This window comes from Mycobacterium sp. 852014-52450_SCH5900713, assembly GCF_001667075.1.
In the GTDB taxonomy this organism is placed as follows: domain Bacteria; phylum Actinomycetota; class Actinomycetes; order Mycobacteriales; family Mycobacteriaceae; genus Mycobacterium.
This window is the reverse complement of record NZ_LZIL01000062.1, coordinates 1-56,035: the sequence shown is the minus strand read 5'-3', so window position 1 is coordinate 56,035 and position 56,035 is coordinate 1. Positions and strand designations below refer to the sequence as shown.

The following is a 56,035-nucleotide window of genomic DNA, read 5'->3' as shown; positions in this document are numbered from 1 at the left end:
AGGCGTCGTGGTCGAGGCCATGGTGGCGTTGGTGCTGGCCCGGGCGGCGCTGGAGAAGTTCGGCGGCGATTCGCTCACCGAAACCCGCCGCAACATCGAGGCGTATCAGCGCGCGGTCGCCGACCGGGAAGCGCCGGCCGCCCGGGGTACCGCGTGATGGCACCCAGGGCCGTACTCGTCGGGCTGCCCGGCTCGGGCAAGTCCACCATCGGGCGGCGCCTGGCCAAGGCGCTCGGTGTCGGGTTCCTCGACACCGACGCGGCGATCGAGCAGCAGACCGGGCGCAGCATCGCCGACATCTTCGCCGCGGAGGGGGAGCAGGAGTTCCGCCGCATCGAGGAGGGCGCGGTGCGCGCCGCGCTGGCCGACCATGACGGCGTGGTGTCGCTCGGCGGTGGGGCCGTTACCAGCCCGGGGGTCTGCGCGGCGCTCGCCGGCCACACCGTCATCTACCTGGAGATCAGCGCCAACGAGGGCGTGCGGCGCACCGGCGGCAGCGCCGTGCGCCCGCTGCTCGCCGGCCCGGACCGGGCCGAGAGATACAAAGCGCTGATGGCCGAGCGGGTCCCGCTGTACCGGCGCGTGTCGACGATCCGCGTCGACACCAACCGCCGCAATCCCGGGGCGGTCGTGCGCTACATCGTGTCCCGGCTGCAGACCCCCGAGAACGCCCACGCGAAGGCGGCGACATGACCCACACCGTGCAGGTGGCCGTCGATCCGCCCTACCCGGTGATCATCGGCACCGACCTGGGCGACGAGCTGGCCGAACTGCTCTGCGACCGGCATCGGGTGGCCATCGTGCACCAACCGCCGCTCGCGCAAACCGCCGAAGCGATCCGAAGCCGCTTGGCGGACAAGGGCGTTGACGCGCACCGCATCGAAATCCCGGACGCCGAGGCCGGAAAGGATCTTCCCGTTGTGGGCTTCCTCTGGGAAGTCTTGGGCCGCATCGGGATTGACCGCAAAGACGCGTTGGTCAGCCTCGGCGGCGGCGCCGCCACCGACGTCGCCGGGTTCGCGGCGGCCACCTGGCTGCGCGGCGTCGACATCGTCCACATTCCCACCACGTTGCTCGGCATGGTCGACGCGGCCGTCGGCGGCAAGACGGGCATCAACACCGACGCGGGCAAGAACCTGGTGGGTGCGTTCCATCAGCCGCTGGCGGTGCTGGTCGACCTGGCGACCCTGGAAACGTTGCCGCACAACGAACTCGTCGCCGGAATGGCCGAGGTGGTCAAGGCCGGCTTCATCGCCGACCCGGTGATCCTCGATCTCATCGAGGCCGACCCGCAGGCCGCCGTGGACCCCGCGGGTGACGTGCTTCCGGAGCTGATCCGGCGCTCGATCGCCGTCAAGGCGGAGGTGGTCGCCGCCGACGAGAAGGAGTCGGAGCTGCGCGAAATTTTGAACTATGGCCACACGTTGGCGCATGCGATCGAGCGCAGGGAGCGCTACGAGTGGCGGCACGGCGCCGCGGTGTCGGTGGGCCTGGTGTTCGCCGCGGAACTGGCCCGGCTGGCCGGCCGGCTCGACGACGCGACCGCGCAGCGTCATCGCACCGTCCTGTCGGCGCTCGGCCTGCCGGTCGGCTACGACGCCGACGCGTTGCCGCAACTGCTGGAATACATGGCCCAGGACAAGAAGTCGCGCGCCGGGGTGCTGAGGTTCGTGGTGCTCGACGGCCTGGCCAAGCCGGGGCGGCTGGCCGGCCCCGACCCGTCGTTGCTGGCGGCGGCATACGCGGGGCTGTCCGACGAAGAGGACGCCTGATGACCCCCACCGTCAACGTGATCAATGGCCCGAACCTGGGCCGCCTGGGCCGCCGCGAGCCGGAGGTCTACGGGGACACCACGCACGACCAACTGGCCGAGCTCATTGAGCGGGAGGCCGCCGCGCTCGGCTTGAAAGCCGTTGTGCGCCAAAGCGACAACGAAGCCCAACTGCTGGATTGGATCCATTCTGCCGCCGACGCGGGCGAACCGGTGATCCTCAACGCCGGCGGGCTGACCCACACCTCGGTTGCGCTTCGCGACGCGTGCGCCGAGTTACGCGCGCCCCTGATCGAGGTGCACATCTCCAACGTGCATGCCCGCGAAGACTTTCGGCGGCACTCGTACCTCAGCCCGGTCGCGACGGGGGTGATCGTCGGGCTCGGAATCCAGGGCTACCTGCTCGCCCTGCGCTACCTGGCGGAAACCGCCAAGGGTTAGCCCTTGCCGGGCTCGCTGCCCGGCGTGGTGGGCTCGTCGCCGGCCTTGCGGATCACCTCGGTTTTGGGCTCGGACTCGGTCTTGGCGATCGTTTCGGTGGGCGCCTCCCGCTCGGCCGTGGCGACCGCCGCGGTCCGCTCCTCGTGCTGCGCTCTCGCCGTGGGGATCTCCCCGGTCGGCGCGTCGTCACCGCGTACCGCGGAGAACACGTCAGTGTCGCTGTCCCGCCCTTCCTTGTCGCCAAGGCCGTGGCGCTTCTCCGGCTCCTTCTCGTACTGCCGGTCCACCCGCCAGCGGCCGATGGTCACGCCGATGATCCCGGGCAGGAACACGCAGAGCGCGGTGAACGCCGCGAACGTGGTCAGCTCGTTGATCAGGCCGCCGGTGTAGAGACCCTTGTACACCAGCGCGATGAGCCAGGAGACGGCGCCGGACAGGACGCCGGCCACCAGGCCGGCCAGCAGCCAGGTCATCGCCAGATCGCGGCGCCGGTCCGGGTCCGGGTTCGCGTGGGCGTCGGCCCGGCCGTCGAATACCCCCCAAACGGCCACGCCGATGATGAACAGAAGCAGCAGCACCACGCTGAATAGCCCGGCCTGCGTCTGCCATGCATTTATCAACGCGCCTTGGAACAAGCGGACGATTACCATCGCCGCGGCGTACACCAATCCGCGCAGCATCCAGGACCTCATGGGCAATCAGCGTAGCGAGTACCGTCAAGGGTCGTGACACATTCTCAGCGCCGAGACAACCTGAAGGCGCAAATTCGAGCCGCTGGACTGGACGCGATGCTGGTCAGCGACCTGAACAACGTGCGCTACCTATCCGGTTTCACCGGATCGAACGGCGCGTTGTTGGTTTTCGCCGACGATCGGGGCGCGGTGCTGGCCACCGACGGCCGGTATCGCACCCAGGCCGCGGAGCAGGCGCCCGGGCTCGAGATCGCCATCGAACGCGCCCTCGGGCGCCACCTGGTCGGCCGGGCCGCCGAGGACGGCGTCGAGAAGCTGGGCTTCGAAAGCAACGTGGTGACCGTCGACGCCTTCGACGTCCTGACCGGCGAGCTCGGCGAGCGCAAGGCGGGCACCGAGCTGGTGCGGGCCGCCGGGACGGTCGAGGCGCTGCGCGAGGTCAAGGACGACGGCGAGGTGGCGCTGCTGCGGCTGGCCTGCGAGGCGGCCGACGCCGCCCTCGCCGCCCTGGTGGAGGGCGGCGGCCTGCGGCCCGGCCGGACTGAACGTGAGGTGAGCCGCGAGCTCGAGGCGCTGATGCTCGACCACGGCGCCGACGCGATCTCGTTCGAAACCATCGTGGCCGCCGGGCCGAATTCGGCGATCCCGCATCACCGTCCCACCGACGCCGCGCTGGCGGACGGGGACTTCGTGAAGATCGACTTCGGCGCGCTGGTGGCCGGCTATCACTCCGACATGACCCGCACCTTCGTGCTCGGCAAGGCCGCCGACTGGCAGCTGGAGATCTATCAGCTGGTCGCCGATGCCCAGCGGGCCGGGCGGGAGGCGTTGCGGGCGGGCGCCAACCTGCGCGACGTCGACGGCGCGGCGCGCCAGCTGATCGTCGACGCCGGGTATGGCGATCAGTTCGGCCACGGGTTGGGGCACGGCGTGGGGTTGCAGATCCACGAGGCGCCGGGAATCGGCGCCACGTCCACCGGCACGTTGCTGGCCGGTTCGGTGGTGACCGTCGAGCCGGGCGTCTACTTGCCGGGCCGCGGCGGCGTGCGCATCGAGGACACCCTGGTCGTGCCCGGCGAGGCGGCGGCGACCCGCGGGCGGGCGCCGGAGTTGCTCACCCGGTTTCCGAAGGATTTCGCGGTTCTGGCCTAGGCGAACCGCGCGGGTCGGCGGCCTGGTGCCCGGGGGTAAAGTCGGGTGGCGTGAATGGGGTGGAGCCAATCGAGCGTGGGCTGGCGCGCCTGCGGGACTTTAGGTGGGAGCTGAGCGCCCAGCCCCTGCGGGAGCTGCGGCTGGAGATCGACATCGTGTATTTCCCTGTCGCGGTGCCCTTTTCCGGCGGGAGAAAGCTCAACGTTCCCTTCCTGACGATGATCAAGCGGCTGCGGTCTTCGCCGAGCGAGCCGGCCGAGGCCGGCCCCTAACGCGGGAGCTTCCCACCGCCAGCCGACGCGCGGGCGCCGGCCGCGCCGCGCTTTAGACTGACCGACAAATTGCAGACAGTTCGCGAACGACTGTCCATCCTCTAGGAGATACACCGAACCGTGGCAAGCACCGCCGATTTCAAGAACGGACTGGTGCTGGTGATCGACGGCCAGCTCTGGCAGATCGTCGAGTTCCAGCACGTCAAACCCGGCAAGGGCCCGGCCTTCGTGCGCACCAAGCTGAAGAACGTGCTTTCCGGCAAGGTCGTCGACAAGACGTACAACGCCGGCGTGAAGGTGGAGACGGCCACCGTCGACCGGCGCGACGCCACCTACCTGTACCGCGACGGCTCGGACTTCGTCTTCATGGACAGCCAGGACTACGAGCAGCACCCGCTGCCGGAGTCGCTGGTCGGCGACGCCGCCCGGTTCCTGCTCGAGGGACTGCCGGTGCAGGTGGCGTTCCACAACGGGGCCCCGCTGTACCTCGAGCTGCCGGTGTCGGTCGAGATGGAGGTCACCCACACCGAGCCGGGCCTGCAGGGCGACCGGTCCAGCGCCGGCACCAAACCCGCCACCGTGGAGACCGGGGCGGAGATTCAGGTGCCGCTGTTCATCAACACCGGCGACAAGCTGAAGGTGGACACGCGCGACGGCAGCTATTTGGGGCGCGTCAACGCGTGAGCAGGCCCGTCAGGGGGCGCCATCAGGCCCGCAAGCGTGCCGTCGACCTGTTGTTCGAGGCCGAGGCCCGCGGGCTGGGCCCGGCCGAGGTGGTCGACGGGCGCGCCACCCTGGCCGCGGCGAACTCCGAGGTGGCGCCGTTGCAGCCGTACACGGTCGCGGCCGCCCGGGGCGTCGGTGAGCACGCCGCCCATATCGACGACTTGATCAGCTCGCACCTGCAGGGCTGGACGCTGGACCGGCTGCCCGCCGTCGATCGCGCCATCCTGCGGGTCGCGGTGTGGGAGCTGCTCTACGCCGACGACGTGCCGGAGCCGGTCGCCGTGGACGAGGCCGTGCAGCTGGCCAAGGAGCTGTCCACCGACGACTCGCCGGGCTTCGTCAACGGCGTGCTGGGCCAGGTCATGCTGGTGACCCCGCAGATCCGGGCGGCCGCCGAGGCGGTGCGCATCCGTGCGGCCGGCGCGCCGGAAACCGAGGAACACCAGGCGTGACCCGGCTGGAGCTGAGCGCCGTCGTCGCGGGGTTGCTGGCCGCGACGGTGGTGCTGGGTGCTGTGGTCTGCGCCGCCTTCGGCTGGACCATCGTCGCGTCGGCGCTGTCGATCTACGCGCTCGCGGTGGGCGCCTGGTTGTATCACTGCGTCGAGCGGCTGATCGTCGCCCGCCGCATCAGCACGGTTCGCACCGCCGCGCGGCCGCTGCAGCCGCTGCTGCCCGTGATGGCCGCGCTCATGGGCCTGACCCAGTCCGTGGTGCGATCGCTGTCCGACGTCACCGAGTTGCCCGCCCGCCGCTGGGAGCTTCCGGTCCTGCGCTGGGTGGACAGCACGCGGGCCAACCGGCGCATCGTGGACGCCGACGAGGATGACGACGAGCTGAACAGCTGAGGAGAGCTCACGCGAAACGATCACGCGGGCAGCGCGGCGGGGTGAGAATACAAGTCGCTCAGAAGAACAGGTGAGGTCATGACTCGATACACCACCCAGCCGCGACGACTCCGCGTCTCCGCGCTGGCGGCGGTGGCCAACCCGTCCTACGCCCGCGTCGACACGTGGAATCTGCTCGACGACGCGTGCCGCCACCTCGCCGAGGTCGACCTGGCCGGGCTCGACAAGACCCACGACGTGGCCCGGGTCAAGCGCCTGATGGACCGCATCGCCGCCTACGAGCGGTACTGGCTGTATCCGGGTGCGGCGAACCTGGCGACCTTCCGCGCGCACCTCGAGAGCCTGTCCACGGTGCGGCTCACCGAAGAGGTTTCCATGGCCGTCCGGCTACTGAGCGAATACGGCGACCGCGCAGGGCTTTTCGACACATCGGCGCCGCTGGCCGACCAGGAGCTGGTGGCCCAGGCCAAACAGCAGCAGTTCTACACCGTCTTGCTCGCCGACGACGCGCCCGCGACGGCCCCGGACTGCCTGGCCGAATGCCTGCGGGACCTGCGCAACCCGTCCGACGACGTGCAGTTCGAGATCCTGGTGGTGCCCAGCGTCGAAGACGCGATCGCCGCGGTCGCCCTGAACGGCGAGATCCAGGCCGCCATCATCCGCGACGACCTGCCACTGCGCTCCCGAGACCGGCTGCCGCTGATGAACACCCTGCTGGGGGCCAACGAAGACGTGGATATTCCCGACCGCGCCAACGACTGGGTGGAGTGTGGCGAATGGATCCGCGAATTGCGGCCCCACATCGACCTGTATCTGCTGACCGACGAGTCCATCGCGGCGGGCGATGACACCGAGCCCGACGTCTACGACCGGACGTTCTACCGGCTCAACGATGTCACCGACCTGCACAGCACCGTCCTCGCAGGGCTTCGGAATCGTTACGCCACACCATTTTTCGATGCGCTACGGGCGTATGCGGCGGCACCGGTCGGCCAATTCCACGCGCTGCCCGTCGCGCGCGGTGCCAGCATCTTCAACTCGAAGTCGTTGCAAGACATGGGCGAGTTCTACGGCCGCAACATCTTCATGGCCGAGACCTCGACCACATCCGGCGGCCTGGACTCGTTGCTCGACCCGCACGGCAACATCAAGAAGGCGATGGATAAGGCCGCGCACACGTGGAATTCCGACCACACGTATTTCGTCACCAATGGGACGTCCACCGCCAACAAGATCGTCGTCCAGTCCCTGACCCGGCCGGGCGACATCGTGCTGATCGACCGCAACTGCCACAAGTCGCACCACTACGGGCTGGTGCTGGCCGGCGCCTACCCGCTGTACCTGGATGCTTATCCGTTGCCGCAGTTCGCGATCTACGGGGCGGTGTCGCTGCGCACGATCAAGCAGACGCTGCTGGATCTCGAGGCGGCCGGCCAGCTGGACCGGGTGCGGATGCTGCTGCTGACCAACTGCACCTTTGACGGCGTGGTCTACAACCCGCTGCAGGTCATGCTGGAGGTGCTGGCCATCAAGCCGGACATCTGCTTCCTGTGGGACGAGGCGTGGTACGCGTTCGCCACGGCCGTGCCCTGGGCCCGGCAGCGAACGGCGATGGTGTCGGCCGAGCGCCTCGAGAAGATGCTGGCGTCGCCGGAATACGCTGCCGAGTACCGGGATTGGGCGGCATCGATGGAAGGTGCCGATCGGTCGGAGTGGGTCGACCGCCCGCTCTTGCCCGACCCCGCCCGTGCGCGGGTCCGCGTGTACGCGACACATTCGACGCACAAGTCGCTGTCGGCGCTGCGGCAGGCGTCGATGATCCACGTCCGGGACCAGGATTTCAACGCGCTGGCCCGCGACGCCTTCGGTGAGGCGTTCCTGACGCACACCTCCACCTCACCGAACCAGCAACTCCTGGCGTCGCTGGACCTGGCGCGCCGGCAGGTCGACATCGAGGGCTTCCAGCTGGTCCGGCAGACCTACGACATGGCGCTGGTATTCCGCCACCGGGTGCGCCGAGACCGGTTGATCAGCAAGTGGTTCCGCATCCTCGACGAGTCCGACCTGGTGCCCGAGGAGTTTCGGGCGTCGTCGGTGAGTTCCTACCGCGAGGTCCGGCAGGGGGCGCTGGCCGAGTGGAATGAGGCGTGGCGGTCCGATCAGTTCGTGCTGGACGCGACGCGGGTGACCTTGTTCGTCGGCAAGACGGGGATGAACGGATACGACTTCCGCGAAAAGATCCTGATGGACCGATTCGGCATCCAGATCAACAAGACGTCCATCAACAGCGTGCTGCTGATCTTCACCATCGGTGTGACCTGGTCGAGCGTGCACTATCTCCTCGACGTATTACGCAGGGTGGCAATCGATTTCGACCGCGCCGAGAACGCCGCCAGTGTCGCCGACCGGGCATTGCAGGAGCGTCACGTCGAGGAGATCACGCAGGACCTGCCGCACCTGCCCGACTTCAGCGAGTTCGACGTCGCCTTCCGGCCGGTGGACGCGTGCATCTTCGGCGACATGCGGTCGGCCTTCTACGCCGGATACGAGGAGTCCGATCGCGAGCACGTCCTGATCGGCATGGCGGGCCGGCGGTTGGCGGAGGGCAAGACGCTGGTGTCCACCACGTTCGTGGTGCCCTACCCGCCCGGCTTCCCGGTGCTGGTCCCCGGTCAGGTGGTGTCCAAGGAGATCATCTACTTCCTGGCCCAGCTGGACGTGAAGGAGATCCACGGCTACAACCCCGACCTGGGGCTGTCGGTGTTCACCGAGACGGCGCTGGCGCGGATGGAGGCCCAGCGGAACGCGGCGCTGGCGGCGGTGGGTACGGCGTATCCCTCGTTCGAGTTGCCGTCGGACGCTACGGGGATGAACGGCACCGGCAATGGTGACCGTGTCGCGCGAGCCGTCAGCGAAGGTGCCGGCGGCTAGGGGCGCGACGGGGCCGGGTGTGGGGGTGCGGGCTGCGCCCAGCCGAGCTCGCCTGCCCGGATCCCTCGGGTGATCTCGTCGCTGCGGGCCGGGCTGCCGGCCGGCGCCGTTTCCGGACAGCTGCAGCTGAGGGTCCTGAACGGGCCCGGGTCGGCGCCCGCGGGCACCGCTGCCACCAGCCCCAATCCAACGGCAATGGCGGCGTGGACCAGCATTCGGGTGGTCGCGCGGTTCTTGTGACGCGCCGGGCGTGCAGTACCAGACATGACGGTGTCAGCGTAGGAGCCGATCGCTGAGAAGCCGCTGAGAAGAGGGCTGACCTCGATGTTTCCCGGTTGGGCGCGGCCCTGCAGAATCGGAGGGGTGTTGTCGCCTCGCCTCCCGCACTGGGGCATCGCCGCTCGCTCGGCCGCCGTGTCGGCTGTCGTCGTGCTCTGTGCCCTCGCCCTCGCCGGCGCGGGGCTGGACGCGATTCTGTACCGGTCGCTACTGGTGGGCGTCGATTATGCCGCCGCCGAACGAGTTCGCGACCTGGCGAAGGCGCTGCAGGCCGAGCCGCCGGCCGGCCTCGACAACGCCCTGTTGACCACCGACCCGAGGGTGGTCGCTGTGCAAGTGATCGCCCCCGACGGGCGGGTGGTCAAGCGGTCGCGCTCGGCACCCGCCACGCCGCTCGTTCCCGTGAGCGGGTTCGACTTCGCGCTGCGTCGCGGTCTGCCCGACGACGCGGTGGCGGGTGACGACATGCGCGTCAGCGGTCAGCGGGTCGCAACCCCGTCCGGCGAATACACGGTGCTCGTGGGCGGGGGGAGCGAGGCGGTCGAGGAGACCGCGCGGACCGTCGCCCTGCTCCTGGCGGCCGGTGCGCCCATCGTCATCGCGGGGGCGGCGGTCGCGACGTTCTTGCTGGTTCGCCGGTCGCTGCGATCGGTGGACGCGATCCGCGCGCGCGTGGCCGAGATCTCGACCTCCGACCTGGCCGAGCGGGTGCCGGTACCCAATGGCCGCGACGAGATCGCGGCTCTGGCGGTGACCATGAACCGGATGCTGTCCCGTATCGAAGCCGGCCACCGTGCGCAACAGCGCTTTATCGGCGACGCGTCGCATGAACTGCGCAGCCCGCTGGCCACCATCATCTCCGGGCTGGAAGTGGCCGAGGCCCATCCAGACCTGCTCGACGCCGAGTTGGCGGTCAACACGCTGCTTCCCGAGGCGCAACGCATGCACGCGCTGATCGAAGACCTGCTGCTGCTGGCCCGCGCCGACGAGCAGAGCCTGGTGCGGCGCAAGGAAGTACTGGCCCTCGATGAGGTCGCCGATGTCGAGGTCACCCGCGTGCGACGGGAGGGTCGCTGCGCAATCGACACCGACATCCGTCCGGTTCGTTGCACCGGCGACCCGATGGCCATCTCGCGAATTATCCGCAACCTGGTGGAAAACGCTGTCCGCCACGCTACTTCGCGTGTCGCCGTACAAGTCGGCAGCGGCAACGGGACGGCCATCGTTACCATCAGCGATGACGGCCCGGGGATCTCCCCGGCCGACCGAACCCGGGTGTTCGAGCGCTTCGTGCGTCTGGATTCCGACCGTGCCCGCAGCGGCGGGGGAGCCGGCCTGGGCCTCGCGATCGTCGCCGAGGTGGTCGCCGCTCACGGCGGCTCGGTCACGATCGAGGACCGGCCGGGCGGCGGAACCCGGATGGTGGTGTCCCTGCCGTTACGCGACCCTCAGCACAGCAGCCGGTAACCGACGCCCCGCATGGTTTCGATGGTGTTGGTGCCGAAGGGAATATCGATCTTGCGACGCAGATATCCCACGTAGACCTCGACCACGTTGTCGGGCCCGCGGTAGTGCGCATCCCACACGTTGCGCAGTATCTCGGCCTTGGTCACGACCATGTCCTTGTTGCGCATGAGGAATTCGAGCACCCCGAATTCCCTGGGGGTCAACGTGATCGGGGTCGAGTCGCGGTGGACGGTGTGCCGCGCGGGGTCCAGGCGCAGCGATCCGGCGGTCAGCACCGTGGGCCGCTCCGGCACGCCGCGGCGCATCAGGGCGCGCAGCCGCGCCACCAGCACCCGAAACGAGAACGGTTTGGTCAGGTAGTCGTCGGCTCCCAGGTCGAAAGCGTCCGTTTCGTCGTACTCACCGTCCTTGGCGGTCAGCATCAGGACCGGCGTCCACACGTTTTGCGTCCGCATCCGGCGCAACACCTCGTATCCGCTGTGGCCGGGCAGCATGATGTCGAGGATCACCACGTCGAAGCCGGTGTCGACCGCCTCCCGCAGGCCGTCGACGCCCGTGCCGACGGCCACGACGACGAATCCCTCCGCCCTGAGCCCCCGAGCGAGAGTGGCCGACAGCCGCGCTTCGTCCTCGACGAGAAGGACTCTCATGCCATCACGCCTCTTCGTGGGCCGCGCCGGGGTGGTGTCCCGGACGCTGCGGCAAGACCACGATCAACGCCACGATGATCACCGCGAGCACGGCCGAGGCCAGCGGGCGGCTCAGGTTGAGGCCGCCGTCGGCGACCGGCTTGTCGATGAAGTCGCCGATCGTCGCGCCCAATGGGCGGGTCAGGATGAACGCAACCCAGAACAACGCGACCCGCGATAGGGCGGTCCAGTAGTAGAGCGCGATGACGACGGCAAGGCCGGCGGCGAACACCAACGCCCCACGCTCGTAACCGAATCCGCGGGTGTCGGCGAGCCAGTCGCCCAGCGCGGTGCCCAGGGTCTGCGAGAACGTGATGGTCGCCCAATAGAAGGCCTCGACTTTCGGCGTCGAGACGGTGGTGACCGAGACGGTGCCCTCCGACCAGCGCCACAGGCCCAAGGTGGCTAGGAGGCAACCCAGCAGCAGGAGCGACCCGCCGGTGTAACCGATGCCGAGCGATCGGTCGGCGAAGTCGGCCAGCGTCGTGCCGAACGTCGTCGACGCCACGATCGTCGCCCAGTACAGGCTCGCGTGGAAACGCTTGGCGACGATCTGAGCGGCAACCAGCACCACCAGCGCGACGCCGAAAAGGGCGACCCCGGCCGCGTAGCCCCAGTTCAGCGTCATCGTGACGGTGTCGCCGCCCGTCTCGCCCAACGTGGTCGCCAAGATCTTGATGATCCAGAAACCCAGGGTGACTGCTGGCACTTTGGTCAGGGCTTGCCGCGAAACGTCACTCATCCACAGTCGTCTTCCCGTGTCGTCGTTGATGCCTTCCTAGGGTAGTCGCGCTGAGAAAACGCTGAGTGCGCGGATAAGAAAGCGCTGTGTCCACACTGTGAATCGCGGTCTCGGATGGCCGTCCCTCCCGGGCCCCAAACAGCCGGGTGCACAATACAGTTCGCAGTTCGGGCGATGGCGGCCGGCGCGTGGACGCTGAGATTTTTGTGTCAATTGCCTTAGCGTTCAATAAGTTACAGCGCTCTTGGCGCCAGGCGCCGGGTGAACGTCGTGCCACGATGGTTTGCATGCTTTCCGGGGCGGGTAGCGTGAGCCAACTGGGCGCGGGCGCGCGCTGGTCGGTCATGATCGTCTCCTTGGGGGTGACGGCGACGTCGTTCCTGTTCATCAATGGCGTTGCGTTCCTGATCCCGTCGCTGCAGGGCCGCCGCGGCATCCCGTTGACGGAAGCCGGCCTGGTGTCGTCCATGCCGAGCTGGGGGATGGTGGTGACACTTGTGCTCTGGGGCTGGGTGCTGGACCGCGTCGGCGAGCGGCTGGTGCTGACGGCGGGCTCGGCGCTCACGGCGGCAGCGGCCTACGCCGCGGCGTCGGCCCATTCGATGGTGGCCATCGGTGTCTTCCTCTTTCTCGGTGGGATGGCCGCGGCCAGCTGTAACACCGCCGGCGGGCGGCTGGTGTCCGCGTGGTTCCCGGCGCACCAACGCGGCCTGGCGATGGGCATCCGCCAGGCCGCGCAGCCGTTGGGTATCGCGTTGGGCGCGTTGGTGATTCCGGAGCTGGCCGAGCATGGTCCCCGTTCGGGGCTGATGTTCCTCGCGCTCATGTGCACGGTGGCGGCTGCGGCCAGCGCGCTGGGGATCGTCGATCCGCCGCGGAAATCGCGCCAGGCGGCCACCGACACGGAACTGGCCAGTCCATATCGCGGGTCGTTCGTGCTGTGGCGGATTCACGCGGTAGGCGCCCTGCTGATGATGCCGCAAACGGTGACCGTGACGTTCGTGCTCGTGTGGCTGATGAATCGCCATGGCTGGTCGGTCGCTGCCGCCGGCGGTCTGGTCACCGTGTGCCAGCTGCTGGGCGCGCTGGGCCGAATCGCGGTCGGGCGGTGGTCGGACCGCGTCGGCTCGCGGATGCGGCCGGTCCGCGCCATCGCCATCGCCGCCGCGCTGGCGCTGCTCCTGCTCGCCCTCACCGACGGCACGGGGTCGGGCTACGACGTGTTGCTCATGGCCGCCGTCACGGTGATCGCGATGCTCGACAATGGGCTCGAGGCCACCGCCATCACCGAGTTCGCCGGCCCGTTCTGGAGCGGGCGCGCCCTGGGCGTGCAGAACACCACTCAGCGACTGATGGCCGCCGCAGGGCCACCATTGTTCGGCGCGCTGATCGTCGCCGCCGAATACCCGCCCGCCTGGGCGCTTTGCGCGCTGTTCCCATTGGCGGCCGTCCCGCTGGTGCCCACCCGGCTGCGACCGTCGGGACCGGGCAACCCGAAAAGCGCTGCGCCATCACAATTTACGCTGAATCGGGAGGTGACTGCCGCTCCGTAATCGCGCTCGACGAACCCGGGCAGCGGTGTTCGAGTGTGCTCAGCGCAGAATCCTCGCGTAGAGCAGGCTGTCTTGCGGCTCGGGCCCCAAGTTGGGGTAGACCGCGTGGCGGGCCAGCCGGCCCTCCAACACGAAACCGGCCCGTTGCAGCAACCGCGCCGAACGCTCGTTTTCCACATTGCAAGTGGCCCACACCCGATACACCGACCGGTCGCTGTCGAGCGCGGTCAACAGCATGTCGAGCACCTCGGCCATCAGACCCTTGCCCCACCACCGTCGACCCAGGCAATAACCGATCTCGACCGAGTGCGGCACCGGACGCCGGCAGCTCGCCAGCCCGACCACCTCACCGCTGTGCCGCAGCTCGATCGCCCAGGTCCGCTCGTCGGCCGTGGCGTTGAGCTTTTCGGTGATCACCCGCCGTGTCGCCGCCACGTCGGGATGCGGTGCCCACATCAGGTACCTGGTGACCTCGGGGTCGCGGGCCACCCGCTGGAAGAGTGCCCCGGCGTCGTCGAGCACGGGCCGGCGCAGCACCAGCCGCGGCCCGGTGATGCGGTCGGGTGGGTAATCGGCCACGGCGCTAGAGGCCGAGCGCTTGATAGGTGCGGCGGACGAATTTCGGCTGCGCCGATTGGAGCTTCGCCAGCGAGGTGTTACCGGCTATGGCCGCCGCCACGTCCGCGGACATGTCGGGCAGGTTCTGCACGAGATAGATCAAGACCAGGTCGGCGCTCGGATCGGCCTGCCACCACGTCCCATAGGCACCCGGCCAGCTGAACGTCCCGAGGCCGCCCGGCCCGAACAACGGCGCGCTCTTGGCGGGATCGGTCACCACCGACAGGTTCAGGCCGAAGCCGCGGCCCACCCAATACGGCGCCCCGAGGAAGTTGTGCCGCTTCTGTTCGTCGGTGAGCCGGTCGGTGCGCATCAGACGGGCGGATTCGGGTGACAACACCCGCTCGCCGTCGATCGCTCCGTCGCCGAGCAGCATCCGCACGAACCGCAGGTAGTCGTCGGCGGTCGACCACAGGCCGCCACCCGCGTTGGGGAACGACGGCGGCGTGATGTGCGGCGGCCCCATCACGTCGTGGTGCAGTTGGCCCTGCCCGTCGAGCCGGTACATGGTCGCGGCGCGCCGGCGCGCCTCGGGGGACACGAAGAACCCGGTGTCGGGCATGCCCACCGGGCCCAGCACGCGTTCGTCGAGAACCTGGTGGAACGGCTTGTCTTCGATGCGTGCCGCGATGACGCCCAGCAGGTCGATGGAGTGGCTGTAGGTGAGTCGGTCGCCCGGCTGATGCACCAGCGGCAGCTTGGCCAGCTCGGCCAGCCAGGCGTCCGGGCCCTGGTTGAACGGCAGCCGCACGTAGGCCTTGGCGATCGGCCCGGACACCGAGAATCCGTAGGCCATGCCGCTGGTGTGGGTGAGCAGATCTTCGATGAGGATGGCGCGCCGCGCCGGATGCGTCCGGTCCAAGGGGCCGTGCGGGTCGTCGAGCACCCGCACGTCGGCCAGCTCGGGCGCCCAGCGCACGATCGGGTCTTTCAGCGTCAGCTTGCCCTCGTCGACCAGGCTCATCACCGCCGCGACGGTGACCGGCTTGGTCATCGACGCGATCCGGAACAGCGTGTCGCGCTGCATCGGCAGGCCCGCGTCCACATCGCGATGACCGATTTCGTTGACCTGCAGCACTTCTCCGCGCTGCCACACCAGCGTCAGCGCACCGGCGAGCAGTCCCGCGTCGCACACTTCGCGGATGGAGGCCGCATTGGCGTCGAGATTCACCCGAATCAGGTTAGCGTCGGGTCCGGGGGAGCCGCGGCCAAGGCTTCATCAACGGTGGGATAGAGGTCGATGAACTCGTCGAGGCCCACGATGCGCAGCGGCCGGCTGGTGGCCGAGCCGTCGGCGGCCACCCGCAGTGACGTCGGGCTGTTCTCGGTCAGGCGATGCACCTCGACCAGCACGGTGATGCCGGCAGAGGACAAGAAATCGACCTCGGTGAGGTCGATGACGAGCACCGCGGGCGTGTCGGCCAGGGCAATGTCTATATGCGTGGCGAGCGAGGGCGCGGTGATGATGTCCACCACACCACTGACCTGCAACACCACCGCGTCACCGGCATCGCGGCGGCTGACCCAGAACTCCTCGCTCCTCACCATCCGAACGTACTGTCTACCCCGCAACGCGCCATCACCCGGGCCGACTCTTGGCCGGGAGGGTTCGGTCAGCGCCGCTGCGCGCGGACGTACCAGAACGCCATTTCGACCTGCGCGCCCTCGACCTCGCGGCGCATCGTGGCGGGCTCCAGCGACGCGATGTCCCAGCCCGCGCCATCGAGGACGTCGCGCAGCGTGGACTCCGAGACCGCGGGCCGGGGCCACCGCTCGTCCGGGGCGTTGGCGTCGGAGAAGCAGCTGATCAGCAGCGTGGCGCCCGGCCTGGTCGCGCGGTGCACCGCGACGGCGTAGTTGCGCTTGCCGTCGTCGTCGAGGCAGTGGAACATCCCGCTGTCGATGACGGTGTCGAACGCATCGGTATAGCCCTCCAGCTTGGTGGAGTCGGCCACCGCGAACGTCACGTCGACCCCGGCGTCATGGGCCCGGCGCTGTGCGGTGACCAGCGCGGTGGGCGAGATGTCCAGCCCGGTGACCCGGAACCCGTTCTGCGCGAGGTAGATGGCGTTGTCGCCGAGCCCGCAGCCGATGTCCAGGACGTCGCCGTGGACCCAGCCGCCGGCGTGCCACGCGATGACGTTGTCCTTGGGCGCCTTGGTGTCCCACGGGGGTGTGGGCATCGGCGGGATGCCTTCGCCGGGGCTCTCGCCGCGGTAGAGCGCGTCGAAGTCCATTTGCTGCAATCTGGAGAAGCCCGAGCCCGTCATTTTCGCCAGGGTAGCGCGGCGCGGTGTCGCCGTGTGAGCACACATCTTGACGTATCGCGGCCAAATTTCATCACGGTTTCGGTTGCGCAAAGGTACTGCAGCGTGCCCGCGATGCAAGGGCCGGTATCGCCTGCTTGGCTTTAGTGTTGGGTGCATGGCCGAACTGAACACCTGCGTGAAGCGCTGGCGCGCAGCGCTTCACGTATCCGTGTCGGCATTGATGGTTGCCATCCTCGCACTGGCCGGCACCCCGGTAGCTCACGCGGCTGCGGCATCGGCGACGTTGTCGGTGGAACATGCGTGGCAGACCGGTTTCATCGCCAACTTCACCGTCACCAACTTGAGCATGGCGCCGCTAACCGATTGGCGGCTCGACTTCGACATGCCGGCGGGACAATCCGTCGTGCACACGTGGAACAGCACCATCACCCAATCGGGCACCCACTTCGTTCTCACCCCCGCGAACTGGAATCGCAGTATCGCACCGGGTGGTTCAGCCACGGGTGGCCTGAGAGGCGTGGTGAGCGGTTCCTTCACGCCGCCGTCGAATTGTCTGCTCAACGGGCAATACCCCTGCACCTAGCGGCGGCTGCGCACTGAGACTCGCGGGTAGCGCGGTCGAAGTCCCTTCGCTGCGGTGGGCGAAACCCGAGCGCGGCGGGGCACCTGGGACGGGTGGGGCTCAGCGGGTGTTCGGGGACGGCACCACCCGTGCCTCGCACCGGCGCGCCTTCGAAGAAGTGCTACGCTGCCGGGCAGTCGACATCCTTTAACGATCCGTCCGGCGAGGCGGAGAAGGAGGTCAAGTCTCGTATGGGTGCTTTGGGTGAGAGCGGCGTGGGCCGCGAATCCCGGGAATTGATGTCGGCGGCCGACGTGGGCCGCACCATTTCCCGTATCGCACACCAGATCATCGAAAAGACCGCTCTGGATAGTCCCGACGCGCCGCGGGTGGTGCTGTTGGGCATCCCGACCCGCGGCGTGATCCTGGCCAAGCGCCTGGCCACCAACATCGCCGAGTACAGCGGTGTTCAGGTCGGCCACGGCGGGCTCGACATCACCCTTTACCGCGACGATCTGATGCAGAAGCCGCCGCGGCCGCTCGAGGCCACCTCGATCCCCGCCGGCGGGATCGACGACGCGCTGGTGATCCTCATCGACGACGTGCTCTACTCCGGGCGCTCGGTGCGCTCCGCGCTGGACGCGCTGCGCGACGTCGGCCGCCCGCGGGTGGTGCAGCTGGCGGTGCTGGTCGACCGCGGCCACCGCGAACTGCCGCTGCGCGCCGACTACGTCGGCAAGAACGTCCCCACCTCCCGCAGCGAGAGCGTGCACGTGCTGCTGGCTGAGCAGGACGGTCGCGACGGGGTGGTGATCTCGCGATGACGCGTCACCTGCTGGCCGCCGGCGACCTGAGCCGCGACGAGGCCACCGCCATCCTCGACGACGCGGACCGGTTCGCCGAGGCGCTGGTGGGCCGCGAGATCAAGAAGCTGCCGACGCTGCGCGGCCGCACCGTGATCACGATGTTCTATGAGAACTCCACCCGCACCCGGGTGTCGTTCGAGGTGGCCGGCAAGTGGATGAGCGCCGACGTCATCAACGTCAGCGCGGCCGGATCGTCGGTGGGCAAGGGGGAGTCGCTGCGCGACACCGCGCTGACACTGCGGGCGGCCGGCGCCGACGCGCTGATCATCCGTCATCCGGCGTCCGGGGCGGCGCACCTGCTCGCCGACTGGACGTGCGCCGGCAACGACTCCGGGCCGTCGGTGATCAACGCCGGGGACGGCACCCACGAGCACCCGACGCAGGCGCTGCTGGATGCGCTCACCATCCGCCAGCGCCTGGGCGGCATCGAGGGCCGGCGCATCGTGATCGTCGGCGACATCCTGCACAGCCGGGTCGCCCGCTCCAACGTCATGCTGCTGAACACCCTGGGCGCCGAGGTGGTGCTGGTGGCGCCGCCGACGCTGTTGCCGGTCGGGGTCGACGGGTGGCCGGTCACCGTGACAGGCGACTTCGACGCCGAGTTGCCCGCCGCCGACGCCGTGTTGATGCTGCGGGTGCAGGCCGAGCGGATGAACGGCGGCTTCTTTCCGTCGGTGCGCGAATACTCCGCCCGCTACGGGCTTTCCGATCGCCGCCAGGCCATGCTGCCCGGCCACGCCGCAGTGCTGCACCCTGGGCCGATGCTGCGCGGCATGGAGATCGCGTCGTCGGTGGCCGACTCGTCGCAATCGGCCGTGCTGCAACAGGTTTCCAACGGTGTGCACGTGCGCATGGCGGTGCTGTTCCATGTGCTGGTGGGAGCGGAATCCGCAGGAGAAGAGGGCGTGGCATGAGCGTGCTGATCCGCGGGGTCCGATTGTACGGCGAGGGCGATCGGGTCGACGTGCTGGTCGATGACGGCCAGATCGCCGAAATCGGTGCGGGCCTTGAGATTCCCGACACCGCGGACGTCGTCGACGCCACCGGTCACGTGCTGCTGCCGGGACTGGTCGACCTGCACACCCATCTGCGCGAACCCGGCCGCGAGTACGCCGAGGACATCGAAACCGGTTCGGCCGCAGCGGCGTTGGGCGGCTACACCGCGGTGTTCGCGATGGCCAACACCAACCCGGTCGCCGACAGCCCGGTGGTCACCGACCACGTGTGGCACCGCGGCCAACAGGTCGGCCTGGTCGACGTGCACCCCGTCGGCGCCGTCACCGTCGGACTGGCCGGCGCCGAGCTCACCGAGATGGGCATGATGGCGGCCGGGGCCGGCCAGGTCCGGATGTTCTCGGACGACGGCATCTGCGTGCACGACCCGCTGGTGATGCGCCGCGCCCTCGAGTACGCCACGGGCCTGGGGGTGCTCATCGCCCAGCACGCCGAGGAACCCAGGCTGACCGTCGGCGCCGTCGCCCACGAGGGACCGACCGCCGCCCGGTTGGGGCTTTCGGGATGGCCGCGGGCCGCCGAGGAATCGATCGTCGCCCGCGACGCGCTGCTGGCGCGCGACGCCGGCGCCCGCGTCCACATCTGCCACGCGTCCACCGCGGGCACCGTCGAGATCGTGAGATGGGCCAAGGAACAAGGGATCTCGATCACCGCCGAGGTCACCCCGCATCACCTGATGCTCGACGACGGCAGGCTGGCCAGCTACGACGGCCGCAATCGCGTCAACCCGCCGCTGCGCGAGGCCGCCGACGCGGTGGCGTTGCGCCAGGCCCTGGCCGACGGTGTCATCGACTGTGTGGCCACCGATCATGCCCCGCACGCCGAGCACGAGAAGTGCGTGGAGTTCGCCGCGGCCCGACCCGGCATGCTGGGTCTGCAGACCGCGCTGTCGGTCGTGGTGCAGACGATGGTGACGCCCGGGCTGTTGACCTGGCGCGACGTCGCGCGGGTGATGAGTGAAAACCCCGCGCGCATCGTCGGGCTGCCCGATCACGGCCGCCCGCTGGAAGTGGGGGAGCCGGCCAACCTGACGGTGGTGGATCCCGACGCCACCTGGACGGTCGCCGGATCGGATCTGGCCAGCCGGTCGGCCAACACGCCATTCGAGTTGATGGCCCTGCCCGCCACCGTGACGGCGACCCTGTTGCGCGGCAAGGTCACCGCTCGAGACGGGAAGTGCCCGGTATGAATTCAGGCACGCTGGTGGGGTCGCTGATCTTCGCGGCCGTGCTGGTGGTGGTGATCGCGGTGGTGATCCAGCTGATGATGCGCGGCTGGCGGCGCCGCTCGCTGCGGCAGGCGGAGCTGATCGGCGACCTGCCCGACGTGCCCGACCAGGTGGGCGCGGTGATCGCCACCACCCGCGGCCACTATTGCGGTTCCATGATGGCGCCGGATTGGAACGAGCGGATCGCGGCCGGCGATCTGGGTTACCGAAGCAAAGGGGTGCTGACCCGCTACTCCGGCGGAATCATGGTGGAACGGCTGCGGGCCAAACCGATTTGGATTCCGGAGGACTCGATCAGCGCTATCCGGATGGAGCGCAGCATGGGAGGCAGGGCGCCGGCCCGGATCGGGATATTGGCGATTCGGTGGCGGCTGCCATCGGGAGTCGAGATCGACACCGGCTTTCGCGCCAACCACCGCGACGACTACGCCGAGTGGCTGAAAGAGGAAGCAGCGTGACGAACAAGGCCCTACTGGTACTCGAGGACGGGCGGGTCTTCACCGGCACGCCGTTCGGCAAGGTCGGCGAAACGCTGGGCGAGGCCGTGTTTTCCACCGGCATGTCCGGCTACCAGGAGACGCTGACCGATCCCAGCTACCACCGGCAGATCGTGGTGGCCACCGCGCCACAGATCGGCAACACCGGTTGGAACACCGAGGACGGTGAGAGCCGGGGCGACAAGATCTGGGTCGCCGGCTACGCGGTGCGTGACCCGTCGCCGCGCGCGTCCAACTGGCGCGCCACCGGCACCCTGGAGGACGAGCTGGTGCGCCAGCACATCGTCGGGATCGCCGGCATCGACACCCGGGCGGTGGTGCGCCACCTGCGCACCCGCGGATCGATGAAGGCGGGGGTGTTCTCCGGTGCGGCGCTCGCCGATCCGGCCGAGCTGGTGGAGCGGGTGCGGGGGCAGCAGTCCATGCTGGGTGCCGACCTCGCCGGCGAGGTCAGCACCCCGGAGCGCTACATCGTGGAACCCGAAGGACCGCAACGCTTCACGGTGGTCGCGCTGGACCTGGGCATCAAGACCAACACCCCACGGAACTTCGCGCGCCGCGGCGTCCGCAGCCATGTGCTGCCGTCGTCGACGAGCTTCGAGCAGATCGCCGACATCAAGCCCGACGGCGTCTTCTTGTCCAACGGTCCCGGCGACCCCGCGACCGCCGACCACGTCGTCGCGCTCACCCGCGAGGTGCTGGGCGCCGGGATACCGTTGTTCGGCATCTGCTTCGGCAACCAGATCCTGGGCCGGGCGCTGGGCCTGTCCACGTACAAGATGGTCTTCGGTCACCGCGGCATCAACATCCCGGTCATGGACCACGCCACCGGGCGGGTGGCGGTGACCGCACAAAATCACGGCTTCGCGCTGGAAGGCGAGGCGGGCCAATCCTTCGACACGCCGTTCGGGCAGGCCGTCGTCAGCCACACCTGCGCCAACGACGGTGTGGTCGAGGGCGTCAAACTCGCTGACGGGCGGGCGTTCTCGGTGCAGTATCACCCCGAGGCCGCCGCCGGGCCCCACGACGCGGAATACCTGTTCGACCAATTCATCGAGCTGATGGCCGCCCAACAAAGCGAAAGGGGGCGCTAGTGCCGCGTCGCACCGACTTGCGTCACGTGCTGGTGATCGGTTCGGGGCCGATCGTCATCGGCCAGGCGGCCGAATTCGATTACTCCGGTACCCAGGCCTGCCGGGTGCTGCGAGCGGAGGGGCTGCAGGTCAGCCTGATCAACTCCAATCCGGCCACCATCATGACCGACCCGGAGTACGCCGACCACACCTACGTCGAGCCCATCACCCCGGCGTTCGTCGAGCGGGTGATCGCCCAGCAGGCCGAGCGCGGCAACAAGATCGACGCGCTGCTGGCCACGCTGGGCGGGCAGACCGCGCTCAACACCGCGGTCGCGCTGTACGAGAACGGGGCGCTGGAGCGGCACGGCGTCGAGCTCATCGGGGCCGACATCGACGCCATCCAGCGCGGCGAGGACCGGCAGATGTTCAAGGACATCGTCGCCAAGGTCGGCGGTGAATCCGCCCGCAGCCGAGTGTGTTTCACCATGGAAGAGGTCCGCGAGACGGTCGAGGAGCTCGGGCTGCCGGTCGTGGTGCGGCCCAGCTTCACCATGGGCGGCCTCGGCTCGGGCATGGCGCGGTCCGTCGAGGAGGTCGACCGGATGGCCGGCGCCGGCCTGGCCGAAAGCCCCAGCGCCAACGTGCTGATCGAGGAGTCGATCTACGGCTGGAAGGAATTCGAGCTCGAGCTCATGCGCGACGGCAACGACAACGTGGTCGTGGTGTGCTCGATCGAGAACTTCGACCCGATGGGCGTGCACACCGGCGACTCGGTCACCGTCGCGCCGGCGATGACGCTGACCGACCGGGAATATCAGCGGATGCGGGACCTGGGCATCGCGATCCTGCGCGAAGTCGGGGTGGACACCGGCGGCTGCAACATCCAGTTCGCGATCAACCCGACCGACGGCCGACTGATCGTCATCGAGATGAATCCCCGGGTGTCGCGGTCCAGCGCGCTGGCGTCCAAGGCCACCGGCTTCCCGATCGCCAAGATCGCGGCCAAGCTGGCCATCGGGTACAGCCTCGACGAGATCGTCAACGACATCACCAAGGAAACGCCGGCCTGCTTCGAGCCCACACTCGACTACGTCGTCGTCAAGGCGCCGCGGTTCGCGTTCGAGAAGTTTCCCGGGGCGGACCCCACCCTGACCACCACGATGAAGTCCGTGGGCGAGGCAATGTCGTTGGGCCGCAACTTTATCGAGGCGCTCGGCAAGGTGATGCGATCGCTGGAGACCACCCGCGCGGGTTTTTGGACCAAGCCGGACCCGGACGGGGACGTCCACGAGGTGCTCGACCGGCTGCGCACCGCGACCGAGGGCCGGCTCTACGACATCGAATTGGCGCTGCGGCTGGGCGCCTCGGTCGAGCAGGTGGCCGAGGCCAGCGGGGTGGACCCATGGTTCGTCGCCCAGATCGGCGAGCTGGGCAAGCTGCGCACCGAGCTGCTCGACGCCCCGGTGCTCGACACCGACCTACTGCGCCGGGCCAAGCACAACGGGCTGTCGGACCGCCAGATCGCCGCGCTGCGGCCCGAGTTGGCGGGGGAGAACGGCGTGCGCTCGCTGCGTTCGCGGCTGGGCATCCACCCGGTGTACAAGACGGTGGACACCTGCGCGGCGGAGTTCGAGGCCAAGACGCCCTACCACTACAGCAGCTACGAACTCGACCCGGCGGCCGAGACGGAGGTGGCCCCGCAGACCGAGCGGCCCAAGGTGCTGATCCTCGGGTCCGGACCCAACCGCATCGGGCAGGGCATCGAATTCGACTACAGCTGCGTGCACGCGGCAACCACGTTGAGCCAGGCCGGTTTTGAGACTGTGATGGTCAACTCCAACCCCGAGACGGTGTCCACCGACTACGACACCGCCGACCGGCTGTACTTCGAGCCGCTGACGTTCGAGGACGTCTGCGAGGTGGTCCGCGCCGAGCAGCAGTCGGCCGGCGCCGGCCCAGGGGTGGTCGGCGTCATCGTGCAACTGGGCGGCCAGACCCCGCTCGGGCTGGCGCAGCGCCTCGCCGACGCCGGGGTCCCGATCGTGGGCACCCCGCCGGAGGCGATCGATTTGGCCGAGGACCGCGGCGCCTTCGGCGACGTGCTGCTGGGCGCCGGCTTGCCGGCGCCGAAATATGGCATGGCAACGACTTTCGCGCAGGCCCGCCGGATCGCCGACGAGATCGGTTATCCGGTGCTGGTGCGACCGTCATACGTGCTGGGCGGACGCGGGATGGAGATCGTCTACGACGAGGAGACGCTGGAGGGCTACATCACCCGCGCCACCGAGCTCTCACCCGAACACCCGGTGCTCGTCGACCGCTTCCTCGAGGACGCGGTGGAGATCGACGTCGACGCGCTGTGCGACGGCAGCGAGGTCTACATCGGCGGGATCATGGAGCACATCGAGGAGGCCGGCATCCACTCCGGTGACTCGGCGTGCGCGTTGCCGCCGGTCACGTTGGGCCGCAGCGACATCGAGAAGGTGCGCCACGCGACGGAGGCCATCGCGCATGGCATCGGGGTGATCGGGCTGCTCAACGTGCAGTACGCCCTGAAGGACGACGTGCTCTACGTCCTGGAGGCCAACCCGCGCGCCAGCCGCACGGTGCCGTTCGTATCCAAGGCCACCGCGATCCCGCTCGCCAAGGCGTGCGCCCGGATCATGTTGGGCGCCACCATTCCCCAGCTCCGCGCCGAAGGCCTGCTGGCGGCCTCCGGGGATGGCGCCCACGCGGCGCAGAACGCCCCGATCGCGGTGAAGGAGGCGGTGTTGCCGTTCCACCGCTTCCGCCGCGCCGACGGGGCCGCCATCGACTCACTGCTGGGCCCCGAGATGAAGTCGACCGGCGAGGTGATGGGCATCGACCGCGACTTCGGCAGCGCCTTCGCCAAGAGCCAGACCGCCGCGTACGGGTCGCTGCCGGCCGAGGGCACCATCTTCGTCTCGGTCGCCAACCGGGACAAGCGGTCGCTGGTGTTCCCCGTCAAGCGCCTCGCCGACCTGGGCTTCCGCGTCCTGGCCACCGAGGGCACCGCGGAGATGTTGCGCCGCAACGGGATTCCCTGCGACGAGGTGCGCAAGCACTTCGAGCCGGCGCAGCCGGGCCGCCCGGCGGTGTCCGCCGTCGACGCGATCAAGGCCGGTGAGGTCGACATGGTGATCAACACGCCCTACGGCAATTCCGGCCCCCGCATCGACGGCTACGAGATCCGTTCGGCCGCGGTGTCGGTCAACATCCCCTGCGTCACGACGGTGCAGGGCGCGTCGGCTGCCATCCAGGGCATCGAGGCCGGCATCCGCGGCGACATCGGCGTGCGGTCCCTGCAAGAACTGCACAGCCTCATGGGGCAGGGCGCCGCACCAAGCGAGGGCATCCGGTGACGCGGTTCGGCCTCCGGCTGGCCGAGGCCAAGGCGCAACGCGGCCCGCTGTGTGTGGGCATCGACCCGCACCCCGAGCTGCTACGCGCGTGGGATTTGCCGACCACCGCCGACGGACTGGCCGCGTTCTGCGACATCTGCGTCGAGGCGTTCGCCGGGTTCGCCGTCGTCAAGCCCCAGGTGGCGTTCTTCGAGCCCTACGGCGCCGCCGGGTTCGCAGTGCTGGAACGCACCATCGCCGCCCTGCGGTCGGTGGGCGTGCTGGTTCTGGCCGACGCGAAGCGCGGCGACATCGGCACCACGATGGCGGCGTATGCCGCCGCCTGGGCGGGAGACTCGCCGCTGGCCGCCGACGCCGTGACCGCCTCGCCATACCTGGGGTTCGGCTCGCTGCGGCCGCTGCTTGAGACCGCCGCCGCGCACGATCGTGGCGTGTTCGTGCTGGCGGCCACCTCCAACCCCGAGGGGGCGACCGTCCAGCGCGCCACGTTCGACGGCCGCACGGTCGCCCAGCTGGTCGTCGACCAGGCGGCGGTGGTGAACAAGTCCGCCACGCCGGCCGGGCCCGGATACGTCGGCGTGGTGGTGGGCGCGACGGTCCTCGAGGCACCCGACCTCAGCGCGCTGGGCGGACCGGTCCTGGTGCCGGGGCTGGGGGTGCAGGGCGGCCGGCCCGAGGCGCTCGCCGGGCTGGGTGGGGCGCATCCCGGCCAGCTGCTGCCCGCGGTGGCCCGCGAGGTGCTGCGCGCCGGGCCGGGAGTCCCCGAGCTGAGGGCGGCCGGCGAGCGGATGCTGGACGCGGTGGCCTATCTGGCAGCCCTCTAGACGCCCCGCTGGGCGCCGTCTGGGCCCCTGCGCACCGGAAACGCCACCGGGGTCGCGCCCGAGGCCCCAGGCGCGCGTCAGTCCGACGCTATCGACGTGCTGGGCCGGGCGGTCTCCACGATCACCGTGGTGGCCTTGACGACCGCCACGGCGACGCTGCCGGGCCGCAGCTGCAATTCCTCGGCGGCCTCGGTGCTCATCAGCGAGACGACGGTGAACGGCCCGCACTGCATCTCCACCTGGGCCATCACCTTGTCGCTGGTGACCTTGGTGACCAGGCCGACAAAGCGGTTGCGGGCCGAGCTGCCGATGCTGAGCGGGTCCGGCGGCGGGGCGGGCGCGTTGGTCCGGGAAAACCGGGCCAGGTCCTCGCTGGCGATGACCTTGCGGCCGGCCGCGTCGTGACTGACCGACAACGATCCTTGGTTGATCCATCGCCGGACGGTGTCGTCGCTGACTCCGAGCAGCTCAGCGGCCTGACGGATCCGCAGGTTCGACACCGCTAGATGGTAACCCGGCCGGTATTAGCTGGGGCTGGTACCAGCAATCGTCACCTGGTCGAAGCGCGCCGGAGGGCATCAGCGCGACACGCGCGACACGCGACGAAAAATGCGTGATCCCCGGCACGAGGGGTTTCCGGCCGTCGAGACCGCCCTTCGCCGCCGCCCCGGCGACGGCCACCGCGCCGCTCCGGTGCGCTAAAACCGCAGCTCAGAGCCCTGATCTCGGTGCCCGACACGGCGCTGCGACCGGCGGGACGGCACCAGTCGCGGACGTCGTCGGTGGCGTCCGGCGAACCGGATTTTCGGGCCGCGCGCGGGGCTCATGCTGGGAGTTTGTCCCCCGAACCAGGGGGTCGGGTTAGATTTCGTCAGGAGGCCTGAGTACGGTCGTCTGCGCTGGCTGAAGTGCCGGCGCAGACAAAAAGCGATCGATTGAGATTGATTGATCAGATACGGAGGAATCGTGGCCCTTCCCCAGTTGACCGACGAGCAGCGCGCGGCCGCGTTGGAGAAGGCGGCTGCCGCACGTCGAGCGAGAGCAGAGCTCAAGGACCGGCTGAAGCGCGGCGGCACCAACCTCACGCAGGTGCTCAAGGACGCCGAGACCGACGAAGTCCTGGGCAAGATGAAGGTTTCCGCGCTGCTTGAGGCGTTGCCCAAGGTGGGCAAGGTCAAAGCACAGGAAATCATGACCGAGCTGGAGATCGCCCCCACCCGCCGCCTGCGCGGCCTGGGCGATCGGCAGCGCAAGGCCCTGCTGGAAAAGTTCGGCTCCTAACCCGGCCTCGGCCAACCCGCCCTGTGGGCGCACCGGCCCGGGAGCGCCAGTGAGCGCCGGCGGGGGACCGGACGTCGAGCACGGGACGCGTCCCACGCCATCGGGCAAGGGACGCGTGGTCGTGCTGTCCGGTCCCTCCGCGGTCGGCAAGTCGACAGTGGTCCGGTGCCTGCGCGAGCGGATACCGGGCCTGCATTTCAGCGTCTCGGCCACGACGCGGTCGCCGCGGCCGGGCGAGATCGACGGCGTCGATTATCACTTCGTCAGCCCCGCCCGCTTCCAGCAGCTGATCGACGACGGCGCGCTGCTGGAGTGGGCCGACATCCACGGCGGACTGCACCGATCCGGCACCCTGGCCGAGCCGGTGCGCACCGCCACCGCAGCCGGGATCCCGGTGCTCATCGAGGTCGACCTGGCCGGCGCGAGGGCGGTCAAGAAGGCGATGCCCGAGGCCATCACCGTTTTCCTGGCCCCACCCAGCTGGGAAGATCTGGAGTCCAGGCTGGTCGGCCGCGGCACCGAAACACCGGAGGCCATGCGGCGCCGCCTCGAGACCGCCCGCGTCGAAATGGCGGCCAAGGACGACTTCGACGAGGTCGTGGTCAACAGTCAATTGGAGTCTGCGTGCGCAGAATTGGTATCCTTGCTGGTGGAAACTGCGCCGGCTCGGCATGAAGCGCCCGGCCAGACCAGTCAGACCAGATCCAATCGAGACTGAGCATCGAATTGCCAGCGGTAGTTAAGCCGTTTCGGGGCTCTGACCGCTTCGAACGTTGAGGAGATTGACCTAAGTGACCATTCCGCAGTCCGACGCCGCGTTGGCCGCCGTCCCCGATCGGTTTGACCCCTCTGCCGGAGGGCAGGGCGCCTACGACACCCCGCTGGGCATCACCAACCCGCCCATCGACGAGCTGCTGGACCGCGTGTCGAGCAAGTACGCCCTGGTGATTTACGCCGCCAAGCGGGCCCGCCAGATCAACGATTACTACAACCAGCTCGGCGAGGGCATCCTCGAATACGTTGGGCCGCTGGTCGAGCCGGGGCTTCAGGAGAAGCCGCTGTCGATCGCCCTGCGTGAAATCCACGCCGACCTGCTCGAGCACACCGAGGGCGAGTAACTAGGACGGGGCCGGGCAGGCTGTGGACCGTAAACGGATCGTCGTCGGCGTCTCCGGTGGCATCGCCGCCTACAAGGCGTGCACGGTCGTTCGTCAGCTCTCCGAGGCCGGCCACCTGGTCCGCGTCATCCCCACCGAATCCGCGCTGCGGTTCGTCGGGGCCGCCACGTTCGAGGCGCTCTCCGGCCAGCCGGTGCACACCGGGGTTTTCGAGAACGTCCCGGAGGTGCCGCACGTCCAGCTCGGGCAGAAGGCCGACCTGGTTCTGGTGGCGCCGGCCACCGCGGACCTGCTGGCGCGCGCGGTGCACGGCCGCGCCGACGACCTGCTGACCGCGACCCTGCTCACGGCGAGATGCCCGGTGTTGTTCGCGCCGGCGATGCACACCGAGATGTGGTTGCACCCGGCGACCGTCGACAACGTGGCGACGCTGCGGCGCCGTGGCGCGGTGGTGCTGGAACCCGCGTTCGGCCGGCTCACCGGCGCCGACAGCGGCTCGGGCCGGCTGCCCGAGGCGGAGGAGATCACCACGCTGGCCCAGCTGCTGCTGGAGCGCCACGATGCGCTTCCCTACGACCTCGCCGGATGCAAGGTGCTGGTGACCGCCGGCGGCACCCGCGAACCGATCGACCCGGTGCGCTTCATCGGCAACCGCAGCTCGGGCAAGCAGGGCTACGCGGTGGCCCGCGTCGCTGCCCAGCGGGGCGCCGAGGTCACCCTGATCGCCGGTCACACCGCCGGACTGATCGACCCCGCCGGCGTCGAAGTGGTCCACATCAGCTCCGCGGAGCAGCTCGGGGACGCGGTGGCCAAGCACGCCCCCGCGGCCGACGTGCTGGTGATGGCGGCGGCCGTCGCCGACTTCCGGCCCGCGCAGGTTTCCGCCGCCAAGATCAAAAAGGGTGACGAAGGGCCACCGGCGATCGAGCTGGTGCGCAACGACGACGTGCTGGCCGGCGCGGTGCGGGCACGCGCCAGCGGCGAGCTGCCCAACATGCGGGCCATCGTCGGGTTCGCCGCGGAGACGGGCGATGCCAACGGCGATGTGCTGTTTCACGCTCGCGCCAAGCTGCGCCGCAAGGGCTGCGACCTGTTGGTGGTCAACGCGGTGGGCGACGGCAGGGCGTTCGAGGTGGACAGCAACGACGGGTGGCTGCTCGCGTCCGACGGCACCGAGTCCGCACTGCAGCATGGCTCCAAGACGCTGATGGCCAGTCGTATCGTGGATGCGATCGCCACGTTCCTGCATGGCGGCGGGTAATAAGGTTCGGTTCTCCTGTGGCGCCAGGCCAGGTGCTGGCCGGACGACGCCCGCCGATATAATTCGGCTAACTAATTATTCGGAAGGATTGAGATTGTGAGCGAAAATGGTCGCCTGTTTACCAGTGAGTCGGTGACTGAGGGACATCCCGACAAGATCTGCGACGCGATCAGCGACTCGGTCCTCGACGCCCTGCTGGCGCAGGACCCCCGCTCACGTGTCGCGGTCGAGACGCTGGTGACCACCGGCCAGGTGCACGTCGTCGGCGAGGTGACGACGACGGCGAAGGAGGCATTCGCCGACATCACCAACACGGTCCGCGAGCGCATCCTCGAGATCGGCTACGACTCGTCGGACAAGGGTTTCGACGGGGCGTCGTGCGGGGTGAACATCGGCATCGGCGCGCAATCGCCCGACATCGCCCAGGGCGTCGACACCGCCTACGAGGCCCGGGTCGAGGGTGAGCAGGACCCGCTGGACGCGCAGGGCGCCGGTGACCAGGGTTTGATGTTCGGCTACGCGATCGCCGACACCCCCGAACTGATGCCGCTGCCCATCGCGCTGGCCCACCGCCTGTCCCGGCGGCTGACCGAGGTGCGCAAGAACGGCGTCCTGCCCTACCTTCGCCCGGACGGCAAGACTCAGGTCACCATCGAATACGAGGACAACGTTCCGGTCCGCCTCGACACCGTGGTGATCTCCACCCAGCACGCGGCCGACATCGACCTGGAGCACACCCTGACCCCCGATCTCCGGGAAAAGGTGGTCAACACCGTCCTCGACGATTTGGCACACGACACGTTGGACACCTCGTCGACGCGGTTGCTCTTCAACCCGACCGGCAAGTTCGTCCTGGGCGGCCCGATGGGCGACGCGGGGCTGACCGGCCGCAAGATCATCGTCGACACGTACGGCGGGTGGGCCCGCCACGGTGGCGGCGCCTTCTCCGGCAAGGATCCGTCCAAGGTGGACCGCTCGGCGGCCTACGCGATGCGCTGGGTGGCCAAGAACATCGTCGCCGCCGGCCTGGCGGAGCGGGTCGAGGTGCAGGTGGCCTACGCCATCGGCAAAGCCGCCCCCGTCGGCTTGTTCGTCGAGACCTTCGGCACCGCCACGGTCGACCCGGTCAAGATCGAGAAGATCGTCCCGGAGGTGTTCGACCTGCGTCCCGGCGCCATCATCCGCGATTTGGACCTGCTACGCCCGATCTACGCGCAGACCGCCGCCTACGGCCACTTCGGCCGCACCGACATCGAGCTGCCGTGGGAGCAGCTGAACAAGGTCGACGACCTCAAGCGCGCCGTCTAGGGGACTCGACGATAAGACCCGAAATCGCGTGAATCACCAAGGCAAACGGTGATTTTGCGTCCGTTCGCGGGCACCGGCGTCAGCCGGTGAATCGGTAGTCGTCGAGGTCGAACCGCCGGCTGCGCCAATAGGCCTCCACCGTGGTGGTGGGGCGCAGCGGCACGTCGCCGTTCTTGTCGAAGTAGTAGCTGTTGGCGAGCCGGCAGCTGTCCTGCCAGAAGATCTGCCGGTGCCGTCGGCGCATCATCTCGTCGAAGTACCGGTCGTTGGCTTCCTCGGTGACCTCGACGCGCGTCGCGCCCTGGCGCTCGGCCCGTTTCAGGCACCGCACGATGTGGTGGGTTTGCGTCTCGATGAGCGCGAAATATGACGAGCCGACGTAGCCGTAGGGGCCGAACACCGTGAACAGGTTGGGGAAATCGGGGATGCTGACGCCCTCGTAGGCCTGCAGCCGGTGTTCGTCCCAGAACCGGCTCAGGGATTTGCCGCCGCTTCCGGTGACCGCGAACGTCGGGACGTCGTCGGGGTCCATCACTTTGAACCCGGTGGCCAGGATCAGCACGTCGACTTCGTGGTCCGCGCCGTCGGTGGTGGCCACGGCCGACGGCGTTATCTTGTCGATCGGCTCGGTGACCAGCCGCACGTTGTCCCGGTTGAACGTGGCCAGGTACTCGTTGTGGAAGCCGGGGCGCTTGCAGCCGACCGCGTAGCGCGGGGTGAGTTGATCGCGCACCGTCGGGTCGTGAACCTGTTTGCGCAGATAGGCCAGCCCCGCCGACTCCATCCTCTTGGCCAGCGGGATGACCGTGAAATAGTGCGCGGAGATCGGGAAGGTGACTTCGACGAAGGCCTGGCTCAGTAACCGCTGCACGACCTTTCCCCCGGGGATCCGCATCGCCCAGCGGGCCGGTGCGGGCAGCGCGACGTCCAGCTTGGGGAAGCACCAGATCGGGGTGCGCTGAAAAATGGTGAGCTGCTTGACAATCGGCGCGATTTCGGGAATGACCTGGACGGCCGAGGCGCCGGTGCCGATGATCGCGACGCGCTTGCCGCTCAGGTCCTGGTCGTGATCCCAGCGCGCGGTGTGCATCGTGATGCCGCCGAAGCTGTCCACGCCGTCGATGTCGGGCAGGTTGGGGACGGTGAGCACCCCGCAGGCGCTGATCAGGAATCGGGCAGTCACCGTGCCGCCGGGGTCGGTCTGCACCCGCCACAGGCAATGCTCGTCGTCGAACTCGGCGGCTTGCACTTTGGTGTTCAACCGGATTCGGGATCGGAGCCCGTATTTGTCGACGCAGTGTTCCGCATACGCCTTGAGCTCGCGCCCCCGCGCGTAGGTCCGCGACCAATCCGGGCTCTGCTCGAAGGAGAACTGGTAGGAGAACGACGGAATGTCCACGGCGATACCGGGATAGGTGTTCCAGTGCCACGTCCCGCCGACCCCGTCGCCAGCCTCGACGACGAGATAGTTCGACAGTCCGGCGTTGTCGAGCTTGATGGCGGCGCCGATTCCGGAGAAGCCGGCGCCCACGATCAGCGTGTGGTAGTCGGGAGTGCTGCTCATCGGTGTCCGCCTAGGGGTGGAGTGCCTTCTTGAGTGCGGCCAGCCCCCGGTCGGTGGCATCGCCGGCCGCGGGTATCACCAGAGCGAAGCTGGCGTAGCCGTGCACCAGGTTCGGTTCGTTGCTCAATTCCGCGGGCACGCCGGCGCTGTCCAGCAGCTCGGCGTAGCGCGCCCCGTCGTCGCGCAGCGGATCGTGTTCGGCGGTCCCGATGTAGGCGGGCGGCAACCCGGACAGGTCCGTCGCGTTCGCCGGGGCGAGGGTGACGGGCAGCGCCGTCGGGTCACTGATGTCGAGGTCGGGCAGATACCAGGACAGGAACGCGTCGATGACGTCGCGGTCCAGGATGGGTGCGTTGGCGTTTTCGGTGTACGACGGCAGCGACAGGTCCGCGGTGACGACCGGGTACCACAGCAGCTGGAAGCTGAGCTCGGGTCCGGCGTTCTCGTTGGCCAGATGCGCCATCACGGCGGCCAGGTTGCCGCCGGCCGAGTCGCCGGCGACCGCGATGCGGGTGGGGTCGCCGCCCAGCTCGGCGGCGTGCTCGGCGACCCACTGCAACGCCGCCCAGGAGTCGTTGACCCCGGCCGGGAACGGATGCTCGGGCGCCAGCCGGTAGTCGACGGACACCACGATGGCCTCGGCGCCGACGGCGTGCGCGCGGGCCAGGGGGTCGTGGGTGTCCAGGCCGCCGAGGCAGAAGCCGCCGCCGTGGTAGAAGACGACGACGGGCAACGCCTCCTCCGGCTCCAGGGGCGGCCAGTAGATGCGCACGGGGATGTCGGTGAGCCCCCCGTGACCGATCATGCGGTCCTCGATGCGCAGGTCCGGCAGCATTTCGGGCGGCACCTGGAGCAACCGCAGGCGCGAGCGTGCAACCTCCACGCCGTCGGCCGCGCTGAAGGTCATCGGGAAGGCGTCGAGCAACGCCTTGAACGTCGGATCGATGCCGGGTCGGGCGAAGGTGGGCTCCGTCATGGATTCACCGTACGCCCCACATTTACCCGCGCAGCCCGGTTCGCAGGGCGCTCAACCCGCGTTCCATCGCGGCGGTGGCCGCGGGCACCACACCGCCGTAACCGAGATAGCCGTGCACCAGGTTCTCGGCGTTGTGCACCTCGACCAAAACGCCCGCTTCGGCCAGCCGCTCGCCGTACCGAATGCCGTCGTCGCGCAGCGGGTCGTGACCCGCGACGGCGATGTAGGCGGGCGGCAGGTTGGACACGTCCGCGGCGCGTCCCGGCGCCATACCCGGTGGCGGGGCGGATAAGTCGACTTCGCCCGCGTACCAACGCGAGAACTCGGCGACGGCCTTGACATCCAGGATCGGCGCGGCGGCGTTTTCGGTGAAGGACGGCAGCGAGGCGTCCCACATGGTGGAGGGATACCACAGCAGCTGGAACGCGATGAGCGGTGCGCCGCTATCACGCGCCCGCTGTGCCGTTACGGCCGTGATGGTTCCGCCGGCTGAATCCCCGGCCAGGGCCAACCGATTCGGATCACCGCCCAATTCGCCGGCGTGCTCGGCGGTCCAAAGCGTTGCGGCCCAAGCGTCTTCGATGGCGGCGGGGTAGGGATGCTCGGGCGCCAACCGGTAGTCGACGGACACCACGATCGCGTCGGCGCCCACCGCGTGCTGGCGGGCCGTGCCGTCGTAGCTGTCGAGGTCACCCACGACGAACCCGCCGCCGTGGAAGTACAGCACGACGGGCGGCGCGATACTACCGGTGCTCACGCCCGAATCGATTGGCGGCCAATAGATCCGGATGCCGATCGACCCTGCCGGACCGGGAATGGCGCGGTCTTCGACGCGCAGCTCGGGATGCAGTGGCCGGCGTGGCAGGTCGCGGAACCGCTGCCGCGCCGCATCAACACCGTCGTCGGCGGATAGCCGGAAGGGAACCGCATCCAGTACCTTCTGCAGGATGGGGTCGATCGCGGGCTTTTCGTCGGCTGTGTTATCCAAGCTTGGCATGGACGTACCGTACGCACCGCGTCTGGTCTTCGGCGGCTGGGTGGTGGCCGGCTGGGCGGCGCTCGGCTATGGCGTCTACCTGACGGTGTTGGCGCTGGGTTCGCCGCCGGGAACCGAGCTGACCGGGCACTGGGTGCTCCAGCCGCTGTTCAAGGCGTCGATGGCGTTGTTGCTGACCGCCGCCGCGGTCGGCCACGCCGTCGTCCGCGAGCGGCGGTGGCTGATGCCGGCGCTGCTGCTGTCGGCCATCGGCGACTGGGCGCTGGCGATCCCGTGGTGGGAGCCGTCCTTCGTAGTGGGCCTGGGCGCATTCCTGTTGGCGCACTTGTGCTTCCTGGGCGCGCTCCTGCCCCTGGCGGCGAGGCGTCCGTCGAAGCCGCGCATCGCCGCCGTGGTGGCCATGTGCCTGGCCACCATCGCGCTGCTGGCGTGGTTCTGGCCGCATCTGGACAAACTGAGGCTTCCGGTGACGGCCTACATCCTCGTGCTGACCGCAATGGTGTGCGCCGCGCTGGTGGCGCAGCTGCCGACGATCTGGACGGCGGTGGGGGCGGTGTGTTTCGCGGCGTCCGATTCGCTGATCGCCATCGGCCGCTTCATCCTGGGCAACGAGGCACTGGCGGTGCCGATCTGGTGGTCCTACGCCGCCGCGCTGATCCTGATGACGGCCGGGTTCTTCTTCGGTCGTGAGGCACCGGCCGACGCCGCTACCCCGGAACCGGCCGAAAGCTGACCCGGACGGTAAAGGCGTTGAGCAGCAACCTGTTTCGACGCGGGGTGCCGTGAGCGGCGCCGCGCGCACACCCGTGCAGGTGGAACCCATCGCCCGGGTGCTGCCGATGCTCTCGGTGCCGCACCTGGACCGTGAGTTCGACTACCTGGTTTCGGCCGAGCAGTCCGACGACGCCCAGCCCGGGGCGCGGGTGCGGGTGCGGTTTCACGGCCGCCTGGTGGACGCGTTCGTGCTGGAGCGCCGCAATGACACCGACCACCAGGGCAAGCTCGGCTACCTGGACCGCGTCGTGTCAGCCGAACCCGTGCTGACACCGGAGATCCGCCGGTTGGTCGACGCGGTGGCGGCGCGTTACGCCGGGACCCGGCCGGACGTGCTGCGCCTGGCGGTGCCGGCCCGGCACGCCCGGGTGGAACGGGAACCGACGGCGCCCCACCGGCTGCCCGTGCCCGCGCCCGTCGACCCGTCGGCGTGGGAGGGGTACGCCCGGGGCGCCCAGTTCCTGGCCGCCCTGGCCGAGTCCCGGGCCGCGCGGGCCGTCTGGCAGGCGCTGCCGGGGGAGTCGTGGGCGGACCGATTCGCCGAGGCGGCCGCGCAAACCATCCGCGCCGGACGGGCGGTGCTGGGCATCGTGCCCGATCAGCGGGATCTGGACGCGCTGTGGCGGGCCGCGACCGCGCGGATCGACGAGAGCGGCGTGGTGGCGCTTTCGGCCGGGCTGGGGCCGGCCGCCCGCTACCGGCGGTGGCTCGCGGCACTGCGCGGTCAGGCACGGTTGGTGATCGGCACTCGCAGCGCGGTTTTCGCGCCCCTTAGCGACCTGGGCCTCGTCATGGTGTGGGCCGACGCCGACGATTCACTGGCCGAGCCGCGGGCACCCTACCCGCACGCCCGGGAGGTGGCGATGCTGCGGGCGCATCAGGCGCGCTGTGCGGCGCTGATCGGTGGTTACGCGCGCACTGCAGAAGCCCAGGCGCTGGTGCGCAGCGGGTGGGCCCATGACATCGTCGCGACCCGGGCGGTGGTGCGCGCCCGCACGCCGCGGGTGGTCGCCCTCGACGACACGGGCTACGCCGACGAACGCGACCCGGCCGCGCGCACCGCGCGCATCCCGTCGATCGCGCTGCGCGCCGCCCGCTCGTCGCTCGAGGCCGGGGCGCCGGTGCTGGTGCAGGTGCCGCGGCGCGGGTATGTCCCGTCGCTGGCCTGCGCGCGCTGCCGCACGATCGCCCGGTGCCGGCACTGCACGGGCCCCTTGTCGTTGCAGGAGGGCGGCCAGGCGCTGATCTGCCGGTGGTGCGGGCGCATCGACCCGACGCGGCGGTGCGCGCGCTGCGGTTCGGACGCGGTGCGCGCCGTGGTCGTCGGGGCCCGCCGCACCGCCGAGGAGCTTGGGCGCGCGTTTCCCGGTACCGCGGTGGTCACCTCGTCCGGGGAAGGTGTCGTGCCGTCGGTCGCCGCCGGCCCGGCCCTGGTGGTGGCCACCCCGGGGGCGGAACCCGGCGCGGCGGGCGGCTACGGCGCGGCACTGCTGCTGGACACCTGGGCGCTGCTGGGGCGACAAGACCTGCGTGCCGCCGAGGACGCGCTGTGGCGCTGGATGACCGCCGCCGCCTTGGTGCGTCCCCGCGGCGAAGGCGGGGTGGTGCTGGTGGTGGCCGAATCATCAATTCCCACAGTCCAATCGCTGATCCGCTGGGATCCGGTGGGTCACGCGGACGCCGACCTGGCGGCTCGGGCCGAGGTGGGCTTGCCGCCGAGCGTGCATATGGCGGCGCTCGACGGCGCGGCCGATGCGGTGGCGGCACTGCTCGACGAGGCCGGGCTGCCGGACGGGGCCGACGTGCTGGGGCCGGTGGATTTGCCGGCGGGTGTGCGCCGCCCGGCGGGGACACCGGCCGGCGTCCCCGTGACGCGCATGCTGGTGCGCGCCCGGCGAGAGCAGGGCCTGGCGCTGGCCGCGGCGCTGCGTCGCGGTGTGAGCGTGCTGTCCGCCCGCCAGACCCACGAGCCGGTCCGGGTCCAGATCGACCCCCTGCACATCGGGTGACCTCGCCAAATCCTGCCCGAGGGGATAGTATGCGTCGGAAATAATCCCTGGGTACGACATTGGAAGGTTGTTACACTTCCTGATCTTTAGCCGCCGATATGCCGGAGACGGTCCGGAGAAGGGGCGACATGGCAGCGGACAACGCGACGACTGCGGACGAGTCGCTGGACGTCATCACTGACGCTTTGCTGACGGCTTCCCGCTTGCTGGTTGCCATTTCGGCGCGCTCGATCGGTCAGGTGGACGAGACGATCACGATCCCGCAATTCCGGACGTTGGTGATCCTGTCCAATCGGGGCCCGGTTAACTTGGCCACCCTGGCCGGTCTGCTCGGCGTGCAACCATCCGCAACGGGGCGGATGGTCGACCGACTCGTCGCGGCAGGGCTGATCGATCGCCTACCGCACCCGACGTCCCGTCGCGAGCTGTTGGCCGCGCTGACCAAGCGGGGGCGGGAGGTCGTTCGTCAGGTCACCGCGTACCGGCGCAACGAAATCGCCACCATCGTGGAGAAGATGCCGCCGCCGGAACGCCACGGGCTGGTGCGGGCCCTGACCGCGTTCACCGCCGCCGGCGGCGAACCGGATGTGCACCTGGATGCCGAGCTCGACCTCTAGCGCTTCTCGGCGGTGACCAGCAGATACTCCCAATGCATGGTGCCGTTGGAGAGGTAGTGCTGCGCGAGCTCGACCAGCTGGGCGTCGAGCTCGGCGGCCAGCACCCGGTTGTGGCCGATGTTCGCGTAGGCCTCGATCGTCGGACCGTAGTGGTTCTTGAAGTACGTGTGCACCGCCTCGGCGTCGTCGAACCGGTTCACTTCCAGCATTCCCCGCACCGCGGTCACCGGGCCTACGCGCTCGCCGAGCAATCCGGTGACGTAGCCCGTACGTCCCCACAGCGCGGCCGGCGGCACGGCCTGCGACAGGCTGGGCCGGTACGGCCGGATGGTGGCAAGCATGCGGCCGAAGAACCCGTCCGGGGTCCAGCTGATCAGGCCGATCGTCCCGCCCGCCCGGCAGACCCGGACCAATTCGTCGGCGGCCCGCTGCTGGTCCGGCGCGAACTGCACGCCGATCGCGGAGATGACGGCGTCAAACTCGCTGTCGCCGAACGGCAGCGCGTGCGCGTTGGCCTCCCGGTAGTCGATCGTCAGGCCCCGGGCCGCGGCGCGGGTCCGCGACCGCTGCAACAGCTGGGGCGTCAGGTCACTGGAGACCACGGCGGCGCCCGTCGCGGCGGCCGGAAGCGAGATGTTGCCCGAGCCGGCCGCGACGTCGAGCACTCGCATGCCCGGCCCGATGCCGGTGGCCTTGACCAGCACCGGACCCAGCGGGGCCATCACTTCCTCCGCCATCAGGGCGTAGTCGCCGAGAGCCCATACCGCGCGATGGGGGGCGGCATCGCTGATCGTGGTGTCGAGAGTCATCAGACCTCCTTGAAGGTAAGGAAAGGGCTGCCCACTCGACCTCGTCGTCCCTAGCAAGGCAGTTCGGCCACCGAGCGAGATGGTGACCTGTAGCAATAGTATGCGTTAGAAACAATGTACACGGGCAACTTCGGGTGGGGCGGCCGTCTGGGCTTTCTAGACTGTGCCGGTGCGCCTTGTCTTCGCCGGCACCCCCGAACCCGCGCTGCCCGCGCTGCGCCGCCTCATCGACTCGCCGCGTCACGAGGTGATCGCCGTGCTGACCCGGCCCGACGCGGCCGTCGGCCGGCACGGCAAGCCGCAGCCCTCGCCGGTGGCCCGCGAAGCGCTCGACCGTGGCATCCCGCTGCTGCGACCGGCGCGGCCGAACGCGCCGGAGTTCGTCGCCGAGCTGTCGGAGTTGGCGCCGGACTGCTGCGCGGTGGTGGCCTACGGTGCGTTGCTGCGCGACGGACTGCTCGCGGTGCCCCCGCACGGGTGGATCAACCTGCATTTCTCGCTGCTGCCGGCCTGGCGTGGGGCGGCCCCGGTGCAGGCGGCGATCGCGGCCGGGGACGCCATCACCGGGGCGACCACGTTCCAAATCGAGCCCAGCCTGGACTCCGGCCCCGTCTACGGCGTCGTCACCGAGACGATCCGGCCCACCGACACCGCGGGCGAATTGCTTGAGCGGCTGGCTGTTTCGGGTGCGGCGCTGCTGTCGACCACGCTGGACGGCATCGCCGATCAGACGTTGACGCCACGGCCGCAACCCGCCGACGGCGTCAGCATCGCGCCGAAGATCACCGTCGAGCAGGCCCGGGTGCGCTGGGACCTTCCGGCGCTCGTCGTGGAGCGCCGGATCCGTTCGGTGACGCCCAGCCCGGGCGCCTGGACGCTGATCGGCGACCTTCGCGTCAAGCTCGGTCCGGTGCACGTCGATGCGGACGGCCCAGAATCGTTGGCGCCCGGCGCTATTCACGTCGACCGTAAAGGCGTGTGGATCGGCACCGGTTCGCAAGCCGTGCGACTGGGCCAGATACAGCCTCCCGGAAAGAAACGCATGAATGCCGTCGACTGGGCGCGCGGTGCCCGACTCGACTCCGCTGTGCGGGCGACGTGAGCCGGCCCCGACCGCCGGCTCGCGGGCACGGCAAGCGGCGCAAGCCGCTCGACCCCGCGCGCGCCGCGGCGTTCGAGGTGCTGCGGGCGGTCAGCGAGCGCGACGCATACGCGAACCTGGCGCTGCCCGCGCTGCTGCGCGAGCGCGGGATCAGCGGCCGCGATGCCGCGTTCGCCACCGAGCTGACGTACGGCACCTGCCGCACCCGGGGCCTGCTCGACGCGGTCATCGGCGCCGCCGCCGGCCGGTCGCCGGACACTATCGACCCGGTGCTGCTCGACCTGCTACGGCTCGGCACGTACCAGTTGCTGCGTACCCGGGTGGACAAGTACGCCGCGGTGTCCACCACGGTCGAGCAGGCCGGCATCGAATTCGATTCAGCCCGAGCGGGTTTCGTCAACGGCGTGCTGCGTGCAATCTCCGCGCGCGACGAGAAGTCCTGGGTCGGGGAACTGGCGCCCGACCCGTCGCGAGATCCGGTCGGGCATGCCGCCTTCATGCATGCGCACCCGCGCTGGATCGCGCAGGCCTTCGCCGACGCGTTGGGGCCTGCCGCGGCCGAGCTCGACGCGGTGCTGGCCAGCGACGACGAACGGCCTCAGGTGCACCTGGCGGCCCGTCCCGGGGTACTGACGGCCGCGGAACTGGCCGACGCCGTGGGTGGCACGGTCGGCCGGTATTCGCCCTATGCGGTGTACCTGCCGGGCGGCGACCCCGGGCGGCTGTCGCCGGTGCGCGACGGCGCCGCGCTGGTCCAGGACGAGGGCAGCCAGCTGGTGGCGCGGGCGCTGGCGCTGGCACCGGTCGAGGACGACACCGGACGGTGGCTCGATCTGTGCGCCGGACCGGGCGGCAAGACCGCGCTGCTGGCCGCCTTGGGCGCCGGTGCCGGGGCCCGCGTCACTGCGGTGGAGCCGAACCCGCGCCGCGCCGACCTGGTGGCCGAGAACACCCGGGGGCTCCCGGTCGACGTGCTGCGGGTCGACGGGCGGCAGACCGATCTCGAGCCGACCTTCGACCGGGTGCTCGTCGACGCGCCGTGCACCGGGCTGGGCGCGTTGCGGCGCCGACCCGAGGCGCGGTGGCGGCGGCAGCCGGCCGACGTGCCGACGCTCACGAAGCTGCAACGCGAGCTGCTGGGCGCCGCGATCGCGCTCACCCGGCCTGGGGGTGTGGTGCTCTATGCGACCTGCTCGCCCCACCTCGCCGAAACCGTCGGGGTGGTCGCCGACGCGCTGCGCCGGCACCCGGTGTGCGCCTTGGATACCCGGCCGCTGTTCGATCCCGTCACCGGGCTGGGGGATGGGCCGCACGTCCAGCTGTGGCCGCACCGGCAGGGCACCGACGCGATGTTCGCCGCCGCGCTGCGCCGCGAAGCGTGAACCGTCCGGCGCGGCTCAGTAGTGTGGCGCACATGCCTGGTAACACCGGTAGGCCCCTGATCGCGCCGTCCATCTTGTCCGCCGATTTCTCGCGGCTGGCCGACGAAGCGGCCGCGGTGGTGGGCGCCGACTGGCTGCACGTCGACGTGATGGACAACCATTTCGTGCCCAACCTGACCATCGGCCTGCCGGTGGTCGAGAGCCTGCTCACCGCCACGGCCATCCCGATGGACTGCCATCTGATGATCGAGGACCCCGACCGATGGGCGCCCGGCTACGCCGAGGCGGGCGCCTACAACGTCACCTTCCACGCCGAGGCCACCGACCACCCGGTCGCGGTGGCGCGCGACATCCGCGCCGCGGGCGCCAAGGCGGGCATCAGCGTCAAGCCGGGAACCCCGCTGGAGCCGTACCTGGAAATCCTGCCGCAGTTCGACACCCTGCTCATCATGTCGGTCGAGCCCGGCTTCGGCGGCCAGAGCTTCATCCCCGAGGTGCTGAGCAAGGTCCGCACCGCGCGCAAGCTGATCGACGCGGGGGAGCTGACGATCCTGGTCGAAATCGACGGCGGCATCAACGACGACACCATCGAGCAGGCCGCCGAGGCCGGCGTCGACTGCTTCGTCGCCGGCTCGGCCGTCTACGGCGCGGAGGACCCGGAGGCCGCCATCGCGGCGCTGCGGAGGCAGGCCGCCGCCGCGTCGCCGCACTTGCGCCGATGAACCAACCCGCCGGCGGCCTCGACGCGGCCATGCGCCTGGCGATCGAGCAGTCCAACCACGTCAAGGGCGCCACCTATCCGAATCCGCCGGTGGGCGCCGTCATCCTGGACGTCGACGGCGAGGTCGTCGGAGTCGGCGGCACCGAACCCGCCGGTGGCGACCACGCCGAGGTGTTGGCGCTGCGGCGGGCCGGCGAGCTGGCGGCCGGCGGGACCGCGGTGGTCACGCTGGAGCCCTGCAACCACCACGGCAAGACCCCACCGTGCGTGAACGCCCTGCTGGACGCCAAGGTGGGCGCGGTGGTTTACGGCGTCGCCGACCCGAACCCGATCGCCGCCGGGGGCGCGGCCCGGCTGACGGAAGCGGGCGTAGGGGTGACCTCCGGGGTGCTGGCCGACGAAGTGGCCGGTGGACCGCTGCGGGAGTGGTTGCACAAGCAGCGGACCGGGTTGCCGCACCTGACCTGGAAGTACGCCAGCAGCGTCGACGGCCGCCGCGCGGCCGCCGATGGCACCAGTCAGTGGATCTCCAGCGAGGCCTCGCGGTTGGACCTGCATCGCCGCCGCGCGGCCGCGGACGCGATCGTGGTGGGCACCGGCACCGTGCTGGCCGACGATCCGGTGCTGACCGCGCGGCTGCCCGACGGCTCGCTGGCCGACCGGCAACCGCTGCGCGTGGTGGTGGGCATGCGCGAGATACCGCCGGAGGCAAAGGTTCTCAACGACGATTCGCGGACCATGGTGATTCGCACGCACGATCCCATGGAGGTGATCAAGGCGCTTTCGGACCGCACCGACGTCCTGCTGGAGGGCGGCCCCACCCTCGCGGGCGCGTTTCTGCGGGCCGGGGCGGTCAACCGCATGCTGGTTTACGTCGCGCCGATGCTGCTCGGCGGCCCGGTCTCGGCGGTCAACGACGTCGGGGTGCCCACCATCGCGCGGGCGTTGCGCTGGCAATTCGACGGAGTCGACCGCGTGGGCCCGGATCTGCTGCTCAGCCTGGTGCCGCGCGGCGAGTAGGAGCGCCTAGCGCTCGCCCAATGAGATCGTTTGCGGCTCGGGCACTTCCGTTTCCTCGGCGTGTTCCTTGCGGCCACCGATCAACAGGCCCAGCAGCGCACCCACGATGCAGATGACCACGGTGGCGCTGAAGATGTCGCCGTACATCATGGCGAACGCCTTGAGGTACATCGTCCCCTGCGCGGCGATCCGCTCCAGCAGCGAGGCGTTGGGAGGTATCGCGGCCGTCAACCCGGCGACGATCTGGTTGAACCGGTAAAGGCCCCACGCGCTCAGCGCGGCCACACCGATGAGCATGCCCGTCATCCGGGCCACCACGACCGCCGCGGAGGCGATGCCGTGCTGGGCCGAGGGAACGACCCGGAGGGCGGCCGAGGTCAGCGGGCCGATCACCAGGCCCAGGCCCACGCCGGCGACCAGAAGGTCGGCGTGCAACACGGGAACACTGAAGACCCCGAAGATGTCGTGCTTCTGGCTCAACACGTCTTGGCGCCAGAAGTGAATCAGCCAGTAGCCGTAGGCCGCGATCAGCAGCCCGATGAAGGTCATCACCCGGTCGCCGACCCGGGTGGCGATCCAGCCGCCCAGCACCGCGCCGATCGGCAGCGCGATCAAAAACCACAGCAGCAACCCGGCTGCCTGCGTCTGGTCCATCTGCAGCACGCCCTGGCCGAACAGCTCCACGTCGACCAGCGTCACCATCAGCGCCGCGCCCGCCGCCAGCGATGCGCCCAGCGCGGCCAGGAACGGGCGGAAGTGCACCCCCGCCGGCTCGATCAGCCGGGTGCGCGAGAACCGTTCCCAGAGCAGGAACAGCACCGCGACGACGACCGCCCCGATGACCAGCGGCAGACCGTAGCTCGGCAGGATCTGTTTGCCGTCGGGTTGCGGGTTGTACAGGCCGATGACCGCAAGGCCGAGGGCGACCGCGAGCAGCACACCGCCGACCAGGTCGACCTTCTCAGGGTTCTCGACCTTTTCGTGCGACGGCAGGCTGAACTGGATCATCGCCATCGCGATCAGGGTCAGCGGGACGTTGATCCAGAACACGTAGCGCCAGTCGTGGAACAAGTACACGATGAAGATCCCGTACAACGGGCCCAGCACGCTGCCGAGTTCCTGTGCGGCGCCGATGCCGCCCAGCACGCCGGCGCGGTTGCGCTGTGCCCACAGGTCGGCGCCCAGGGCGAGCGTGACCGGCAGCAGCGCGCCGCTGGCCACACCCTGGATGGTGCGGCCGGCGATCAGCAGGTGGAAATCGCCCCAGTGCCCGGCCAGCGCGGTCACCACCGACCCCACCATGAACAGGGTCAGGCTGACTTGCAGCACCAGCTTGCGGCCGAACCGGTCTGAGGCCCGCCCCAACAGCGGCATGGCGGCGATGTAACCCAGCAGGTACATCGTGATGATCCAGGTGATGCGCTGGAGCTGGTTGATCGGGATGTGAACGTCGCTCATGATGTCGCGCATGATCGTCACGACGACATAGGCGTCCAGGGCGCCCAGCAGAACCGCCAGACTGCCGGCGCTGATGGCGACGCGGCGGCCGGTCTGCGAACTCATGAACTCACCGGGGGCTTGGTGACCTGAACCTGCTCGCCCCAGTTGGACAGCGTCACCTGGATCGAGTTGCCGGAGCTCTTCTGCATGTTGGCCTGGACCAGCTGGTGGTCACCGGTCTCCTGGATCCACACGGTGCTCGGCACCGGCTGCGTCGCGTTGAACTGGGGCATGATCTTGTTCACCGCATCCGCCGAGACGTTGCCGCTGACGCGAATCGTGTTCTGACCGTTGATGGTGTCGCGGCCCTCGGCCTTGGCGTTGGTGAAGTTCGCCAGCGCGTTGGCAAGCCCGGTGTCCGGGTTCAGCAGCACCGACACGTCGTAGATGTCGGACGCCTTTCCGAAGTCGCTCCACTTGTTGGGCGTCAGCGTGGCGTACAGGTTTCCGTCGACGACCACGAAGTTGGCGTCGATGTCGGATCCCCCGAGGGTGATCGTGGCGTTGCCAGACGCGGCGGTGGCCGGCGCCGTGGTGAGGTCACCGGTCAGCGTTTTGATGGGCAGCCCCTGGATCTTGCCCTGAATGCTCAGCACGAGATGCACGCTCTTCACATTCTTGGTGGCGTCGGCCGACTGCTTGACCAGGGTCGTGCCGTCGGGCAGCGGGGCGCCGCTCTGCTTTGAGCCCGACGAGCAGCCGGCGATCAAGGCGGTGGCGAGGGTCAGGGATGCGAGGACGGCCGATAGACGGCGGCGGGTCTGCATATCTTGCATCGTAGAGGGTGCCCATGACCGGCTTGGGAGACGTGGGGCCGCGGTGTCGGCCCGGCGCTGAAGCTTTGGCCTGCTCACCAGTGCGACTACGGCATCCGGACGGCCGATAACCTGATGGAATGTTCACCGGAATTGTCGAGGAGCTCGGGGAGGTGACCGGCTGCGACATGCTCGCCGACGCCGCCCGGCTCACCATCCGCGGACCGATCGTGACCTCCGACGCCGGCCACGGCGACTCGATCGCCGTCAACGGCGTCTGCCTGACCGTCGTCGAGCTGCTGCCGGACGGCCAGTTCACCGCCGACGTGATGGCCGAGACCCTCAACCGGTCCAACCTGGGCTCCGTGCAGGTGGGCAGCCCGGTCAACCTGGAGCGCGCCGCCGCGGTCAACAGCCGGCTCGGCGGGCACATCGTGCAGGGGCATGTGGACGGGACGGGCCAGGTGGTGAGCCGGGCGCCGTCCGAGCACTGGGAAGTGGTGCGGATCGAGATCCCCGCGGAGGTGGCCCGCTACGTGGTCGAGAAGGGGTCGATCACCGTCGACGGCATTTCATTGACGGTCTCCGGGCTCGGTGCCGGACCGGGGGACTGGTTCGAGGTTTCGCTGATCCCCACCACCCGCGAGCTGACCACGCTGGGCCGCGCTCCGGTCGGAACGCAGGTCAACCTCGAAGTCGACGTGATCGCGAAATACGTTGAGCGGTTGCTCACCCCGCGTTAGGCCGCGTTCGGAAAAGTCCGCCCCACGCCGGCCCGCTCAGCAGGGTTCGCCCGGCGGCGTCCAGTACGGCTCGCCGGACGGGGTGTAGCACGGTGGTGGTGCGTCGGGTGGCGGGACCGTCATCGCGCCGGCCGGAAGGACCCAATTATCCCAGCGCCCCGGGTCCGTGCACCCGCCGACGCTCACATGCCGACCGCCGACGTCAGCGCACGCATCGGCCGTCGCCCGTTGCGGGCAGGCGACGCCCGCTGCTAATCCGGCCGCGAACATCAAGGTCACGGCCGGTGCCGCCAGTCTTACCGCGATTTTCATCCGCCTAGCCTAGATTGCTGGCACCGGATCAGGAGCCGTTTTGCCCCGCCGGCCTATTGCTGCGGCGCACTGGGAGCGGCGGGCGTGGGCGACCGCGGACGGGGGCGGATTTGCCCGCAGTTCAGGCCGATGATGCAGTGCCAGCCAGCCGCCTGGGGTTGGACCGGGTCACAGCATTGGTCGTCCGGCGCCGCAGGCGCCGGATCCACGGTCGGCGAAGGGTCCGCGTCGATGTGCGTGTCCGGAACATTGGCTCCAATGACTCCGCCGACACCGCCGAGCGTCAGGGCCAACGTGGCGACGCCACCGCAGGCCGCGGCAATCATCCTGGCGGTTCGACTCGCCATGACACCCATTGTCGACCTTTGCGCGCCGTATGTATACATACGCAAGCTCCCGGGTTCGCGGGCGCCGGCGGTGCTGTGAACAGCATCGCAATAACGGGCCTCCCGCGGTGGTTCATACTGAATGCAACACTTGGGCTCTTCCCGCGGACCCCTGAGACAGCAAGGTAGCGACGATGACGAGGTTGGACTCCGTCGAGAGGGCGGTTGCCGACATTGCGGCCGGAAAGGCCGTGGTCGTCATCGACGACGAGGATCGCGAGAATGAAGGCGACCTGATCTTCGCCGCCGAAAAGGCGACGCCCGAGCTGGTGGCGTTCATGGTCCGCTACACCTCGGGGTACCTGTGCGTCCCGCTGGACGGCGCCATCTGCGACCGGCTCGGGCTGCTGCCCATGTACGCGGTTAACCAGGACAAGCACGGGACGGCCTACACCGTTACCGTCGACGCGAAGAACGGTGTGGGCACCGGTATTTCGGCCTCCGATCGCGCCACCACCATGCGGCTGCTGGCCGATCCCGCGAGCATCGCCAACGATTTCACGCGCCCCGGTCACGTGGTTCCGTTGCGCGCCAAGGACGGCGGCGTCCTGCGCCGCCCCGGCCACACCGAGGCCGCCGTCGACCTGGCCCGGATGGCGGGATTGCAACCCGCGGGCGCGATTTGCGAAATCGTCAGCCAAAAGGACGAAGGCTCGATGGCGCAGACCGACGAGCTGCGGGTCTTCGCCGACGAGCACGACCTCGCGATGATCACCATCGCCGATCTGATCGAGTGGCGGCGCAAGCACGAGAAGCACATCGAGCGGATCGCCGAGGCCCGCATACCGACCCGGCACGGAGAGTTTCGCGCCATCGGCTACGCCAGCATCTACGAGGACGTCGAACACGTGGCGCTGGTGCGCGGCGAGATCGCCGGGCCCAACGCCGACGGCGACGACGTGCTGGTCCGGGTGCACTCCGAGTGCCTGACCGGTGACGTGTTCGGTTCCCGCCGGTGCGATTGCGGGCCCCAACTCGACGCCGCGATGGCGATGGTCGCGCGGGAGGGCCGCGGCATCGTGCTCTACATGCGCGGCCACGAGGGCCGCGGTATCGGTCTGATGCACAAACTGCAGGCCTACCAGCTGCAGGACGCCGGCGAGGACACCGTCGACGCCAACCTCAAACTCGGATTGCCAGCCGACGCAAGGGATTACGGAATCGGGGCGCAGATCCTGGTCGACCTCGGCGTCCGCTCCATGCGGCTGCTGACCAACAACCCGGCCAAGCGGGTCGGGCTGGACGGCTACGGCCTGCACATCATCGAGCGGGTGCCGCTGCCGGTGCGCGCCAACGCGGAGAACATCCGTTACCTGATGACCAAGCGCGACAAGATGGGCCATGACCTGGCCGGCCTCGACGACTTTCACGAATCGGTTCATCTGCCAGGCGAATTCGGTGGCGCTCTGTGAGCGGTAGCGGGGAGCCGGCAATCCCGGCGCTCGACGCGTCCGGTCTGCGGCTCGGCATCGTGGCGAGCACCTGGCACAGCACGATCTGCGACGCCCTGCTCGCGGGCGCCCGCAAGGTGGCCGCCGAGTCGGGCATCGACAACCCGACGGTGGTCCGCGTGCTCGGCGCGATCGAGCTCCCGGTGGTGGCGCAGGAGCTCGCCCGCAACCACGACGCGGTGATCGCCCTGGGCGTCGTGATACGCGGCGGAACACCACATTTCGAGTATGTTTGCGATGCGGTGACCCAGGGCTTGACCCGGGTGGCGCTCGACGCGTCGACGCCCGTTGCCAATGGGGTGCTGACCACCAACACCGAACAGCAGGCGCTCGATCGCGCCGGGCTTCCGGAGTCGGTCGAGGACAAGGGCGCCCAGGCCGCCGGGGCGGCCCTGACCGCGGCGCTGACGCTGCGTGACCTGCGCGCTCGGTCGTGACTGAGCGCCAGGGGTGGGACGTCGTACTGCGTCCCCACCGCACACCGATGTTCGCCTACGGCGCGGCCTTCACCATCGCCGCGGTGCACATCGCGATCGGTTTTCTACTCAAGGTCGGATCCACCGGGGTGGTATTCCAGACCAGCGACCAGGTGGCGATGGCGCTGCTCGGCCTGGTTCTCGCGGGGGTGGTGCTGCTGTTTGCCCGGCCCCGGTTGCGCGTCGGGGCCGCCGGCATATCGGTGCGTAACCTGCTGGGCGACAAATTGATCGAGTGGCCGGACGTCGCCGGTGTCTCGTTCCCGGTGGGGAACCGCTGGGCGCGCATCGACCTGCCCGACGACGAGTACATCCCGGTGATGGCCATCCAGGCCGTCGACAAGGAGCGCGCGGTCGACGCCATGGACTCCGTGCGGTCGCTACTGGCGCGGTATCGGCCCGACCTGCCTACCCACTGAACGGGCTACCCGTGCGCGCACGGATAGCCCGTCAGGTGGATGCGTCAGAAGTTCTTACAGTCGGTCATCATCTGCTGGAAGATCGGCAAAGCCTGCTGTGCACCCTGGTTGTGCTCGATGGCGTGCAGCAGGTTCACGCGCTGATCCGGCGATGACGCCAGGTACTGCTGCAAGAACTGCTGGTTCGGCGGCGACTGGTCGAGGTACTGGGCGGCCATCGGGTTTTCCGCATGCACCGCCCGCATCGCCTGGTCGTAGCTGCAGGTCGTGTTGATCATCGGGCCGTAATCGGGGGCAGCGGATGCGACCCCGGCGGCGGCGGTCGACGCCAATGCCAGACCGCCAACGCCGATCGCGAGCCTGGTCAACGAGCGCTTGAACATCTGTGGACTCCCTCCATTGATTGCCACCCACTGTAACGTCCAGCTACCCCCTTGGTAACCAGAACAAGAGCCGCCCAAACCGTCCACACGGTCGGTTACTCGTCGTAACCCGAGGTCGACGGCCCTTTTGGGAAATGACGGATCCCTCGGCGGCCGACCTGTATATCGAACAAGCGCTCGAATGCGTTACGGGCGGCAAGCGCGGGGCGGCTCGAAGCCCGGGGTGCCGAATCCGGCATGCCGGGCGGTGCTCCCGCCGGGCCGGCACCCCTCTCGCGACTACTAGCCTGGATGGGTGCCAGATCCCGCCACGTATCGCCCCCCGCCCGGGTCCATCCCGGTCGAGCCAGGCGTCTACCGATTCCGGGACACGCACGGAAGAGTCATCTACGTCGGCAAGGCCAAGAGCCTGCGGAGCAGGCTGACGTCCTACTTCGCCGACGTCGCCAGCCTGCATCCGCGAACCCGGCAGATGGTGACCACCGCCGCCAAGGTCGAGTGGACGGTGGTCAACACCGAAGTCGAGGCGCTGCAGCTCGAATACAACTGGATCAAGGAGTTCGACCCGCGCTTCAACGTCCGCTACCGCGACGACAAGTCCTACCCGGTGCTGGCCGTCACCCTCAACGAAGAATTCCCCCGGCTGATGGTCTACCGCGGCCCGCGGCGCAAGGGCGTCCGGTACTTCGGGCCCTATTCCCACGCGTGGGCGATCCGGGAGACGCTGGACCTGCTCACCCGCGTGTTCCCGGCGCGCACCTGTTCGGCCGGTGTGTTCAAGCGGCACAAGCAGATCGACCGTCCGTGTCTGCTGGGCTACATCGACAAATGCTCGGCGCCCTGTATCGGGCGGGTCAGCGCCGAGCAGCACCGCCAGATCGTCGACGACTTCTGCGACTTCCTGTCCGGCAAGACCGACCGCTTCGCCCGCGAGCTGGAACAGCGCATGCACGCGGCCTCCGACGAACTCGACTTCGAGCGGGCCGCGCGCCTTCGTGATGACCTCGGCGCCCTCAAGCGCGCCATGGAAAAGCAGGCGGTGGTGCTCGGTGACGGCACCGACGCCGACGTGGTCGCCTTCGCCGACGACGAGCTGGAAGCGGCGGTCCAGGTGTTCCATGTCCGCGGCGGCCGGGTGCGCGGTCAGCGCGGCTGGATCGTCGAAAAGTCCGCGGAGGCAGGTGATTCCGGTGAGGAGCAGTTGGTCGAGCAGTTCCTGACGCAGTTCTACGGCGAGCAGGCCGAACTGGGCGGCCAGGACAACCAAGGGGCCGACGAAGCCGCCAACCCGGTGCCGCGCGAGGTGCTGGTGCCCTGCCTGCCGTCCAACTCCGATGAATTGGTCAGCTGGCTGTCCGGCCTGCGCGGTTCTCGGGTCGCGCTGCGGGTGCCGCGCCGCGGCGACAAGCGGGCGCTCGCCGAAACCGTGCAGCGCAACGCCAAAGACGCGCTGCAGCAACACAAGCTGAGAAGGGCCGGCGACTTCAACGCCAGATCGGCTGCCCTGCAGAACATTCAGGAAGCCCTCGGGTTGGCCGATGCGCCGCTGCGCATCGAATGCGTCGACATCAGCCACGTGCAGGGCACCGACGTGGTGGGCTCGTTGGTGGTGTTCGAGGACGGCCTGCCGCGCAAGTCCGACTACCGCCACTTCGGGATCCGCGAAGCCGCCGGGCAGGGGCGCTCTGACGACGTTGCCTCGATCGCCGAGGTGACACGGCGCCGGTTCGCGCGACACCTGAGTGAACAAAACGATCCGAATATGCTTTCGCCCGAGGGAAAGTCACGCCGATTCGCCTATCCGCCCAACCTCTACGTCGTCGACGGCGGAGCCCCGCAGGTCAACGCGGCCAGCGCCGTGCTCGAAGACCTCGGCATCACCGACGTCGCGGTGATCGGCCTGGCCAAGCGGCTGGAAGAGATATGGGTGCCGTCCGAGCCGGATCCCGTCATCATGCCGCGCAACAGCGAAGGGCTATATCTGTTGCAACGGATTCGCGACGAGGCGCACCGGTTCGCGATCACCTACCATCGCAGCAAGCGATCCAAGCGAATGACCGCCTCGGCGCTGGATTCGGTGCCAGGATTGGGGGAGCATCGCCGCAAGGCGCTGGTAACCCATTTCGGATCCATAGCCCGCCTCAAGGAGGCCACCGTCGACCAGATCACGGCCGTTCCCGGTATCGGTGTGGCCACCGCCACCGCCGTCCTGGAGGCGTTGCGACCTGACCCGCCCGGAGAAGCCGAATGACGGGTGAATTGGCGGAGGGCCACACTAGAGATGCCCCGGCCGGCATCGATGTGGTTCTGGTGACCGGGCTATCGGGTGCCGGGCGGGGTACTGCGGCCAAGGTGCTCGAGGACTTGGGCTGGTATGTGGCCGACAACCTGCCGCCCCAGCTGATTACGCGGATGGTGGATTTCGGCATGGACGCGGGGTCGCGGATCACCCGGCTGGCGGTGGTGATGGACGCGCGGTCGCGTGGCTTCACCGGTGACCTCGACGAGGTGCGCAACGAGCTGGCCACCCGCAACATCAGCCCGCGGGTGGTGTTCATGGAGGCATCCGACGACATGCTGGTGCGCCGCTACGAACAGAACCGCCGCAGCCATCCGCTGCAGGGCGACCAGACCCTGGCCGAGGGCATCGCCGCCGAGCGCCGGATGCTGGCCCCGGTGCGCGCTACGGCCGACCTGATCATCGATACGTCGACGCTGTCGGTGCGGGGCTTGCGGGAGAGCATCGAGCGCGCGTTCGGTGGCGAAGCCAGCACATCGATCAGCGTCACCGTCGAATCGTTCGGCTTCAAGTACGGCCTGCCGATGGACGCCGACATGGTGATGGACGTGCGGTTCCTGCCGAACCCGCACTGGGTCGACGAGCTGCGCCCGCTCACCGGACAAGACCCGGCCGTCAGCGAATACGTGTTGAGTCAGCCCGGGGCCGCGGAGTTTCTCGACGCCTACCATCGCTTGCTGTCTCTGGTCGTCGACGGTTACCGCCGGGAGGGCAAGCGCTACATGACGGTCGCCATCGGTTGCACCGGTGGTAAGCACCGCAGCGTTGCGATCGCCGAGGCGCTGATGCAGGTCCTCAAGGCCGATGAGGGCGAAGCTCAACTTTCGGTGCGGGTGTTGCACCGGGATCTGGGTCGCGAATGAACGCGCCGACGAATCAGGGCATCGTCGCGCTGGGCGGCGGGCACGGTCTGTACGCGACGCTGTCCGCGGCCCGCCGGCTGACTCCGCACGTCACCGCCGTGGTGACCGTCGCCGACGACGGTGGCTCCTCCGGGCGGCTGCGCAGCGAATTGGATGTCGTGCCACCGGGTGATCTGCGAATGGCGTTGGCGGCCTTGGCATCCGACAGCCCACACGGGCGCCTTTGGGCGACCATCCTGCAGCACCGCTTCGGCGGCAACGGGGCGTTGGCGGGGCACCCGATCGGCAATCTGCTGCTCGCCGGGCTGTCGGAGGTGCTGGCCGATCCGGTGGCCGCCCTCGACGAGCTGGGCCGCATCCTCGGCGTCAAGGGCCGCGTGCTGCCGATGTGTCCGATCGCGCTGCAGATCGAGGCGGACGTGTCCGGCCTGGAGACCGATCCGCGGATATTCCGGCTGATTCGAGGCCAGGTGGCGATCGCCACCACACCGGGCAAGGTCCGGCGGGTGCGCCTGCTGCCGTCCGATCCGCCGGCGACTCGGCAGGCTGTCGACGCCATCATGGCCGCCGACCTGGTGGTGCTGGGTCCCGGCTCGTGGTTCACCAGCGTGATCCCGCACGTGCTGGTGCCGGGTCTGGCGGCGGCGCTGCGGGCCACCACCGCCCGGCGGGCGCTGGTGCTCAACCTGATGGCCGAGCCGGGGGAGACGGCCGGCTTCTCCGTGGAGCGTCATCTGCACGTGTTGGCCCAGCACGCGCCGGGGTTCACCGTGCACGACATCATCATCGACGCCGAGCGCGTGCCCAGTGAGCGGGAGCGGGAGCACCTGCGCCGCACGGCGACGCTGCTTTCGGCCGAGGTCCACTTCGCCGACGTGGCCCGACCTGGTACACCTTTACATGATCCAGGCAAACTCGCGGCGGCCCTGGACGGGGTCCGGGCGGCCCACAAGGGTCCGGGAGCGCCTCCGGTCACGGCCACCGCGGAAATTCGGGTCGACGGTGCAAGTCCACAGACCGGTGGAGATGGACCGGGCGGCAGCGGACCGAGGAGTGACGACGCGTGGCGATGACGACCGAAGTCAAGGACGAGCTCAGCCGCCTGGTCGTGAAATCGGTCAGTGCGCGTCGCGCGGAGGTCACGTCCCTGCTGAGGTTCGCCGGCGGATTGCACATCGTCGGCGGTCGGGTGGTCGTGGAGGCCGAGGTGGACCTGGGCAACGTCGCGCGGCGACTGCGCAAGGACATCTTCGAGCTCTACGGCTATAACGCGGTCGTGCATGTGTTGTCGGCCAGCGGGATTCGCAAGACCACCCGCTACGTGCTGCGGGTGGCCAACGACGGCGAGGCGCTGGCACGCCAGACCGGACTGCTCGACAACCGCGGCCGGCCCGTGCGCGGTCTGCCCGCCCAAGTCGTGGGCGGCAGCGTCGCCGACGCCGAAGCCGCCTGGCGCGGAGCCTTCCTCGCGCACGGGTCGCTGACCGAGCCGGGACGGTCGTCGGCTCTGGAGGTCAGCTGCCCCGGCCCGGAGGCCGCGCTGGCGTTGGTGGGCGCGGCGCGCCGGCTCGGGGTCAGCGCCAAGGCCCGCGAGGTGCGTGGCGCCGATCGGGTGGTGGTGCGCGACGGCGAGGCGATCGGCGCGTTGCTGACCCGGATGGGCGCCCAGGACACCCGGTTGATCTGGGAGGAGCGCCGGATGCGCCGCGAGGTGCGGGCGACGGCCAATCGGCTCGCCAACTTCGACGACGCCAACCTGCGCCGCTCGGCGCGGGCCGCGGTCGGGGCCGCCGCCCGGGTGGAACGCGCGCTGGAGATCCTCGGCGACACCGTTCCCGACCACCTGGCCTCGGCCGGCAAGCTGCGCGTCGAGCACCGGCAGGCCTCGCTGGAGGAGCTCGGCCGCCTCGCCGACCCCCCGATGACGAAAGACGCTGTGGCGGGGCGCATTCGCCGGCTGCTGTCGATGGCCGACCGCAAGGCCAAGATCGAAGGCATTCCGGACACCGAGTCGGCGGTGACACCGGACTTGCTGGAAGACGCGTAACTGGTCGCGTCATTTGCTGTTCGCAACGAGTAGGCGGGGGCTACGGTCGGGGGATGAAACGGCTTTCAAGCGTTGATGCGGCGTTTTGGTCGGCCGAAACTGCGGGCTGGCACATGCATGTGGGCGCACTGGCGATTTGCGACCCGAAGGAAACACCCGAGTACAGCTTCCAGCGGCTTCGCGAACTGATCATCGAGCGGCTGCCCGAACTGCCGCAGCTGCGGTGGCGGGTCACCGGCGCGCCGCTCGGGCTGGACCGGCCGTGGTTCGTCGAAGACGAGGACCTGGACGTCGACTTCCATATCCGGCACATCGCGGTGCCCGCGCCCGGCGGCCGCCGCGAGCTCGAGGAGCTGGTGGGCCGGTTGATGTCCTACAAGCTGGACCGTGCCCGGCCGCTGTGGGAGATGTGGGTGATCGAGGGCGTCGAGGGCGGCCGGGTCGCGTCGCTGACCAAGATGCACCACGCCATCGTCGACGGCGTCTCGGGTGCCGGCCTGGGTGAAATTCTTTTGGATGTCACGCCGGAACCGCGGCCGCCGCAACAGGAAACGGTGGGATCGCTGGTGGGATCGAAGATTCCGGGCCTGGAGCGGCGCGCGGTGGGTGCGCTCATCAACCTCGGTGTCAAGACGCCCTTCCGCATCGCCCGGCTGATGGAGCAGACCGTGCGCCAGCAGATCGCCGCGCTGGGTGTGAGCAGCGGCCGGCCCCCGCGCTACTTCGAGGCGCCCAAGACCCGGTTCAATGCGCCCGTGACGCCGCACCGGCGGATCACCGGGTGCCGCGTCGAACTGGCCCGGGCCAAGGCCGTCAAAGATGCCTACGGCGTCAAGCTCAACGACGTGGTGCTGGCGCTCGTGGCCGGGGCGGCCCGCGAGTACTTGCAGAAGCGCGGCGAGCTGCCGGCCAAGCCGCTCATCGCGCAGATCCCGGTCTCCACCCGCACCGACGACAACAAGGACGACGTCGGCAACCAGGTGAGCTCGATGACTGTCTCGTTGGCCACCGACGTCGACGATCCCGCCGAGCGGCTGCGGGCCATCCACGAAAGCACCCAGAACGCCAAGCTGATGGCCAAGGCGTTGTCGGCGCACCAGATCATGGGGCTGACCGAAACGACGCCGCCGGGATTGCTCGGGCTGGCCGCGCGGGCCTACACCGCCAGCGGGCTGTCGCGAAACCTGGCCCCCATCAACCTGGTTGTCTCCAACGTGCCGGGTCCGCCGTTCCCGTTGTACATGGCCGGCGCCAGGCTGGATTCGCTGGTGCCGCTTGGGCCGCCCGTCATGGACGTCGCCCTGAACATCACCTGCTTCTCCTACACCGACTATCTGGACTTCGGTTTCGTGACGACGCCCGAGGTGGCCAACGACATCGACGACATGGCCGACCGCATCGAGCCGGCGCTCACCGAGCTGGAGAAGGCGGCCGCGCGGGAGTGAGCTAGCGGCGTTCTGAGCTGCCGCGCGCGGCGAAGCTGGGCGTTGCGTCAATCGGGTTCGTCGTCGTCACCGTCGCGGAGGATTCTTTCGGGGTGGTGGTAGGTGTTGGTGCGGGGT

At 69.3% G+C, this 56,035-nt stretch carries 59 protein-coding genes (1 of these 59 cut by a window edge); 42 read left to right on the top strand and 17 right to left on the bottom strand.

Going from position 1 to position 56,035, the window contains the following annotated elements; translation table 11 throughout:
* The 4 genes in view from aroC to aroQ are tightly spaced (each overlapping or abutting the next) and all read left to right on the top strand, a layout consistent with a single transcriptional unit that may run on beyond the window.
* On the top strand, positions 1-157 hold the end of the coding sequence (gene aroC / locus A5773_RS19055) for a chorismate synthase (RefSeq protein WP_067792129.1). 1,049 nt of this gene lie to the left of the window's left edge; 157 of the gene's 1,206 nt are visible here — the last part of the coding sequence; the start codon falls outside the window, past its left edge; the stop codon is at positions 155-157.
* Positions 157-693 carry a shikimate kinase gene (locus A5773_RS19050; RefSeq protein ID WP_066945265.1) on the top strand — a complete coding sequence of 179 codons (537 nt, stop codon included), beginning with the start codon at positions 157-159 and terminating at the stop codon, positions 691-693. Before aroC ends, A5773_RS19050 begins: the two co-directional genes overlap by 1 nt.
* A complete protein-coding gene (gene aroB / locus A5773_RS19045) occupies positions 690-1,772 on the top strand; it encodes a 3-dehydroquinate synthase (RefSeq protein WP_067792126.1) in 1,083 nt (360 codons plus the stop codon). Before A5773_RS19050 ends, aroB begins: the two co-directional genes overlap by 4 nt.
* Positions 1,772-2,212, top strand: coding sequence for a type II 3-dehydroquinate dehydratase (gene aroQ / locus A5773_RS19040; protein WP_066945227.1), 441 nt, complete (start codon positions 1,772-1,774; stop codon positions 2,210-2,212). The genes aroB and aroQ overlap by 1 nt, the downstream gene beginning before the upstream one ends.
* Here aroQ and A5773_RS19035 read toward each other — a convergent pair.
* On the bottom strand, positions 2,209-2,904 hold the full coding sequence (locus tag A5773_RS19035; protein ID WP_067792123.1) for a B-4DMT family transporter: 696 nt from the start codon (positions 2,902-2,904) through the stop codon (positions 2,209-2,211). The two genes, aroQ and A5773_RS19035, sit on opposite strands and share 4 nt — an antisense overlap.
* Before the next feature lie 33 nt (positions 2,905-2,937).
* Between A5773_RS19035 and A5773_RS19030 the strand changes: the two genes are divergently transcribed.
* The 8 genes from A5773_RS19030 (at position 2,938) to A5773_RS19000 (ending at position 10,578) form a co-directional block, all read left to right on the top strand.
* On the top strand, positions 2,938-4,056 hold the full coding sequence (locus tag A5773_RS19030; protein ID WP_067792120.1) for an aminopeptidase P family protein: 1,119 nt from the start codon (positions 2,938-2,940) through the stop codon (positions 4,054-4,056).
* A 50-nt stretch (positions 4,057-4,106) separates the two neighbouring features.
* Positions 4,107-4,328: a hypothetical protein gene (locus A5773_RS19025; RefSeq protein ID WP_067792117.1), complete on the top strand. Its 222-nt coding sequence runs from the start codon at positions 4,107-4,109 to the stop codon at positions 4,326-4,328.
* Between the two features lie 120 nt (positions 4,329-4,448).
* Entirely contained in the window at positions 4,449-5,012 is a 564-nt protein-coding gene (gene efp, locus A5773_RS19020) for an elongation factor P (protein ID WP_066945215.1), read from the top strand.
* Positions 5,009-5,506, top strand: a complete 498-nt coding sequence (gene nusB / locus A5773_RS19015; RefSeq protein ID WP_067265101.1) for a transcription antitermination factor NusB — start codon at positions 5,009-5,011, stop codon at positions 5,504-5,506. The genes efp and nusB overlap by 4 nt, the downstream gene beginning before the upstream one ends.
* The gene (locus A5773_RS19010) at positions 5,503-5,901 is read left to right on the top strand and encodes an antitermination protein NusB (RefSeq protein ID WP_067792114.1); all 399 of its coding nucleotides are present in this window, start codon (positions 5,503-5,505) and stop codon (positions 5,899-5,901) included. The genes nusB and A5773_RS19010 overlap by 4 nt, the downstream gene beginning before the upstream one ends.
* 78 nt (positions 5,902-5,979) lie before the next feature.
* On the top strand, positions 5,980-8,832 hold the full coding sequence (locus A5773_RS19005) for an aminotransferase class I/II-fold pyridoxal phosphate-dependent enzyme (RefSeq protein WP_066945204.1): 2,853 nt from the start codon (positions 5,980-5,982) through the stop codon (positions 8,830-8,832).
* A gap of 69 nt (positions 8,833-8,901) precedes the next feature.
* A complete protein-coding gene (locus A5773_RS26580) occupies positions 8,902-9,072 on the top strand; it encodes a hypothetical protein (protein ID WP_156744895.1) in 171 nt (56 codons plus the stop codon).
* An 84-nt stretch (positions 9,073-9,156) separates the two neighbouring features.
* On the top strand, positions 9,157-10,578 hold the full coding sequence (locus A5773_RS19000) for a HAMP domain-containing sensor histidine kinase (RefSeq protein WP_066945200.1): 1,422 nt from the start codon (positions 9,157-9,159) through the stop codon (positions 10,576-10,578).
* Here the strand turns inward: A5773_RS19000 and A5773_RS18995 are convergent.
* Both A5773_RS18995 and A5773_RS18990 read right to left on the bottom strand, forming a co-directional pair.
* Complete coding sequence (locus A5773_RS18995; RefSeq protein WP_066945196.1) at positions 10,560-11,228, bottom strand: response regulator transcription factor; 669 nt, start codon at positions 11,226-11,228, stop codon at positions 10,560-10,562. The genes A5773_RS19000 and A5773_RS18995 overlap by 19 nt on opposite strands.
* A 4-nt stretch (positions 11,229-11,232) precedes the next feature.
* A complete protein-coding gene (locus A5773_RS18990; protein WP_066945193.1) occupies positions 11,233-12,009 on the bottom strand; it encodes a hypothetical protein in 777 nt (258 codons plus the stop codon).
* Positions 12,010-12,296: 287 nt separating this feature from the next.
* Between A5773_RS18990 and A5773_RS18985 the strand changes: the two genes are divergently transcribed.
* A complete protein-coding gene (locus tag A5773_RS18985; protein ID WP_082948306.1) occupies positions 12,297-13,562 on the top strand; it encodes an MFS transporter in 1,266 nt (421 codons plus the stop codon).
* Between the two features lie 39 nt (positions 13,563-13,601).
* On the opposite strand, the gene A5773_RS18980 is transcribed toward A5773_RS18985, so the two are convergent.
* The 4 genes from A5773_RS18980 to A5773_RS18965 form a co-directional block, all read right to left on the bottom strand.
* Positions 13,602-14,141 carry a GNAT family N-acetyltransferase gene (locus A5773_RS18980; RefSeq protein WP_066945190.1) on the bottom strand — a complete coding sequence of 180 codons (540 nt, stop codon included), beginning with the start codon at positions 14,139-14,141 and terminating at the stop codon, positions 13,602-13,604.
* 4 nt (positions 14,142-14,145) lie between these two features.
* The gene (locus A5773_RS18975) at positions 14,146-15,351 is read right to left on the bottom strand and encodes a serine hydrolase (RefSeq protein ID WP_066945187.1); all 1,206 of its coding nucleotides are present in this window, start codon (positions 15,349-15,351) and stop codon (positions 14,146-14,148) included.
* A gap of 5 nt (positions 15,352-15,356) precedes the next feature.
* A complete protein-coding gene (locus A5773_RS18970) occupies positions 15,357-15,725 on the bottom strand; it encodes an STAS domain-containing protein (RefSeq protein WP_232001892.1) in 369 nt (122 codons plus the stop codon).
* A gap of 68 nt (positions 15,726-15,793) precedes the next feature.
* Positions 15,794-16,426: a class I SAM-dependent methyltransferase gene (locus A5773_RS18965; protein ID WP_156744899.1), complete on the bottom strand. Its 633-nt coding sequence runs from the start codon at positions 16,424-16,426 to the stop codon at positions 15,794-15,796.
* A gap of 178 nt (positions 16,427-16,604) precedes the next feature.
* Here A5773_RS18965 and A5773_RS18960 point away from each other — a divergent pair, with 178 nt between their 5' ends.
* The 8 genes from A5773_RS18960 to pyrF all read left to right on the top strand — a co-directional run bounded on the left by A5773_RS18960 (position 16,605) and on the right by pyrF (position 25,900).
* Entirely contained in the window at positions 16,605-17,033 is a 429-nt protein-coding gene (locus A5773_RS18960) for a cellulose-binding domain-containing protein (RefSeq protein ID WP_067792105.1), read from the top strand.
* A 230-nt stretch (positions 17,034-17,263) separates the two neighbouring features.
* Complete coding sequence (pyrR, locus tag A5773_RS18955; protein ID WP_067792102.1) at positions 17,264-17,836, top strand: bifunctional pyr operon transcriptional regulator/uracil phosphoribosyltransferase PyrR; 573 nt, start codon at positions 17,264-17,266, stop codon at positions 17,834-17,836.
* On the top strand, positions 17,833-18,792 hold the full coding sequence (locus tag A5773_RS18950) for an aspartate carbamoyltransferase catalytic subunit (protein WP_066945169.1): 960 nt from the start codon (positions 17,833-17,835) through the stop codon (positions 18,790-18,792). Before pyrR ends, A5773_RS18950 begins: the two co-directional genes overlap by 4 nt.
* A complete protein-coding gene (locus A5773_RS18945; protein WP_067792099.1) occupies positions 18,789-20,081 on the top strand; it encodes a dihydroorotase in 1,293 nt (430 codons plus the stop codon). Before A5773_RS18950 ends, A5773_RS18945 begins: the two co-directional genes overlap by 4 nt.
* Positions 20,078-20,578 carry a transporter gene (locus A5773_RS18940; RefSeq protein ID WP_066945163.1) on the top strand — a complete coding sequence of 167 codons (501 nt, stop codon included), beginning with the start codon at positions 20,078-20,080 and terminating at the stop codon, positions 20,576-20,578. The genes A5773_RS18945 and A5773_RS18940 overlap by 4 nt, the downstream gene beginning before the upstream one ends.
* The gene (gene carA / locus A5773_RS18935; RefSeq protein WP_066945160.1) at positions 20,575-21,711 is read left to right on the top strand and encodes a glutamine-hydrolyzing carbamoyl-phosphate synthase small subunit; all 1,137 of its coding nucleotides are present in this window, start codon (positions 20,575-20,577) and stop codon (positions 21,709-21,711) included. The genes A5773_RS18940 and carA overlap by 4 nt, the downstream gene beginning before the upstream one ends.
* A complete protein-coding gene (gene carB, locus A5773_RS18930) occupies positions 21,711-25,076 on the top strand; it encodes a carbamoyl-phosphate synthase large subunit (RefSeq protein ID WP_067792096.1) in 3,366 nt (1,121 codons plus the stop codon). Before carA ends, carB begins: the two co-directional genes overlap by 1 nt.
* Positions 25,073-25,900, top strand: a complete 828-nt coding sequence (gene pyrF / locus A5773_RS18925; protein ID WP_066945154.1) for an orotidine-5'-phosphate decarboxylase — start codon at positions 25,073-25,075, stop codon at positions 25,898-25,900. Before carB ends, pyrF begins: the two co-directional genes overlap by 4 nt.
* 77 nt (positions 25,901-25,977) lie before the next feature.
* On the opposite strand, the gene A5773_RS18920 is transcribed toward pyrF, so the two are convergent.
* Complete coding sequence (locus A5773_RS18920) at positions 25,978-26,400, bottom strand: molybdopterin-binding protein (RefSeq protein ID WP_066945151.1); 423 nt, start codon at positions 26,398-26,400, stop codon at positions 25,978-25,980.
* A gap of 466 nt (positions 26,401-26,866) precedes the next feature.
* Here A5773_RS18920 and mihF point away from each other — a divergent pair, with 466 nt between their 5' ends.
* The 5 genes from mihF (at position 26,867) to metK (ending at position 30,868) form a co-directional block, all read left to right on the top strand.
* Positions 26,867-27,181 carry an integration host factor, actinobacterial type gene (gene mihF / locus A5773_RS18915; protein ID WP_007171927.1) on the top strand — a complete coding sequence of 105 codons (315 nt, stop codon included), beginning with the start codon at positions 26,867-26,869 and terminating at the stop codon, positions 27,179-27,181.
* Between the two features lie 49 nt (positions 27,182-27,230).
* Positions 27,231-27,899 carry a guanylate kinase gene (gene gmk, locus A5773_RS18910; RefSeq protein ID WP_082948301.1) on the top strand — a complete coding sequence of 223 codons (669 nt, stop codon included), beginning with the start codon at positions 27,231-27,233 and terminating at the stop codon, positions 27,897-27,899.
* 73 nt (positions 27,900-27,972) lie between these two features.
* A complete protein-coding gene (rpoZ, locus tag A5773_RS18905) occupies positions 27,973-28,299 on the top strand; it encodes a DNA-directed RNA polymerase subunit omega (RefSeq protein ID WP_055403752.1) in 327 nt (108 codons plus the stop codon).
* A gap of 22 nt (positions 28,300-28,321) precedes the next feature.
* Positions 28,322-29,560, top strand: a complete 1,239-nt coding sequence (coaBC, locus tag A5773_RS18900) for a bifunctional phosphopantothenoylcysteine decarboxylase/phosphopantothenate--cysteine ligase CoaBC (RefSeq protein ID WP_067265140.1) — start codon at positions 28,322-28,324, stop codon at positions 29,558-29,560.
* A gap of 96 nt (positions 29,561-29,656) precedes the next feature.
* Positions 29,657-30,868 carry a methionine adenosyltransferase gene (gene metK, locus A5773_RS18895; protein ID WP_066945137.1) on the top strand — a complete coding sequence of 404 codons (1,212 nt, stop codon included), beginning with the start codon at positions 29,657-29,659 and terminating at the stop codon, positions 30,866-30,868.
* 79 nt (positions 30,869-30,947) lie between these two features.
* Here metK and A5773_RS18890 read toward each other — a convergent pair whose 3' ends face one another.
* From A5773_RS18890 to A5773_RS18880, 3 genes are read right to left on the bottom strand one after another with little or no spacing between them, the layout of a single operon-like run.
* Positions 30,948-32,432 carry an NAD(P)/FAD-dependent oxidoreductase gene (locus A5773_RS18890; protein WP_066945134.1) on the bottom strand — a complete coding sequence of 495 codons (1,485 nt, stop codon included), beginning with the start codon at positions 32,430-32,432 and terminating at the stop codon, positions 30,948-30,950.
* Between the two features lie 10 nt (positions 32,433-32,442).
* The gene (locus A5773_RS18885; RefSeq protein ID WP_066945131.1) at positions 32,443-33,408 is read right to left on the bottom strand and encodes an alpha/beta hydrolase; all 966 of its coding nucleotides are present in this window, start codon (positions 33,406-33,408) and stop codon (positions 32,443-32,445) included.
* 22 nt (positions 33,409-33,430) lie between these two features.
* Positions 33,431-34,405, bottom strand: coding sequence for an alpha/beta hydrolase (locus A5773_RS18880; protein WP_066945129.1), 975 nt, complete (start codon positions 34,403-34,405; stop codon positions 33,431-33,433).
* On the opposite strand from A5773_RS18880, the gene A5773_RS18875 reads away from it, so the two are divergent.
* From A5773_RS18875 to A5773_RS18865, 3 genes are all read left to right on the top strand, one after another.
* Entirely contained in the window at positions 34,404-35,138 is a 735-nt protein-coding gene (locus tag A5773_RS18875; protein ID WP_066945125.1) for a lysoplasmalogenase, read from the top strand. The two genes, A5773_RS18880 and A5773_RS18875, sit on opposite strands and share 2 nt — an antisense overlap.
* A gap of 106 nt (positions 35,139-35,244) precedes the next feature.
* On the top strand, positions 35,245-37,188 hold the full coding sequence (locus A5773_RS18870; protein ID WP_066945263.1) for a primosomal protein N': 1,944 nt from the start codon (positions 35,245-35,247) through the stop codon (positions 37,186-37,188).
* Between the two features lie 128 nt (positions 37,189-37,316).
* Positions 37,317-37,805, top strand: coding sequence for a MarR family winged helix-turn-helix transcriptional regulator (locus tag A5773_RS18865; protein WP_066945122.1), 489 nt, complete (start codon positions 37,317-37,319; stop codon positions 37,803-37,805).
* On the opposite strand, the gene A5773_RS18860 is transcribed toward A5773_RS18865, so the two are convergent.
* Entirely contained in the window at positions 37,802-38,614 is an 813-nt protein-coding gene (locus tag A5773_RS18860) for a class I SAM-dependent methyltransferase (RefSeq protein ID WP_066945119.1), read from the bottom strand. The genes A5773_RS18865 and A5773_RS18860 overlap by 4 nt on opposite strands.
* A gap of 169 nt (positions 38,615-38,783) precedes the next feature.
* On the opposite strand from A5773_RS18860, the gene fmt reads away from it, so the two are divergent.
* Genes fmt through ribD form a run of 4 tightly spaced genes read left to right on the top strand, consistent with a single transcriptional unit; the run spans position 38,784 to position 42,839 of the window.
* Entirely contained in the window at positions 38,784-39,716 is a 933-nt protein-coding gene (gene fmt / locus A5773_RS18855) for a methionyl-tRNA formyltransferase (RefSeq protein WP_066945256.1), read from the top strand.
* Positions 39,713-41,098: an RsmB/NOP family class I SAM-dependent RNA methyltransferase gene (locus A5773_RS18850; RefSeq protein WP_066945116.1), complete on the top strand. Its 1,386-nt coding sequence runs from the start codon at positions 39,713-39,715 to the stop codon at positions 41,096-41,098. The genes fmt and A5773_RS18850 overlap by 4 nt, the downstream gene beginning before the upstream one ends.
* A 32-nt stretch (positions 41,099-41,130) precedes the next feature.
* Positions 41,131-41,820 carry a ribulose-phosphate 3-epimerase gene (gene rpe / locus A5773_RS18845; RefSeq protein ID WP_067265155.1) on the top strand — a complete coding sequence of 230 codons (690 nt, stop codon included), beginning with the start codon at positions 41,131-41,133 and terminating at the stop codon, positions 41,818-41,820.
* On the top strand, positions 41,817-42,839 hold the full coding sequence (gene ribD, locus A5773_RS18840; protein WP_066945113.1) for a bifunctional diaminohydroxyphosphoribosylaminopyrimidine deaminase/5-amino-6-(5-phosphoribosylamino)uracil reductase RibD: 1,023 nt from the start codon (positions 41,817-41,819) through the stop codon (positions 42,837-42,839). The genes rpe and ribD overlap by 4 nt, the downstream gene beginning before the upstream one ends.
* 6 nt (positions 42,840-42,845) lie before the next feature.
* On the opposite strand, the gene A5773_RS18835 is transcribed toward ribD, so the two are convergent.
* Together A5773_RS18835 and A5773_RS18830 are read right to left on the bottom strand one after the other, a co-directional pair.
* Entirely contained in the window at positions 42,846-44,402 is a 1,557-nt protein-coding gene (locus tag A5773_RS18835; RefSeq protein ID WP_066945109.1) for an MFS transporter, read from the bottom strand.
* Entirely contained in the window at positions 44,399-45,106 is a 708-nt protein-coding gene (locus A5773_RS18830) for an LppX_LprAFG lipoprotein (protein WP_066945106.1), read from the bottom strand. Before A5773_RS18830 ends, A5773_RS18835 begins: the two co-directional genes overlap by 4 nt.
* A 128-nt stretch (positions 45,107-45,234) precedes the next feature.
* Between A5773_RS18830 and A5773_RS18825 the strand changes: the two genes are divergently transcribed.
* Positions 45,235-45,837 (top strand): riboflavin synthase, encoded by a 603-nt coding sequence (locus A5773_RS18825; protein WP_066945102.1) that lies wholly within the window; start codon positions 45,235-45,237, stop codon positions 45,835-45,837.
* 36 nt (positions 45,838-45,873) lie between these two features.
* On the opposite strand, the gene A5773_RS26335 is transcribed toward A5773_RS18825, so the two are convergent.
* A complete protein-coding gene (locus A5773_RS26335; RefSeq protein ID WP_231989257.1) occupies positions 45,874-46,149 on the bottom strand; it encodes a hypothetical protein in 276 nt (91 codons plus the stop codon).
* 53 nt (positions 46,150-46,202) lie between these two features.
* On the bottom strand, positions 46,203-46,496 hold the full coding sequence (locus A5773_RS18820) for a hypothetical protein (protein ID WP_156744891.1): 294 nt from the start codon (positions 46,494-46,496) through the stop codon (positions 46,203-46,205).
* 173 nt (positions 46,497-46,669) lie between these two features.
* On the opposite strand from A5773_RS18820, the gene A5773_RS18815 reads away from it, so the two are divergent.
* From A5773_RS18815 to A5773_RS18805, 3 genes are read left to right on the top strand one after another with little or no spacing between them, the layout of a single operon-like run.
* The gene (locus A5773_RS18815; protein ID WP_066945094.1) at positions 46,670-47,947 is read left to right on the top strand and encodes a bifunctional 3,4-dihydroxy-2-butanone-4-phosphate synthase/GTP cyclohydrolase II; all 1,278 of its coding nucleotides are present in this window, start codon (positions 46,670-46,672) and stop codon (positions 47,945-47,947) included.
* Positions 47,944-48,423, top strand: coding sequence for a 6,7-dimethyl-8-ribityllumazine synthase (gene ribH / locus A5773_RS18810; protein ID WP_066945091.1), 480 nt, complete (start codon positions 47,944-47,946; stop codon positions 48,421-48,423). Before A5773_RS18815 ends, ribH begins: the two co-directional genes overlap by 4 nt.
* 47 nt (positions 48,424-48,470) lie before the next feature.
* Positions 48,471-48,881 (top strand): PH domain-containing protein, encoded by a 411-nt coding sequence (locus tag A5773_RS18805; RefSeq protein ID WP_066945088.1) that lies wholly within the window; start codon positions 48,471-48,473, stop codon positions 48,879-48,881.
* A 44-nt stretch (positions 48,882-48,925) separates the two neighbouring features.
* On the opposite strand, the gene A5773_RS18800 is transcribed toward A5773_RS18805, so the two are convergent.
* Entirely contained in the window at positions 48,926-49,264 is a 339-nt protein-coding gene (locus A5773_RS18800; RefSeq protein ID WP_066945085.1) for a hemophore-related protein, read from the bottom strand.
* Between the two features lie 295 nt (positions 49,265-49,559).
* On the opposite strand from A5773_RS18800, the gene uvrC reads away from it, so the two are divergent.
* The 5 genes from uvrC to A5773_RS18775 are packed head-to-tail and all read left to right on the top strand — an operon-like array spanning position 49,560 to position 55,918.
* A complete protein-coding gene (uvrC, locus tag A5773_RS18795; RefSeq protein ID WP_067263158.1) occupies positions 49,560-51,515 on the top strand; it encodes an excinuclease ABC subunit UvrC in 1,956 nt (651 codons plus the stop codon).
* Positions 51,512-52,426 (top strand): RNase adapter RapZ, encoded by a 915-nt coding sequence (gene rapZ / locus A5773_RS18790; RefSeq protein ID WP_066945075.1) that lies wholly within the window; start codon positions 51,512-51,514, stop codon positions 52,424-52,426. Before uvrC ends, rapZ begins: the two co-directional genes overlap by 4 nt.
* Entirely contained in the window at positions 52,423-53,499 is a 1,077-nt protein-coding gene (gene yvcK, locus A5773_RS18785) for a uridine diphosphate-N-acetylglucosamine-binding protein YvcK (RefSeq protein WP_066945072.1), read from the top strand. The genes rapZ and yvcK overlap by 4 nt, the downstream gene beginning before the upstream one ends.
* Positions 53,496-54,473 carry a DNA-binding protein WhiA gene (gene whiA / locus A5773_RS18780; RefSeq protein ID WP_156744897.1) on the top strand — a complete coding sequence of 326 codons (978 nt, stop codon included), beginning with the start codon at positions 53,496-53,498 and terminating at the stop codon, positions 54,471-54,473. Before yvcK ends, whiA begins: the two co-directional genes overlap by 4 nt.
* Positions 54,474-54,526: 53 nt before the next feature.
* Positions 54,527-55,918 (top strand): wax ester/triacylglycerol synthase family O-acyltransferase, encoded by a 1,392-nt coding sequence (locus tag A5773_RS18775; protein WP_066945045.1) that lies wholly within the window; start codon positions 54,527-54,529, stop codon positions 55,916-55,918.
* The last annotated feature ends 117 nt before the right edge of the window (positions 55,919-56,035 follow it).

Bases quoted from the DNA above. Each gene is read 5' to 3' on its own strand.
- A5773_RS18805 (WP_066945088.1), top strand. From the start codon at position 48,471: ATGTTCGCCTACGGCGCGGCCTTCACCATCGCCGCGGTGCACATCGCG.
- A5773_RS19035 (WP_067792123.1), bottom strand. From the start codon at position 2,904: ATGAGGTCCTGGATGCTGCGCGGATTGGTGTACGCCGCGGCGATGGTA.
- A5773_RS18875 (WP_066945125.1), top strand. From the start codon at position 34,404: ATGGACGTACCGTACGCACCGCGTCTGGTCTTCGGCGGCTGGGTGGTG.
- A5773_RS18870 (WP_066945263.1), top strand. From the start codon at position 35,245: ATGCTCTCGGTGCCGCACCTGGACCGTGAGTTCGACTACCTGGTTTCG.
- aroB (WP_067792126.1), top strand. From the start codon at position 690: ATGACCCACACCGTGCAGGTGGCCGTCGATCCGCCCTACCCGGTGATC.
- A5773_RS18985 (WP_082948306.1), top strand. From the start codon at position 12,297: ATGCTTTCCGGGGCGGGTAGCGTGAGCCAACTGGGCGCGGGCGCGCGC.
- A5773_RS18950 (WP_066945169.1), top strand. From the start codon at position 17,833: ATGACGCGTCACCTGCTGGCCGCCGGCGACCTGAGCCGCGACGAGGCC.
- ribD (WP_066945113.1), top strand. From the start codon at position 41,817: ATGAACCAACCCGCCGGCGGCCTCGACGCGGCCATGCGCCTGGCGATC.
- A5773_RS18995 (WP_066945196.1), bottom strand. From the start codon at position 11,228: ATGAGAGTCCTTCTCGTCGAGGACGAAGCGCGGCTGTCGGCCACTCTC.
- A5773_RS19000 (WP_066945200.1), top strand. From the start codon at position 9,157: ATGTTTCCCGGTTGGGCGCGGCCCTGCAGAATCGGAGGGGTGTTGTCG.
- A5773_RS18860 (WP_066945119.1), bottom strand. From the start codon at position 38,614: ATGACTCTCGACACCACGATCAGCGATGCCGCCCCCCATCGCGCGGTA.
- A5773_RS18945 (WP_067792099.1), top strand. From the start codon at position 18,789: ATGAGCGTGCTGATCCGCGGGGTCCGATTGTACGGCGAGGGCGATCGG.
- yvcK (WP_066945072.1), top strand. From the start codon at position 52,423: ATGAACGCGCCGACGAATCAGGGCATCGTCGCGCTGGGCGGCGGGCAC.
- A5773_RS18990 (WP_066945193.1), bottom strand. From the start codon at position 12,009: ATGAGTGACGTTTCGCGGCAAGCCCTGACCAAAGTGCCAGCAGTCACC.
- A5773_RS18960 (WP_067792105.1), top strand. From the start codon at position 16,605: ATGGCCGAACTGAACACCTGCGTGAAGCGCTGGCGCGCAGCGCTTCAC.
- A5773_RS18940 (WP_066945163.1), top strand. From the start codon at position 20,078: ATGAATTCAGGCACGCTGGTGGGGTCGCTGATCTTCGCGGCCGTGCTG.
- A5773_RS18825 (WP_066945102.1), top strand. From the start codon at position 45,235: ATGTTCACCGGAATTGTCGAGGAGCTCGGGGAGGTGACCGGCTGCGAC.
- A5773_RS18835 (WP_066945109.1), bottom strand. From the start codon at position 44,402: ATGAGTTCGCAGACCGGCCGCCGCGTCGCCATCAGCGCCGGCAGTCTG.
- rapZ (WP_066945075.1), top strand. From the start codon at position 51,512: ATGACGGGTGAATTGGCGGAGGGCCACACTAGAGATGCCCCGGCCGGC.
- A5773_RS19005 (WP_066945204.1), top strand. From the start codon at position 5,980: ATGACTCGATACACCACCCAGCCGCGACGACTCCGCGTCTCCGCGCTG.
- A5773_RS18880 (WP_066945129.1), bottom strand. From the start codon at position 34,405: ATGCCAAGCTTGGATAACACAGCCGACGAAAAGCCCGCGATCGACCCC.
- A5773_RS18885 (WP_066945131.1), bottom strand. From the start codon at position 33,408: ATGACGGAGCCCACCTTCGCCCGACCCGGCATCGATCCGACGTTCAAG.
- A5773_RS18820 (WP_156744891.1), bottom strand. From the start codon at position 46,496: ATGGCGAGTCGAACCGCCAGGATGATTGCCGCGGCCTGCGGTGGCGTC.
- pyrR (WP_067792102.1), top strand. From the start codon at position 17,264: ATGGGTGCTTTGGGTGAGAGCGGCGTGGGCCGCGAATCCCGGGAATTG.
- rpe (WP_067265155.1), top strand. From the start codon at position 41,131: ATGCCTGGTAACACCGGTAGGCCCCTGATCGCGCCGTCCATCTTGTCC.
- A5773_RS18815 (WP_066945094.1), top strand. From the start codon at position 46,670: ATGACGAGGTTGGACTCCGTCGAGAGGGCGGTTGCCGACATTGCGGCC.
- A5773_RS18775 (WP_066945045.1), top strand. From the start codon at position 54,527: ATGAAACGGCTTTCAAGCGTTGATGCGGCGTTTTGGTCGGCCGAAACT.
- whiA (WP_156744897.1), top strand. From the start codon at position 53,496: ATGACGACCGAAGTCAAGGACGAGCTCAGCCGCCTGGTCGTGAAATCG.
- A5773_RS18830 (WP_066945106.1), bottom strand. From the start codon at position 45,106: ATGCAGACCCGCCGCCGTCTATCGGCCGTCCTCGCATCCCTGACCCTC.
- A5773_RS18865 (WP_066945122.1), top strand. From the start codon at position 37,317: ATGGCAGCGGACAACGCGACGACTGCGGACGAGTCGCTGGACGTCATC.
- A5773_RS19050 (WP_066945265.1), top strand. From the start codon at position 157: ATGGCACCCAGGGCCGTACTCGTCGGGCTGCCCGGCTCGGGCAAGTCC.
- A5773_RS18800 (WP_066945085.1), bottom strand. From the start codon at position 49,264: ATGTTCAAGCGCTCGTTGACCAGGCTCGCGATCGGCGTTGGCGGTCTG.
- A5773_RS18890 (WP_066945134.1), bottom strand. From the start codon at position 32,432: ATGAGCAGCACTCCCGACTACCACACGCTGATCGTGGGCGCCGGCTTC.
- aroQ (WP_066945227.1), top strand. From the start codon at position 1,772: ATGACCCCCACCGTCAACGTGATCAATGGCCCGAACCTGGGCCGCCTG.
- A5773_RS26335 (WP_231989257.1), bottom strand. From the start codon at position 46,149: ATGAAAATCGCGGTAAGACTGGCGGCACCGGCCGTGACCTTGATGTTC.